Origin of the sequence: Allonocardiopsis opalescens (assembly GCF_003002095.1) — a bacterium.
Lineage (GTDB): Bacteria > Actinomycetota > Actinomycetes > Streptosporangiales > Streptosporangiaceae > Allonocardiopsis > Allonocardiopsis opalescens.
This window is the reverse complement of the sequence record NZ_PVZC01000002.1, coordinates 1-55,843: the sequence shown is the minus strand read 5'-3', so window position 1 is coordinate 55,843 and position 55,843 is coordinate 1. Positions and strand designations below refer to the sequence as shown.

At 73.5% G+C, this 55,843-nt stretch carries 53 protein-coding genes (1 of these 53 cut by a window edge); 28 read left to right on the top strand and 25 right to left on the bottom strand.

What is annotated here, in order from left to right:
- The 5 genes in view from CLV72_RS06960 to CLV72_RS06940 are tightly spaced (at most 13 nt apart) and all read right to left on the bottom strand, a layout consistent with a single transcriptional unit that may run on beyond the window.
- A protein-coding gene (locus CLV72_RS06960) for a type IV secretory system conjugative DNA transfer family protein (protein ID WP_106241715.1) crosses the window boundary here: on the bottom strand, positions 1–822 show its beginning. It extends 1,212 nt beyond the left edge of the window; 822 of the gene's 2,034 nt are visible here — the first part of the coding sequence; it begins with the start codon at positions 820–822; its stop codon lies off the left edge, out of view.
- A gap of 13 nt (positions 823–835) precedes the next feature.
- Entirely contained in the window at positions 836–1,207 is a 372-nt protein-coding gene (locus CLV72_RS06955) for a hypothetical protein (protein WP_106241712.1), read from the bottom strand.
- The gene (locus CLV72_RS06950) at positions 1,204–1,425 is read right to left on the bottom strand and encodes a hypothetical protein (RefSeq protein ID WP_106241708.1); all 222 of its coding nucleotides are present in this window, start codon (positions 1,423–1,425) and stop codon (positions 1,204–1,206) included. Before CLV72_RS06950 ends, CLV72_RS06955 begins: the two co-directional genes overlap by 4 nt.
- Entirely contained in the window at positions 1,422–1,649 is a 228-nt protein-coding gene (locus tag CLV72_RS06945; RefSeq protein WP_146159373.1) for a hypothetical protein, read from the bottom strand. The genes CLV72_RS06950 and CLV72_RS06945 overlap by 4 nt, the downstream gene beginning before the upstream one ends.
- A gap of 3 nt (positions 1,650–1,652) precedes the next feature.
- Positions 1,653–2,054 (bottom strand): hypothetical protein, encoded by a 402-nt coding sequence (locus CLV72_RS06940; RefSeq protein WP_106241702.1) that lies wholly within the window; start codon positions 2,052–2,054, stop codon positions 1,653–1,655.
- Between the two features lie 190 nt (positions 2,055–2,244).
- On the opposite strand from CLV72_RS06940, the gene CLV72_RS06935 reads away from it, so the two are divergent.
- A complete protein-coding gene (locus CLV72_RS06935; protein WP_146159372.1) occupies positions 2,245–3,006 on the top strand; it encodes a GntR family transcriptional regulator in 762 nt (253 codons plus the stop codon).
- 129 nt (positions 3,007–3,135) lie between these two features.
- Positions 3,136–3,678: a 2'-5' RNA ligase family protein gene (locus tag CLV72_RS06930; RefSeq protein WP_170140905.1), complete on the top strand. Its 543-nt coding sequence runs from the start codon at positions 3,136–3,138 to the stop codon at positions 3,676–3,678.
- Between the two features lie 1,437 nt (positions 3,679–5,115).
- Here CLV72_RS06930 and CLV72_RS06925 read toward each other — a convergent pair.
- On the bottom strand, positions 5,116–5,583 hold the full coding sequence (locus tag CLV72_RS06925) for a hypothetical protein (RefSeq protein ID WP_146159371.1): 468 nt from the start codon (positions 5,581–5,583) through the stop codon (positions 5,116–5,118).
- A 230-nt stretch (positions 5,584–5,813) separates the two neighbouring features.
- On the opposite strand from CLV72_RS06925, the gene CLV72_RS06920 reads away from it, so the two are divergent.
- Positions 5,814–6,239, top strand: coding sequence for a hypothetical protein (locus CLV72_RS06920; protein WP_106241687.1), 426 nt, complete (start codon positions 5,814–5,816; stop codon positions 6,237–6,239).
- A gap of 13 nt (positions 6,240–6,252) precedes the next feature.
- Here CLV72_RS06920 and CLV72_RS06915 read toward each other — a convergent pair whose 3' ends face one another.
- From CLV72_RS06915 to CLV72_RS06895, 5 genes are all read right to left on the bottom strand, one after another.
- The gene (locus CLV72_RS06915) at positions 6,253–7,101 is read right to left on the bottom strand and encodes a L,D-transpeptidase family protein (protein WP_106241683.1); all 849 of its coding nucleotides are present in this window, start codon (positions 7,099–7,101) and stop codon (positions 6,253–6,255) included.
- A gap of 9 nt (positions 7,102–7,110) precedes the next feature.
- The gene (locus CLV72_RS06910) at positions 7,111–8,568 is read right to left on the bottom strand and encodes an ATP-binding protein (protein WP_106241679.1); all 1,458 of its coding nucleotides are present in this window, start codon (positions 8,566–8,568) and stop codon (positions 7,111–7,113) included.
- Positions 8,565–10,253, bottom strand: coding sequence for an NAD(P)/FAD-dependent oxidoreductase (locus tag CLV72_RS06905; RefSeq protein ID WP_106241676.1), 1,689 nt, complete (start codon positions 10,251–10,253; stop codon positions 8,565–8,567). Before CLV72_RS06905 ends, CLV72_RS06910 begins: the two co-directional genes overlap by 4 nt.
- A gap of 98 nt (positions 10,254–10,351) precedes the next feature.
- Positions 10,352–10,714 (bottom strand): sec-independent translocase, encoded by a 363-nt coding sequence (locus tag CLV72_RS06900; protein ID WP_106241672.1) that lies wholly within the window; start codon positions 10,712–10,714, stop codon positions 10,352–10,354.
- 58 nt (positions 10,715–10,772) lie between these two features.
- A complete protein-coding gene (locus tag CLV72_RS06895) occupies positions 10,773–11,540 on the bottom strand; it encodes a phosphatase PAP2 family protein (protein ID WP_106241669.1) in 768 nt (255 codons plus the stop codon).
- A 192-nt stretch (positions 11,541–11,732) separates the two neighbouring features.
- On the opposite strand from CLV72_RS06895, the gene CLV72_RS06890 reads away from it, so the two are divergent.
- Positions 11,733–12,701 carry a universal stress protein gene (locus CLV72_RS06890; protein ID WP_106241665.1) on the top strand — a complete coding sequence of 323 codons (969 nt, stop codon included), beginning with the start codon at positions 11,733–11,735 and terminating at the stop codon, positions 12,699–12,701.
- Positions 12,702–12,774: 73 nt separating this feature from the next.
- Here CLV72_RS06890 and CLV72_RS06885 read toward each other — a convergent pair whose 3' ends face one another.
- From CLV72_RS06885 to CLV72_RS06865, 5 genes are all read right to left on the bottom strand, one after another.
- On the bottom strand, positions 12,775–12,978 hold the full coding sequence (locus CLV72_RS06885) for a cold-shock protein (protein WP_106241662.1): 204 nt from the start codon (positions 12,976–12,978) through the stop codon (positions 12,775–12,777).
- A gap of 306 nt (positions 12,979–13,284) precedes the next feature.
- Entirely contained in the window at positions 13,285–14,895 is a 1,611-nt protein-coding gene (locus tag CLV72_RS06880) for a dolichyl-phosphate-mannose--protein mannosyltransferase (protein ID WP_106243468.1), read from the bottom strand.
- A gap of 79 nt (positions 14,896–14,974) precedes the next feature.
- The gene (gene rsmI / locus CLV72_RS06875; protein ID WP_170140903.1) at positions 14,975–15,880 is read right to left on the bottom strand and encodes a 16S rRNA (cytidine(1402)-2'-O)-methyltransferase; all 906 of its coding nucleotides are present in this window, start codon (positions 15,878–15,880) and stop codon (positions 14,975–14,977) included.
- 7 nt (positions 15,881–15,887) lie between these two features.
- Positions 15,888–18,470, bottom strand: a complete 2,583-nt coding sequence (gene secD / locus CLV72_RS06870) for a protein translocase subunit SecD (protein WP_245929958.1) — start codon at positions 18,468–18,470, stop codon at positions 15,888–15,890.
- A gap of 196 nt (positions 18,471–18,666) precedes the next feature.
- On the bottom strand, positions 18,667–19,107 hold the full coding sequence (locus CLV72_RS06865; protein WP_106241651.1) for a hypothetical protein: 441 nt from the start codon (positions 19,105–19,107) through the stop codon (positions 18,667–18,669).
- 407 nt (positions 19,108–19,514) lie between these two features.
- Here CLV72_RS06865 and metG point away from each other — a divergent pair, with 407 nt between their 5' ends.
- The 3 genes from metG (at position 19,515) to CLV72_RS06850 (ending at position 26,110) form a co-directional block, all read left to right on the top strand.
- Positions 19,515–21,032, top strand: a complete 1,518-nt coding sequence (metG, locus tag CLV72_RS06860) for a methionine--tRNA ligase (protein WP_106241647.1) — start codon at positions 19,515–19,517, stop codon at positions 21,030–21,032.
- 93 nt (positions 21,033–21,125) lie between these two features.
- Positions 21,126–25,268, top strand: a complete 4,143-nt coding sequence (locus CLV72_RS06855) for a CHAT domain-containing protein (RefSeq protein ID WP_106241642.1) — start codon at positions 21,126–21,128, stop codon at positions 25,266–25,268.
- Positions 25,269–25,291: 23 nt separating this feature from the next.
- Positions 25,292–26,110 carry a hypothetical protein gene (locus CLV72_RS06850; protein WP_106241637.1) on the top strand — a complete coding sequence of 273 codons (819 nt, stop codon included), beginning with the start codon at positions 25,292–25,294 and terminating at the stop codon, positions 26,108–26,110.
- Between the two features lie 112 nt (positions 26,111–26,222).
- Here the strand turns inward: CLV72_RS06850 and CLV72_RS06845 are convergent, their stop codons facing one another.
- Entirely contained in the window at positions 26,223–28,190 is a 1,968-nt protein-coding gene (locus CLV72_RS06845) for a glycosyl hydrolase family 18 protein (RefSeq protein WP_106241633.1), read from the bottom strand.
- 356 nt (positions 28,191–28,546) lie between these two features.
- Here CLV72_RS06845 and CLV72_RS06840 point away from each other — a divergent pair, with 356 nt between their 5' ends.
- Both CLV72_RS06840 and icmA read left to right on the top strand, forming a co-directional pair.
- Positions 28,547–29,071, top strand: a complete 525-nt coding sequence (locus CLV72_RS06840) for a MarR family winged helix-turn-helix transcriptional regulator (protein ID WP_106241629.1) — start codon at positions 28,547–28,549, stop codon at positions 29,069–29,071.
- 159 nt (positions 29,072–29,230) lie between these two features.
- Entirely contained in the window at positions 29,231–30,925 is a 1,695-nt protein-coding gene (icmA, locus tag CLV72_RS06835) for a coenzyme B12-dependent isobutyryl-CoA mutase large subunit (RefSeq protein ID WP_106241625.1), read from the top strand.
- A 67-nt stretch (positions 30,926–30,992) separates the two neighbouring features.
- Here the strand turns inward: icmA and CLV72_RS06830 are convergent, their stop codons facing one another.
- Both CLV72_RS06830 and CLV72_RS06825 read right to left on the bottom strand, forming a co-directional pair.
- Positions 30,993–31,202 carry a hypothetical protein gene (locus CLV72_RS06830; RefSeq protein ID WP_146159370.1) on the bottom strand — a complete coding sequence of 70 codons (210 nt, stop codon included), beginning with the start codon at positions 31,200–31,202 and terminating at the stop codon, positions 30,993–30,995.
- A gap of 61 nt (positions 31,203–31,263) precedes the next feature.
- On the bottom strand, positions 31,264–31,455 hold the full coding sequence (locus CLV72_RS06825; RefSeq protein ID WP_106241618.1) for a hypothetical protein: 192 nt from the start codon (positions 31,453–31,455) through the stop codon (positions 31,264–31,266).
- Positions 31,456–31,734: 279 nt separating this feature from the next.
- Here CLV72_RS06825 and CLV72_RS06820 point away from each other — a divergent pair, with 279 nt between their 5' ends.
- Complete coding sequence (locus tag CLV72_RS06820; protein ID WP_106241615.1) at positions 31,735–32,649, top strand: tetratricopeptide repeat protein; 915 nt, start codon at positions 31,735–31,737, stop codon at positions 32,647–32,649.
- Positions 32,650–32,678: 29 nt separating this feature from the next.
- On the opposite strand, the gene CLV72_RS06815 is transcribed toward CLV72_RS06820, so the two are convergent.
- Positions 32,679–33,176: a MarR family winged helix-turn-helix transcriptional regulator gene (locus CLV72_RS06815; RefSeq protein ID WP_106241614.1), complete on the bottom strand. Its 498-nt coding sequence runs from the start codon at positions 33,174–33,176 to the stop codon at positions 32,679–32,681.
- Between the two features lie 339 nt (positions 33,177–33,515).
- On the opposite strand from CLV72_RS06815, the gene CLV72_RS06810 reads away from it, so the two are divergent.
- From CLV72_RS06810 to CLV72_RS06800, 3 genes are all read left to right on the top strand, one after another.
- Positions 33,516–34,907, top strand: coding sequence for an NAD-dependent malic enzyme (locus CLV72_RS06810; protein ID WP_106241610.1), 1,392 nt, complete (start codon positions 33,516–33,518; stop codon positions 34,905–34,907).
- Between the two features lie 28 nt (positions 34,908–34,935).
- Positions 34,936–35,556, top strand: coding sequence for a YqgE/AlgH family protein (locus CLV72_RS06805; protein WP_106241607.1), 621 nt, complete (start codon positions 34,936–34,938; stop codon positions 35,554–35,556).
- Positions 35,557–35,642: 86 nt separating this feature from the next.
- A complete protein-coding gene (locus CLV72_RS06800) occupies positions 35,643–35,873 on the top strand; it encodes a DUF3039 domain-containing protein (RefSeq protein WP_106241604.1) in 231 nt (76 codons plus the stop codon).
- A gap of 78 nt (positions 35,874–35,951) precedes the next feature.
- Here CLV72_RS06800 and CLV72_RS06795 read toward each other — a convergent pair whose 3' ends face one another.
- Both CLV72_RS06795 and CLV72_RS06790 read right to left on the bottom strand, forming a co-directional pair.
- Positions 35,952–37,778: an HtaA domain-containing protein gene (locus CLV72_RS06795; RefSeq protein WP_106241601.1), complete on the bottom strand. Its 1,827-nt coding sequence runs from the start codon at positions 37,776–37,778 to the stop codon at positions 35,952–35,954.
- A 72-nt stretch (positions 37,779–37,850) separates the two neighbouring features.
- Entirely contained in the window at positions 37,851–39,143 is a 1,293-nt protein-coding gene (locus tag CLV72_RS06790; protein ID WP_106241598.1) for a cell wall protein, read from the bottom strand.
- 234 nt (positions 39,144–39,377) lie between these two features.
- Between CLV72_RS06790 and CLV72_RS06785 the strand changes: the two genes are divergently transcribed.
- From CLV72_RS06785 to CLV72_RS06760, 6 genes are all read left to right on the top strand, one after another.
- Positions 39,378–40,484, top strand: a complete 1,107-nt coding sequence (locus CLV72_RS06785) for a heme/hemin ABC transporter substrate-binding protein (protein WP_211302760.1) — start codon at positions 39,378–39,380, stop codon at positions 40,482–40,484.
- Positions 40,481–41,614, top strand: coding sequence for a FecCD family ABC transporter permease (locus CLV72_RS06780; protein ID WP_425428043.1), 1,134 nt, complete (start codon positions 40,481–40,483; stop codon positions 41,612–41,614). Before CLV72_RS06785 ends, CLV72_RS06780 begins: the two co-directional genes overlap by 4 nt.
- A complete protein-coding gene (locus CLV72_RS06775) occupies positions 41,611–42,447 on the top strand; it encodes a heme ABC transporter ATP-binding protein (RefSeq protein ID WP_106241595.1) in 837 nt (278 codons plus the stop codon). Before CLV72_RS06780 ends, CLV72_RS06775 begins: the two co-directional genes overlap by 4 nt.
- A 53-nt stretch (positions 42,448–42,500) precedes the next feature.
- A complete protein-coding gene (locus tag CLV72_RS06770) occupies positions 42,501–43,424 on the top strand; it encodes a class E sortase (protein WP_106241591.1) in 924 nt (307 codons plus the stop codon).
- Entirely contained in the window at positions 43,424–43,684 is a 261-nt protein-coding gene (locus CLV72_RS06765; protein WP_106241588.1) for a hypothetical protein, read from the top strand. The genes CLV72_RS06770 and CLV72_RS06765 overlap by 1 nt, the downstream gene beginning before the upstream one ends.
- 83 nt (positions 43,685–43,767) lie before the next feature.
- Positions 43,768–45,531, top strand: a complete 1,764-nt coding sequence (locus CLV72_RS06760; RefSeq protein WP_106241584.1) for a DEAD/DEAH box helicase — start codon at positions 43,768–43,770, stop codon at positions 45,529–45,531.
- A gap of 111 nt (positions 45,532–45,642) precedes the next feature.
- On the opposite strand, the gene CLV72_RS06755 is transcribed toward CLV72_RS06760, so the two are convergent.
- Together CLV72_RS06755 and CLV72_RS06750 are read right to left on the bottom strand one after the other, a co-directional pair.
- Positions 45,643–46,224 (bottom strand): isochorismatase family protein, encoded by a 582-nt coding sequence (locus CLV72_RS06755; protein WP_106241581.1) that lies wholly within the window; start codon positions 46,222–46,224, stop codon positions 45,643–45,645.
- 103 nt (positions 46,225–46,327) lie between these two features.
- On the bottom strand, positions 46,328–47,650 hold the full coding sequence (locus CLV72_RS06750) for a nicotinate phosphoribosyltransferase (protein WP_106241577.1): 1,323 nt from the start codon (positions 47,648–47,650) through the stop codon (positions 46,328–46,330).
- Positions 47,651–47,854: 204 nt separating this feature from the next.
- Here CLV72_RS06750 and clpS point away from each other — a divergent pair, with 204 nt between their 5' ends.
- The 9 genes from clpS (at position 47,855) to CLV72_RS06705 (ending at position 53,798) form a co-directional block, all read left to right on the top strand.
- Positions 47,855–48,145: an ATP-dependent Clp protease adapter ClpS gene (gene clpS, locus CLV72_RS06745; RefSeq protein WP_106241574.1), complete on the top strand. Its 291-nt coding sequence runs from the start codon at positions 47,855–47,857 to the stop codon at positions 48,143–48,145.
- Between the two features lie 22 nt (positions 48,146–48,167).
- Positions 48,168–48,713: a DUF2017 domain-containing protein gene (locus tag CLV72_RS06740; RefSeq protein ID WP_106241571.1), complete on the top strand. Its 546-nt coding sequence runs from the start codon at positions 48,168–48,170 to the stop codon at positions 48,711–48,713.
- A 65-nt stretch (positions 48,714–48,778) separates the two neighbouring features.
- Positions 48,779–49,201 carry a M67 family metallopeptidase gene (locus CLV72_RS06735; RefSeq protein ID WP_106241569.1) on the top strand — a complete coding sequence of 141 codons (423 nt, stop codon included), beginning with the start codon at positions 48,779–48,781 and terminating at the stop codon, positions 49,199–49,201.
- A 95-nt stretch (positions 49,202–49,296) separates the two neighbouring features.
- Complete coding sequence (locus CLV72_RS06730; RefSeq protein WP_106241566.1) at positions 49,297–49,590, top strand: MoaD/ThiS family protein; 294 nt, start codon at positions 49,297–49,299, stop codon at positions 49,588–49,590.
- Positions 49,591–49,592: 2 nt separating this feature from the next.
- Positions 49,593–50,540, top strand: coding sequence for a PLP-dependent cysteine synthase family protein (locus CLV72_RS06725; protein ID WP_106241562.1), 948 nt, complete (start codon positions 49,593–49,595; stop codon positions 50,538–50,540).
- Between the two features lie 162 nt (positions 50,541–50,702).
- The gene (locus tag CLV72_RS06720; RefSeq protein ID WP_106241558.1) at positions 50,703–51,518 is read left to right on the top strand and encodes an acyl-CoA thioesterase; all 816 of its coding nucleotides are present in this window, start codon (positions 50,703–50,705) and stop codon (positions 51,516–51,518) included.
- Between the two features lie 116 nt (positions 51,519–51,634).
- Entirely contained in the window at positions 51,635–52,405 is a 771-nt protein-coding gene (locus CLV72_RS06715) for an MBL fold metallo-hydrolase (protein ID WP_106241554.1), read from the top strand.
- Between the two features lie 59 nt (positions 52,406–52,464).
- Positions 52,465–53,184 carry a ribonuclease PH gene (gene rph, locus CLV72_RS06710; RefSeq protein ID WP_106241550.1) on the top strand — a complete coding sequence of 240 codons (720 nt, stop codon included), beginning with the start codon at positions 52,465–52,467 and terminating at the stop codon, positions 53,182–53,184.
- Entirely contained in the window at positions 53,181–53,798 is a 618-nt protein-coding gene (locus CLV72_RS06705) for an XTP/dITP diphosphatase (RefSeq protein ID WP_106241547.1), read from the top strand. The genes rph and CLV72_RS06705 overlap by 4 nt, the downstream gene beginning before the upstream one ends.
- Positions 53,799–53,831: 33 nt before the next feature.
- Here CLV72_RS06705 and CLV72_RS06700 read toward each other — a convergent pair whose 3' ends face one another.
- A complete protein-coding gene (locus CLV72_RS06700; RefSeq protein ID WP_245929957.1) occupies positions 53,832–55,112 on the bottom strand; it encodes an Nramp family divalent metal transporter in 1,281 nt (426 codons plus the stop codon).
- Between the last annotated feature and the right edge of the window lie 731 nt (positions 55,113–55,843).

Genomic DNA, 55,843 nt, shown 5'->3' with positions numbered 1-55,843 from the left:
CATGGAGTGCGCACCCACCGGGTTGAGCCGCACCGGCTCGCCGTCTTCGTAGATGCCGAGAGTGAGCGGCGCGCGGTCGCTCAGCGGCGTGCCGGCCGATGCCGGGCCGGGCCAGGGGGTGGGGACCCGCAGCATGTCGGTGTGGATGATGGTCAGCCGCGCCCGGTCCGCGCGCTCGGGATCGGGCACCGCGCGGATGCCGGTGCGGGGCGTGCCCAGCGCGGAGGCCAGCCGGGGCAGCGCCGAGGACACGTCGTCGAAGGTCTGCTCGCCGCGAACGAGCTGGAGGGTGCCTTCGGTGCGGGCGCCGTCCTTGCTGCGCTTGGCGCGCAGCTTCGACCCCTTCAACCGGCCGATCTTGTCGGTGATGTCGGACCACTTGAACCCACCACTGGCCCATCCGGCGGTGTCGAAGTCCGCCGAGCGGATCACCAGCCTGAGGTTCCACGACACGGCGAGGGTGGCGCCGCCCCACATCAGCAGGTCCAGTACCGGGCGTTCGGTGGGGCCAACGATGGTGGCGGCGGTGAACCAGCCGGTACCGGCGGCCATCGTGACGCCGGTGTGCACCCGCGCCACCACCGACCGGGCCCGGTACAGCATGTCGGCCATCCCGGTGAGCACCACCCCCGACAGGGTGAGCCCGGACGCCGCGATCGGGGTGATCACGGGGTCACCACCCCACAGGTGATGGGTGAAGGCCGTGACGGGCACCATCCCGGCGGCCACCACCCACGGCGGAGCCAGCGGCGCCAGCACCGACGCCGCGCGGGCGCCGGCCCGCTCGGCCGACCCCTCGAAGAAGTCACGCTTCCTAGCCATCAGTACCCCTCCCTCACGCCTCGAACTTCATGGGCTTCTTGCTGGGCTTGGCCTTGGCGGCGTTCAGCTCCGCCTCGAACAGCCGCACGAACGTGGCGTTGATCCGCACCGATTCGGTCGCCGAACGCCGCAGAAACTCGGCGATGTTGCGGGCGTGCCGGGCCACCGCCTTGGCGCGGGCGCGGCCCTGGAACCCCTCCATCACGCCGCCGGGCGCCACCGCGCGCAGCCGCGCCTCGATCTCCTCGGCGGCGAAGTCGAACTCCATCGCCAGCGTCTTGAACCCATCGCGGGACACCCGCGAGAACTGCGACACGTCCTTGTTGGTGGCGAACTCGATGCCGGCCGCCGCCTCGATCAACTTCCGGGCCTGCTCGCTGCTCATACGTCGTCCCTTCTGGTGAACCGGACAGGGGGGCGGGGGTGGGAGGCACGGGAGCGGTAGGCGCGGCCGACCTCGCCGAGCCAGTCGGCCAGCACACACGACAGCGGCCGGTAGCCCAGGTAGGCGGCGGCGATCCGATCCAGCGCCAACAGGTGCAGGTCGACCAGGTGCAGCACCGCCGACAGGCAGCGGACGAACGCGCGGACGCGGCGCCTCATCGGGGCCGCCGGACGATCCGCAGCGGCGCCCACTTCTTGATCCGGCCCCACCCGGCCGCGCCGAGGACCAGCAGCGCCGGGTACATCGGGTCCAGCCCCGGCGCCCACAGCGCCGACAGCCAGTACGCCGCACCGGCCAGGACCAGCACACCGAACACATCGGCCACCAGGTCCAAGGCGGGCGAGCGGCGCCGACTCGCGCGGCTCTTGCGGGAAGTGGCCATGACTCACGCCGCCTCCCCCGACACCGGCCAGCCGCCCCGCCGGCGCGCCGACAGCTGCACAACGGGCGCCGACTCTCCCCGGGCGGGGGTGTCGAACAGCGCTTCGGTTTCGACGGCGAACCGTTCCACCAGCGCAGCGGTTTCCGCCCCCAGCTCGGCCACCAGGGCCGAACTCTCAGACTCGAACCGATCCAGCAGCGGACCCACCTCGGCCGGCCCGGCGAACTCGCTGTCGGCGATGTCGGCCAGGGCGGCCCGGCGGGCACGCTCGGCATCGGTGACCAGCTCGACAGGGCCGACCTCAGCGGCGATGCTGGACGGGCCCCTTCGGTTGGGCAGAGGCGGGACCGGCGTGTGTGCTTGGCGGCTATGCACCGGTCCCGCCGCTTCCATGTACAGACTCATGTGCGAACTCACGAACGGACCTCCAAATCAGGGCTCGCCGCCGGAGGCAGGGCAGAGCCATGCGCAGATGCAGTCATCAGGTCCTCATGAGGACCTGATGAGCAAGCTACGTCTGCCTCGTCAGGTCGTCAAGTCCTCATGATGAGTAGACTTCAGATTCGGACCGATCGAGGTCAGGAAGGTGACCGCCGTGGCGAAGTACCAACGGGTCGCAGACGAGCTTCGACAGCGGGTCCGGCATGGTGACTACCAGCCGGGTGACCGCTTGCCAGCGGAGGCATCTCTTGCGCAAGAGTTCAGGATTAGCCTTCCTACAGTGCGACAAGCTTTGTCGATTCTTCAGCTCGAAGGCGTAATCGAAAAGCGTCAAGGCATTGGGAATTTCATCAAGGAAAATCGAAGGCTGCAAAGGCGTTCTCGGCATCGCTATGGTCGCGCCAGATCGGACGGGAAGCTACTCACCTCGCATCTGCGACACAAAATTACATTTGCTGGCCGGACTTCGGTTGATCCACATATCGCGGAGTTGATGGGCATCGAGCCAGGCGTGGAAGTAGTTGCTAGGCGTCGTGTTCTCTACGACAAAATCACAGGCAAGCCTGAGGAAATCGGTGCCAGCTATATTCCTGTCTCCATCGCGGGTGGAACGTTCCTTGAAGAACCGAAGGTGGTCCCGAAAGCTCTGTTTCTGTGTGTTGAGGATTTGAGCGGTCAGAAATATTCTTATGCTCGCGATCGCTGGATTGCGCGGAGTGCGTATCCGGAAGAGGCTGAGGATCTAGAGTTGCCGATGGGTGGGCAGGTTGTTCATCTAATGCACCAGGCGCAAGCGGGAGACGGTTCAATCCTTGAAGTGTCAGAGTCAATATGGCCAGCGGACCGTATTGTCATAATTGACGATTATGAAGTCAGCGGAGATTCGGGCGAACCTGCCAATCCGTCGGACATCTAAGGAGTCGCGATGCAGCCTCGGCCGTTGGAAAACGCTACGGAAGTTCGAGACCATTGGTGGCCTCGACCAGGGTGGCAGCCTGGACGACTATTTTATACCTGGCACCTGACGTTTGGAGATAATGAGAGGTTGCGTGAGATTGTGGCAGCCTATCAGCGGAGTATTGTGCCATTTGGCGGACTAAATTTGATACCTGGGGACTGGTTGCATATTACGCTTCAAGGTGTGGGGTACGTGGATATGACTTCCGATTCTTATATCAATGACGTCATTGCTGGTGTGTCACGCAGAGTGTCCACGTTGCCGCCGTTGGAAATTTCGTTTATTCGTCCATATGTGCTTGAGGAAGCGGTTGTAATTGCACCTGAACCCGCGACCGTTCTTCATGAACTGTTGGTTCGGGTTCGGAGTGGGATGAATGATTCAGTCGGAGAGGTGGACACGAGTCCGGAGCAGCGTAAGGGCTTTAGGCCTCATATGAGTATCGCGTATTTCAATTCACCGGGGCAGGCTTCCCCATACATTAAGGCTCTGGGAAAGGTGCGCGCAGATCCGGTGAGTGTCCGTGTGGACGACCTCGAATTGATCGTTCAGGATCGTGTACTTGATCCCGAATGGGTGTACAAGTGGACGACGCACACAAGCGTGCAACTCGGCTCAGCAGTCAAGTAGGTGGTCGCCCGCAAATACAGAGCGCACCGGTCGTGGTGGTGCCATCTATTGCCAGCAATTGCCAGAAAACCCTGACCTGCGGAAACGTGGTGCCAGATATTCGGCGCGCCGGTCGGCGGTGGTGTCGGCGCCGGTGGTGGGCGGTGCGCTGGGGCGCCTCGCCGGGGTCGTGGTGGTGCCATCTATTGCCGGGAATTGCCAGAAAATCCTGACCTGCGGAAACACCGGTCGTGGGCGGGGTCCGCGGGGGCTTCCCACCCTTGGGCGGAGGCGGGAAGCAGGCGGCTCGGCCGGGCCGGCGAGCGGGGACGGGGCGAGCGCGGAGGGTCCACGCAGCTGCCCGATGTTTTCTGGCACCACGTTTCCGCAGGTCACGAATTTATGGCATTGATGGCACAGGCGTCCGCGCCGTACCGTACCCGCCCCGCAGCGGCCGTCCGCATCCCTGTACGCACCCGTGCCGAGAATGTCAGAAAACCCTGACCTGCGGAAACGTGGTGCCAGATATTCGGCGCGCCGGTCGGCGGTGGTGTCGGCGCCGGTGGTGGGCGGTGCGCTGGGGCGCCTCGCCGGGGTCGTGGTGGTGCCATCTATTGCCGGGAATTGCCAGAAAATCCTGACCTGCGGAAACACCGGTCGTGGGCGGGGTCCGCGAGGGCTTCCCACCCTTCGGCGGAGGGGCGGAGGGTGGGGAGCGGGCGGCCCGCCAACCGTGACATGCTCAGGGGTGCGCGCGTGCTTCACATGATCACAAAGGTTGGCGGTCGCTTCGTAACCCGCAGCGGCGCGTGCGGGGGTGGGGTTGAAGGTCAGGGGGTGTAACCGGCCGGCGTGACCCCGGGTGTGACCGGGTGCCGTGACCGGGTGTCAGAGTGCTCCGTGACCGGGCGTGACCGAGAGGGGTGGGGGTGAAAATCGGCCCGCTGAGATGGCCGACAGGGGACGAACTGTGCCCACCGTGATGGGCTAGACCCCTCTGCCCCTGATCTTGTTAGAGGGCGTCTCAGCGTCTCGCGCCGCGCTGCTGTACAGCAGCGAAGTACAGCAGCGCCAGCGGACGGCAGTGGACGTTGGTGGACGTCGCCGGGAATGCGGGCGATCCAATAGCACACGTTGTCAAGGGGCTGCACGTTGTTCGCATCGAGGGGGTCAGGGGTTCAAATCCCCTCAGCTCCACCCGACTCTGGGCGACCCTGCTCGTCGGCCTTCGGCCGACTCGCGGGGTCGTCGGTTTTGTGTTGGCCCGGGGGGCATGGCCCCCCGGAACCCCCCACACCAGGGGGCTGCGCCCCCTGGACCCCCGCACCCCGACTTCGTCGAGGCGCGACCTCGGCGATGTGGGGGTGCGGATCGCTGAGGCCGTGCTCTGGCGATGCGGGGTGGCGGAACCGGTGGATGGGCGGGTGCCGGTCGGGTGCGTTTTGCCGGGTGCCGCGGTCAGATGGGCGGGCCGTGCGTGGTTCCGGGTAGGCGGCGGACGGAGGCGGTGGTCAGGGTGACGGCCGCCGCTAGGCCGATGGTGCTTATGGCGACGTGGAGCCAGATGGCCTGGGTGGCCACCAGGAGAGTGAGCGCCGCGGTGGAAAGGGTGAGGACGGCGACCGCGCACAGGAGGGCCGGGCGCGGTACGGCGCGGGCGCGCGGGGTGATCGCCGCAAGTGCGACCAGGACGGCGAGCAGGCCCATCGCCGCATTGCCGAGTTGGGCCGCGCCCGGATCGGGCACCTGCTCGTAGGCGGAGGGCGCCACGGACGAGCCGACCATTCCGAGGGTGCCGGTGGACGCCAGGTACAGCTTCTCCAAGGTGTACACCATCCAGTGGGCGGCGGTGGTCCAGCCCGCGCCGCGCACCAGGGCCCGGGTCCGCGCCGAAGCGCGCGCATTGGTGGGAAACTTCGTCGTCATGGCGGCAGTCTCGCGCCCGAGACGGCCGCTGCGCCTCGTCCGGCCAGGGGATTCCGGCGTCCTGCCTCCCTCGGGCGAGGGAGGGGTACCGGCGACGCGCCGCGAATTCTCATGTCCGTTTAATGGTCTGACGGCCGGGTCCGGGTGAGACTGGGGGTGTAGGGCGCCGGGGGCTCGGGGGTGGGCTTTCGGGCTGGTGGGGGGCCGTTCGGCGGCCCTGAGGAGGGTTGATGATCATCGCTGCCCAGCCGGATCTGCCGATCTACCGCCACCGGGTGTGCATCCGCTTCGACGACGTGTCGGGACGGATGCCGAGGATTCATCACAACTCGACGCATATCGCCGTGGGGGTGACGCGGCTGTCCGTGGACGACTCGGGGCAGCTGGTGGTGCATCTGCAGCGGGATGCGGAGGGGCGCACCATGCCGATTCTTTCGGGGTGGGTGCATCTGGACGAGACGCTGGCCAACGGGCAGTGGAGCGCGGGCTTCACCTCCGGGGTCGGGCAGGCCAACATCCGCTTCTACCGCAACGGGACGCGGGCCAGCTGCCGCAATCCGGCGCTGTACAGCACCTACGCCAACATCTGGTGCGGCTGGGACACCATGGCCCGCGCCGACCTGATGCAGGCGGGCCATCTGGAGGCGACGCCGTGACGGGGAGCCGCGCTCAGCGGACCAGCACCCGGGCGCCCTGGTCCAGGTAGCCGCTCTCCCAGAGCCAGTCCATTCCGGCCAGGCTCACCCGGGCGCAGCCGTGGGAGGCGGGGTAGGGCGGCACGGACGGGTAGCCGTGGACGGCGATGCCGCCGTTGAAGTACTTGGGGCGGTACAGCTCGCCGAGCGGGCCGGGGTCCCAGGCGTCGACCGCGCGGAAGACCTCGTAGTCGCCCTCCGGGGTGACGGCGACGCGCTGCGAGCCCTGCGACTCGTAGGTCTCGCCCGAGCCGGTGGAGGTGTTGAACACCTGCTCGACCTCGCCGTCGTTCACCACCAGCAGCAGCTGCCGCCCCAGGTCGATCTCGACCGCGCGGCCCGACTCGGTGCTCGCCTCCGGGCGGATGCCGTCGTCCAGCGCCTCCTGGGTGCCCGGGCCGACCACGCCGTCGCGGTCGATGCCGGCCGCCTTCTGCAGGGCGTAGACGGCCTGGGTGGTCAGCTCGCCGAACTCGCCGTCGGCGGAGTCGATCCAGTAGCCCAGCTCCATCAGCCGCTGCTGCAGCCGCTCGACCTCGGCGCCGGAGTCGCCCTGGCGCAGCAGTTCGGGTTCGTCGGGCTCCTCGGACGGCTCGGCCGACGCGGTGCCGGCGGCCGGGGAGGCCGACTCGGCCGGCGCGGACTCGGCCGGGGGCTGCTCGGACGGGCGGGCCGACTCGGCGGCGGACGGGGCGGAGGACGCAGCGGCTCCGGCCACGGCGCCGGCTCCGGCGCAGCCGCCGGTGGCGAGCGCGGCCGTCAGGGCCAGAGCCGCCGCCGTGACGGGGTACCTTGCGGGGGTTCCGGTAACGCGCAGGCTCATACCGGCCTTTTACCCGCCGCTGGAGTTGTTATCGCCGCTGTCGGCGATGGCGGGCGGCCGCAGCGGAATGCGGGTCTGGAATCGGGTGTCGCCCGGCACGGAGTGCACCTGGAGGTCGCCGCCGTGGCGGTCGACCACGATCCGCCAGGCGATGTCCAGGCCCAGGCCGGTGCCGTGCCCGACCGGCTTGGTGGTGAAGAAGGGCTCGAAGATGCGGTCCTGGATCTCCTGGGGCACGCCGGAACCGGTGTCGCCGATCTCCACCAGCAGCGCGTCGGGCTCGGCCACCGTGCGCACGGTGAGGGTGCCGGAGCCGTCCATGGCGTCGATGGCGTTGTGGATCAGGTTGGTCCACACCTGGTTCAGCTCGGCCGCGTAGACCTCGATCTGAGGCGCGTCGGGGTCGTAGTCGGTGACCACGCTGATGCCGGGCCCCACCTTGTGGCGCATGATCGCCAGGGTGCTGTCCAGCAGTTCGGTCACGTCGACGCGCTGCTGCGGCGCCCGGTCCATCTGTGAGTACTGCTTGGCCGACGCGATCAGGTTGCTGATCCGGTTGGCGGCGTCGCCGATCTCGGTCAGCAGCGACTCGATCTCGACGGTGTGCGCCAGCCAGCCGATGGCCTTGGGCAGCGCGTCGCCGACCGCCTCGGAGGTGGCCTCGGCCCAGCCGCGGTCCAGCCCGGCCGCGACCAGCCCGGGCGCGTAGTCGACCGCGTTGTCGACGCCGTGCTCCTCCAGCCAGTCGATCATCTCGTCCTCGCGGTCGCTGAACTCCAGCGGGGACAGCTTCGGCGCGGCGGCCATGCCCTTGACCGCGGCGTCCTGCACCGACACCAGCTCGCGCAGCACCGCCGGGTTCAGCCGCGACTCGGCCAGGTAGGCCAGCTTCTGCCGCAGGATGCCGGTCTCCTCGCGCAGCGCGGTGACGGCGCGCTGGGTGGCGGCGGCCGGGTTGTTCAGCTCGTGGGTGAGCCCGGCGGTGACCGAGCCGAGCGCGACCAGCCGCTCCCGTTCGGCCACCCGCGCCTGCGAGGTGCGCATGGTGCCGTAGACCCCGGCGACCAGGTGCAGCGCGATCGGGTACCAGCGCTCCATGAACCGGCGGAAGTCCGCGCACGACAGCTCGAACACGGTCACGTCGGTGATGGCGTGGCCGCTGTTGGTGTAGGGCGGCTCCTGGAAGTCCTCGGTGAGCAGGCCCATCACGCCGCCGAAGTAGGTGCCGCGGTGGTCGCTGCGGGTCACCTCGACCTCGCCGCCGCCGCGCACCGCGCGGGTCAGCGACATGGTGCCCGACAGCAGCACGAAGAAGCAGGTGCCGGACTCGCCCTCGCCGTAGATGCGGTGGCCCGAGGGGTACTCCCGTACGGCACCGCGCTCGGCCAGCCAGGCCAGCCGCTCCGGTTCGAGCTGTTCGAACAGGAACAGGGTGCCCAGTTCCTCCGGGCTGATCCGGGCGCTCATGCCGTCAGGTACCGGTGCACCAGCGCGACGGCCATCGCGCCCTCACCGACGGCTGAGGCGACCCTCTTGATGGAATCGGCGCGGGCGTCGCCCGCAACGAACACTCCAGGCACGTTGGTCTCCAGGTGGTAGGGGTCGCGGCCGAGCGTCCAGCCGCGCGGCCGCCGGCCGTCGGTCAGGAGGTCGGGTCCGGCCAGGATGAAGCCCCGGTCGTCGCGCTCCACGACGTCGTCCAGCCAGCCGGTGTGCGGTTCGGCGCCGATGAACACGAACAGGAAGGCGGCGCTGACGGTGCGCTCGCCGCCGCCGTTGCGGTCGCGCAGCACCAGCCGTTCCAGGTGGCCGTCGCCGGAGCTGCCGACCACCTCGGTGCACGGGTGCACCTCGATGTTGGGCGTGGCCGCGATCTGCTCGATGAGGTAGTGGGACATGGACTGCTGCAGGCCGGCGCCGCGCACCAGCAGGTGGACCCGCTTGGCGAAGCCGGACAGGTGCATCGCGGCCTGCCCGGCGGAGTTCGCGCCGCCCACGACGTAGATCTCCTGGTCGGCGCAGGCGGGCGCCTCGGTGAGCGCCGCGCCGTAGTACACGCCCCGGCCGACGAACTCGTCGAGTCCGGCGGCGCCGAGCCGGCGGTAGGAGACGCCGGTGGCCAGGATGACGGTGTGCGCGGAGATGCGGCCGCCGTCGGCGAAGTGCACCACCCGGGCCGAGCCGCGCGGTTCCAGCCGGGTGACCTGCCGCGCGATCAGCACCTCGGTGCCGAAGCGCACCGCCTGGCGGCGGGCCCGCTCGGTGAGCTGGCCGCCGGACACGCCGTCGGGGAAGCCGAGGTAGTTCTCGATCCGCGAGCTCTGCCCGGCCTGGCCGCCGGTCGCCTGCCGCTCCACCAGCACCGTGCGCAGCCCCTCGGACGCGCCGTACACGCTCGCGCCGAGCCCGGCCGGGCCGCCGCCGATCACCGCGAGGTCGTAGAACTCCGCGGCGGGGTCGGTGGCGATGCCTATCGCCGCCGCCAGCTCCTGGTCGGTGGGGTCGGTCAGCGCGGTGCCGTCGGGGGTGACCACCAGCGGCAGCTGGGCAGGGTCGGCGCCGGCCGCCTTGACCAGCTGGCGGCCGCTGGGCTCGCCGGCGGGGTGCCACTCGTAGGAGAGGTGGTTGCGGGCCAGGAAGTCGCGCAGCTCGTAGCAGCGGCTGGACCAGCGGTCGCCCACCACCCGCACGGAGTCGCGCCAGCTGCGCTCCTGGCGGTGCCAGCTGTCGAGCTCGGCGTCGACCACCGGGTACAGCTTCTCCTCCGGCGGGTCCCAGGGTTTGAGCAGGTAGTGGTCGAGGTCGACCACGTTGATCGCCTGGATCGCCGCGTCGGTGTCGGCGTAGGCCGTCAGCAGCACCCGCCTGGCGTGCGGGTAGAGGTCCATCGCCTCTTCGAGGAACTCTGTTCCGTTCATCAGCGGCATGCGCTGGTCGGCCAGCAGCAGGGCCACTTCCTGCCCGCGCAGCCGGATCTCGCGCAGGCTCTCCAGCGCCTGCGGGCCCGCCTCGGCGCGCAGGATGCGGTAGGCGTCGCTGTAGCGGCGGCGCAGGTCGCGTGCGATCGCCCGGGACACGCCGGGGTCGTCGTCGACCGTCAGGATCACGGGTTTGGCCGCTCGCTCCGCGGCCGCTGTATCGGTGGTCCCCATCGTCACGGAAACAACCTATGCGGCGATCCGCACCGGATGGCCCGATCCGGCGGGCAAAAAATGCTCACTACGTGGTAACGCCGGGGCAGGCGCGCGGCTCAGGTGGCCTCGCTGTCGTAGGGCGGGCGCTCGCCGGCGGGCAGGCCGGTCTGGGCGGTTGCGTCGGCCCGGCGGCCGGAGCTGCCGTTGGCCCGGGTGGTGCCGCCGCGGATGACGTCCTCGCCGTCCTCGAACAGGTGCTTGCGGACGAAGTTCCGCGGGTTGAGGTCGGTGACCTCGAAGTCGCTGAACTCCGGGCCGAGGCCCTCGCGGAGGTCCTGCTTGGCGTTGTCGGCCATGCTGCGGACCTGGCGGAGGAGGCGGGCCGCCTGCGCCGCGATCTTGGGCAGCTGGTCGGGCCCGAAGACCAGCAGGGCAAGGACGCCCAGGACGAGGAACTCGCCCAAGCCGATATTGAACATCGGATCACCTCGTACGCCTCGTGGCCCGACCCGGCTGGACGGCCGGCGTCGCTCCAGCCTAGCCTGCCGCCGCCCGTTCGTCCCCGTCCGTCCCCGGTGGTCCGGAACCGCCCGGCGCGGCCGGGCGGGGCGGCCCGAGCGCCAGCCGGCCGATGCCCAGGACGACGTAGCCGAGCAGCCAGCCGGTGGGGATCTCCGACAGCCAGTGGTAGTCGAGGGAGACCATCAGCACGCCCACCGCGGCCGTCGGCACCGCGCTCACCGCCAGGCCGATACGGAGCAGTCGGCGGTCGGGGCGCCAGCCGGAGGCGCCCCAGAGCAGCACCGCGATGAAGGCGTAGGTGAGGGCGGCGTTGGCGGCGTGGCCGGAGGGATAGGAGACGAAGCCCGGCATGAAGACGGCGTCCATCTCGGTGCGCGGCGGGGTGCGCCCCACCGCGTACTTGAGGCCGTAGCCGAGCACGTACAGGCTGCCCAGCGAGACCACCACCGCCACCACGGGGCGGGCCGAGCGCAGTTTCCATGCGCACCAGCCGGCCGCGAGCAGCATCAGCGGGATGGTGACCGCGCGCTGCCCGAGCCGGGCCACCAGCACGCTCAGCGCCATGCTCCAGCCGGTGGGCTGGTTGGCGTCGGCGGCTTCGTGCACCGGCCAGTCCAGCGCGGTGAGCGGCCCGTAGACGATCACCTGCCAGGTGAGCACGGAGAGCACCGCCGCCATCGCGGCCAGCGCGATCGCGTGCGGACGCCACCAGGGGCGGGCCTCGGCGGGCGGCTCGGCGAGAGCGGTCACGCCGGAGGGCGGGGAGAAGGGCGCTGTCGGCACGGGAGCGGTGTCTCCATGGGCAAGAAACGGTCAACTGCTGTCCTACCATCCAGCCGACCTCCGAGGGTAGCGGCGGAAGGCGGCGGAACGGCGGGGAGTGGCGGCCGGTCTGGGGTACCTTCGGGTAAGGCTCAGCACACTGGGTATAACCGGGCCTCCTCTCTAGGACGCGGACGGAAGTGAGAGGTTCACGTGCCCAGGAGACCGACGGGACGGATCGTCGCGGGTGTGGACGGATCGCCGTCCAGTCTGCAGGCGCTGGAATGGGCCGCCCGAGAGGCCCAGCAGCGCGACGTGACCCTGCGCATCGTGCACGCTCTGCACGTCATGCTGTTCAAAGTGCCCTTCGGCGTGCTCGCGCCGAGCCCCATCGACCCCCAGGCCGAGGACGACGGCCGTACCCTGCTGGCCGAGGCGGAGAAACGGGTCCGCGACTGGCACCCCGAGGTGCGGGTCGAGACGGCCCTGGTGGTCGGCCCCGCCACCCAGGCGCTGGTCGACGCCGCGGCAGAGGCCGACCTGGTGGTGGTCGGCTCGCGCGGGCTGAGCGGGGTGGGCGCGGCCTTCGTCGGCTCCGTCGGCGTCGAACTGGCCGCGCACGCCGCCTGCCCGGTGGTGGTGCTGCCGCCGGTGCGCGAGCGGCCGGAGGACGACGGCCTCGCCGGCTGCGACCCCGCGCTGACCGAGGTGGTGTGCGGGCCGCGCGCCAAGGCGCCGATCGTGGTCGGCGTCGACGGCTCGCGGCCGAGCCGGTCGGCGCTGCGCTTCGCGGTGGTGGAGGCGGCGCTCACCGGCCGCGGGCTGGTGGCGGTGAACGCCTGGCAGCGCCCGGCCCAGGCCGACTCACTCGTGGCGCCGCCCGCCGACCCCGCCATCGAGGTCGACGCCGCGCAGCTGGCCGAGGGCTCGCGGGCGCTGCTGGAGCGTTCCTTGGCGCCGTGGCGGGAGATCTACCCGCGCACCCGCTTCGAGGAGCGGGCGGTGGACGGGCATCCGGCCCAGGTGCTGCTGGACGCGGCTCGGGAGGCGTCCTTGCTGGTGCTCGGCTCACGCGGCCGGGGCGGCTTCACCGGGTTGCTGTTCGGCTCGATCAGCCAGGCGGTGCTGCACCGGGCCGAGGCGCCGGTGGCGGTGATCCGGGTCAGCACCGAGGCCCGCTGACCCGCTGCGCGCGGGCGGGCATGAAAACGGCCCTCCGCCCCCGGATGGGGTGGAGGGCCGTGAAGCCTGCTGGTTACAGCGGGCGAACGTCCGAGGCCTGCGGGCCCTTGGGGCCCTGGGTGATCTCGAACTCGACCGACTGGTTCTCTTCGAGGTTCCGGAAACCCGAACCCGCGATCGCGGAGTAGTGCACGAACACGTCCGGACCGCCGCCGTCAACCGCGATGAAGCCGAAACCCTTTTCAGAGTTGAACCACTTCACGGTACCCTGAGCCATCTGCTCTCCCTTGGGAACTACATCAAGGCCGCACCCTGCTGGCCCTGGGTTGCTGAACGGGCGCTCTCCCAAGGATGGTTTGCCTCCAGGGGCCAGCGTCCGCGTGAAGCTCCGCGAAGTGCTGCTGGCACATCCATGGAAACTACAACCGCAACCGCCAAGCAGGTTACCAGCCGATCATGATCTCGGGGACTCCCTGAGGGGCGAAATCTAGATTTGATTACAGTGTGGTAGCGAGCACATTGATTCGTCCCCCGGCGCGGCGGACCCGCTCGGCCCGCCGCCCGCCCGCCGCCCCGCGGCGGCTCAGATCCACGACTGGAGCCACATCCGGGCGTTCCAGCTGTCCCAGGGCACGATCTCGCCCGCCAGGACCGGATAGAAGTAGTAGAAGACGGCGATCACCAGCAGCAGGTAGGTGCCGGCCACCGACGCGCCCACCATCCGCCGCATCGGCGACCAGCGCGGCGCCTGCGCCCCCGGACCGACCACCGCCCCGATCACCAGGGTCAGCGCCAGCACCATGAAGGGCAGCATCGGCGCGGCGTAGAAGAAGAACATGGTGCGGTCGGGGAAGGCGAACCACGGCAGCCAGCCCGCGGCGTAGCCCAGCAGCACCGAGCCGGCCCGCCAGTCGCGGTAGATCAGCCACCACACCCACAGCGCGATCAGCGCGGGGATCGCGGCCCACCAGATCGCCGGGTTGCCCAGCGCCAGCACCGCCTGCGAGCAGCGGTCGGCCGCGCAGCCGTTCTGGCCCGGCTCGTAGGCGCGGTACCAGAAGATGATCGGCCGCAGCAGCAGCGGCCACTGCCAGGGCGTCGACTGGTAGTCGTGGTCGGAGTCGAGCCCGGAGTGGAAGCTGTACGCCTCCACGTGGTAGCGCGCCAGCGCCTGGAGGGTGCTCAGCGCCGAGGCCAGCGGCCCGGGCAGCGGGGAGTCGGCCGGCACCGGGACGGCGTCGCGCCCCCAGCCGGTGCTGCTCAGGAACCAGCCGGTCCAGGTGGCCAGGTAGGTGGCGAAACCGACCAGCATGACGGTGAAGAAGGCCGGCACCGCGTCCAGCAGGAACCAGGTGCGGCCCGGCTCGCGCAGCCCCGAGGAGCGGCGGGCGCCGTAGTCCCAGGCGACGGTGAGCAGCCCGAAGGCCGCGACGTAGAACAGCGCCGACCACTTGGTGCCCACGGCCAGGCCCATGCAGACGGCGGCCGCCACCCGCCACCAGCGCACGCCCAGCCACGGCCCCATGCGGCGGGCGCCGGCCAGGCCCTCCATCCGCGCCGCCAGCCGCGCCCGGGTGCGGTCGCGGTCGACCACCAGGCAGCCGAAGGCGGCCAGGATCCAGAACATCAGGAAGATGTCCAGCAGCGCGATCCGGCTCAGCGTGAAGTGCAGGCCGTCCAGGGCGAGCAGCAGGCCCGCCACGCAGCCGAGCAGGGTGGAGCGGGTCATCCGGCGGGCGATGCGGGCGATGAGCAGCACCGACAGCGCGCCGATGAGCGCCGCCCCGAAGCGCCAGCCGAACGGGGTCATGCCGAAGGCCCACTCGCCGGCCGCGATGATCCACTTGCCCACCGGCGGGTGCACCACGAAGGCGCCGCCGTCGCCGAAGATCTCGGCGTTCCCGGCGTTCAGCAGATCGTCGGCGCCCTCGACCGTCTCGTGCTCGGCGCCGAAGCGCAGCAGGCCGAAGGCGTCCTTGGCGTAGTAGGTCTCGTCGAACATGATCTCCGGCGGGTCGCCCAGCCGGATGAAGCGCAGCGCGCCGGCGAAGGCCGCCACCAGGATCGGGCCGAGCCAGCCCAGCAGCAGACCGCCGGGGAGCGCGGACACCAGCCGCTCGCGCAGCGGCGGCGGGTCCTGCCGGGGCGGGGGGGCGTCCTCGCTGCGCTGCTCGTCGACGTCGGACACTGTCATGGTCATCCCAGGAGTCGAGACGGGGTGGCGGGCTCGGAGCGCCGCGGGGCGGCCGGACGGCTCCGCTGCGGCCACAACTCTATTGGTCGGCGCGGTCGGTGTCGTCCGGTGCGCGGGCGGGGGAGCGGTGCGCGGCGTCGTACACCAGCCGCCGGGGCGCCCCGGTGTCGGCGGCCACCGCGGCGACGGCGTCCTTGCGGCTCAGGCCCTCGGCCTGCCGCCGCGCTACCGCCTCGGCCAGTTCGGCGGCCAGCTCCGCGGGGTCCTGGCCGGCGGCCGGGGCGGGCCGCTGCGCGCCGCCGACCACCAGGGTGATCTCGCCGCGCACCTGCCCCTGGGCCCACTCGGCGAGTTCGGCCAGCGGGCCCCGGCGCACCTCCTCGTAGGTCTTGGTCAGCTCGCGGCACACGGCGGCGGGCCGCTCGCCGCCGAAGGCGCCGGCCATCGCGCGCAGGGTGGCCGCGAGGCGGTGCGGGGACTCGAAGAACACCATCGTGCGGCGTTCGGCGGCGAGTTCGGCCAGCCGCCCCTCAAGGCCCTTGCGCGGCGGGAAGCCCTCGAAGCAGAAGCGGTCGGAGGGCAGCCCCGACAGCACCAGCGCGGTGGTGACCGCGGAGGGGCCGGGCAGCGCGGTGACGGGCACACCGGCCTCGACGGCCGCCGCGACCAGGCGGTACCCGGGGTCGGAGACCCCGGGCATGCCCGCGTCGGTGACCACCAGCACGTCGGTGCCGGCCGTCAGCTCGGCGACCAGCTCCTCGGCGCGGCGCCGCTCGTTGGCGTCGAAGTACGACACCACCCGGCCGGCCACCCGCACGTCGAGGCGGCGGGCCGCCTGGTAGAGCCGCCGGGTGTCCTCGGCGGCCACCACCGGGGTCTCGGCCAGCGCGGCGCGGAGCCGGGGCGAGGCGTCCTCGGCCCGGCCGATCGGCATGGCGGCGAGGATCAGCCGCCCCGGCCCGCGCTGTGCTGGCGTGTCGTCCACGGCGCGGCTACACCACCGCGCCGCTGTGGTCGCGCTTGATCTCCACCTGCTCGCGCTTGCGCGGCTTGTCGCCGCGTGCGTGCGGCGGCGGCGACTTGGCGAAGCGCTCGAACACGATCGCCAGCGGCACCGCGGTGATCACAGTGGACAGCATGCCCATGAACAGGCCCGCCAGCAGCGCGATGGAGAAGTCCGTCAGGGAGTCGCCGCCCAGGACGGCCAGCGCGCCGAGGATCGCGAAGCCGCCGATGCCGGTGCTGACGGTACGCGGCAGCGTGTTCAGCACCGCCGCGTTGGCGGTCGTGATGAAGGGCCGGTCGGGGTTGTTGCGCCACTCGTCCCTGACCCGGTCGAAAACCACCACGGAGTCGTTCACCGAGTAGCCGATGATGCTGAGCAGGCCGGCCAGGAAGACGCCGTCGATGGGGCGGCCCAGCCAGGCGAACAGGCCGATCACCACCACCACGTCCAGCGCGAGCGCGATCATCGTGGCCAGGCCGAAGGTCCACCGGAAGCGGACCGCAAGGTAGACCAGCTGCGCCAGCAGCGCGACCGCCAGGGCGATCAGCCCCATCGTGCGCAGCTCCTGGCCCAGGCTCGGGCCGATCAGCTCGTCGCTCTCCCGGGTGGCCCCGCCGCCGACCTCGGCCAGCGCCTCCTCGATCCGCGTCGCCTCGTCGTCGGTGATCTGCTGGGTGCGCACCGAGATCTCGTTCTCGCCCGACTCCTGGACGACGGCGCCGGGGAAGCCGGTGTCGCTGACCGCGGCGCGGGCGTCCTCGACGCTGACCTCCTGCTCGACGGCGAAGTCCATCACCCGGCCGCCGGTGAACTCCACACCGAAGTTCAGCGGCCGCACCAGCACGCCGGCCACCGCGATCACCGCGATGATGCCGGTGACGGCCAGCAGCCTGCGGTGCTTGCCCATGATGTCGGGCGCGCGCTCGATCAGCCAGCGGCGCACCGCGCCGATCTTGGCGATACCGGACCAGTTCGGACGCTTGTTGACGACGCGGGTGCGCATCGCCCACTCCACCAGCACCCGGGCGATGACCAGCGCGGAGATCATCGACGCGAGCGTGCCCAGCGCCAGGGTGACGCCGAAGCCGCGCACCGGGCCCGAGGCCAGGAAGAACAGCAGCCCGGCCGCGAGGATGGTGGTGATGTTGCTGTCGAGCACCGCGCTGAAGGCGTTGCGGGAGCCCTCGGCGAAGGCCCGGTAGAGGTTGGGCGGGGCCACCCGGTCCTTCAGCGACAGGCGGCGGCGCTCCTTCTTCGCGTCACCGCTCGCCGCGGCCGCGTCGTCGCCCTGCTGCTGCTTGGCGAATGCCTCCTGCTGCTCCAGGTAGCGCTCGCGGGAGCGCTCGAACATCAGCACGTTGGCGTCGATGGCCATGCCGATGGCGAGCACGAAGCCGGCCAGTCCTGGCAGGGTGAGGGTCGCGCCGACCAGCACCAGGGCGGCGTAGGCGATCAGGGTGTACAGGCCCAGCGCCAGCGAGGCCAGGAAGCCGGCCAGCCGGTAGACGAACACGATGTAGACCGCGGTCAGCACGATGCCGATGACCGCCGCCCACATGCTGGCCTCGATGGCCTCGGCGCCCAGGGTGGGGCCGACGGTCCGCATCTCGATGCGCTCCACCGGCACCGGCAGCGCGCCGCCCTCGATCAGCACGGCCAGGTTCTCGGCCTCGGCCTGGGTGAAGTCGCCGGTGATGGAGGTGGAGCCGCCGCCCTGGCCCACGCCGCAGGCCGTCTCCTCGGTGACCTGCGGCGCCGACAGGATGGCGTCGTCGAGGACGATCGCGACCTGGCGGGCGGGGTCGCCCGGCATCGCGCAGGCCGCGTCGGCGGTCAGCTGCCGCCAGGCTTCACGGGAGTCGCCGCCGAAGCTGACGTTCACCATCCAGTTGGCGCCGTACTGGTCGAGCGTCGCCTCGGCGCCGGTGACGCCGGTGCCGGTGATGGTGGCGGGGCCCAGGTCGAGATTGGCGCCGGTGGTGGGGTCGGGCAGCGACAGCGCCGGCTCCTCGGGCGCAGCCGGGTCCTCGCTCGCCTCGGCGGACGGGGAGGCCGACGAGGCCGGCTCGCTCTCCTCCGCGGACGGCTCCGCGGACTCGCCGTCGGCCTGGGCCAGCAGCTCGGGGTCGGCGGCGCGCTGGGAGTCGGGCACCTCGCCCTCGGGCGGGGGCGCCTCGCCCTCGGCGGGCGGCACCTCCTCCAGGCCGGGGATGCCGGTGCCCCCGGCGCCCTGGGTGGACAGCACGGGGTGGAAGGACAGCTGCGCGGTGCGGCCGATCAGCTCGGCGGCCTCGCTGGGGTCCTGCACGCCGGGCAGCTCGACGATGATGCGGTTCTCGCCCGAGCGCACCAGGGTGGCCTCGGCGACGCCCAGGGAGTCGACGCGCTGCCTGAGCACCTCCACCGCCTGGTCGGTCGCCTCCTGGTCGGCCTCGCGGTTGGGGGCGTCGTGGGTCTCCAGGGTGATCTGGGTCCCGCCGCGCAGGTCGAGGCCCAGCTGCGGGGGGATGAAGTAGGCGGCTGACGCCGCGCCGCCGACGACCAGGAGCGATACGACCGCTCTGGTCACTCGGCCGGCGCGGCCGGGAACACGGGACACGGGAAGAGCCTCCACACGACGGCCCCGGGCAGGGGCCGGACACGGTTCGGGACGGGGTCGGGCACGGGAAGGGGCGGACGGCCCGGCCGCGGTCCGCGCGCGGGCCCGGCCCGACGGCGTGCGGCGCGTCAGGACGGTGGGCGGGCGGGGGCGCGGCGGCGGGCGCTCAGGCCGCGAGGGCCGGCGGGGCGCGTCCCTGGGCGGGGCCGGCGCCGGCGCGGGGGAGCGCGGGCGCCGCGGCGGCGGGGAGGGCCGGCGCGCTGCTGAGGTCGGGGCCGAACCGGGCCCCGGCCGCCTCCACGGCGGGGTCGCCGAGATCGCGGCGCTGCTCGCCCGGGGTGCTGGAGTTGGGGTAGCCGTCGGGGTCCAGCGGGCTGAACTCGCGGTGGCGCGGGAGGTGCGCCACGGCGCGCGGCGGCTCGACCCTGGCGTGCTCGGCGCCGACGGCGCCGGAGCGGGCCGCCGAGGCGGCCGCCGCCTCGGGCGCGGAGACGCTGCCCGCGGCGGCGTTGACGGGGACCCAGGCGAGCGCGAAGACCGCCGCCAGCGCGGCGGTCAGCACCCGGGCAGCGGTGAAGAGCGCCCGAAGCCGCCTGGTGGACCCCATGTCACCTCCTCGGGAGCCGCCGGTGCGGACGCGGCGCGAAGGCCGCTCCACACCCCGGGACGCACCGGACCGCTCGCGCGGGCGGGTGCGCGGGGAAGGACTGTCTAGCATGCCGCACAGCGTCCTCAGCACGATACAGCCGAATCACCGCGATACCGGCCCGCGCGCCGCTCGGTTCGGTCTCGGTTCCGCCGGGCGGCCGCCCGCGCTCGGCACAAGCCCCCGGCCGCACGCGTGTAGCATTGGCGGTATGAACGCGGTTCGCGCGGTTGAGTCGCTGATGTGCGGCCGGATGATGCCATCCGGCCTCCCGCGCGTGCCCTAGTCCACCGCCATACACGGAGGCCCCGAGACCGGCGCCTCCTGAACTCTGCTCGGGCGGCGGCGGCGGGCGAGAGGAAGACACGATGAGTCGCTACGTCGTCATGACCGCGATCCCGTACGTGAACGGCAGGCCGCACGTCGGCCACGCCCTCGAACTGATCGAGACCGACGTACTGGCGCGCTACCGCAGGCAGCGCGGCGACGAGGTGCGCGCGCAGACCGGCACCGACGACAACGCGCTGAAGAACGTGCAGAGCGCCGAGGCCGAGGGCGTCCCGGTGGAGAGCTACGTCGAGCGGGTGGCGCAGAACTTCCTGAGCCTGGGCCAGGCGCTCGACCTCTCCTTCGACGACTTCATCAAGACCAGCTCCGACCCCCGGCACCGCCCCGGGGTGGAGAAGCTGTGGGCCGCCTGCGCCGCCCGGGGCGACTTCTACCGCAAGACCTACACCGGCCTGTACTGCACCGGCTGCGAGCAGTTCTACGCCGAGTCCGAACTGGTCGAGGGCCGCTGTCCCGAGCACGGCACCGTCCCCGACCTGGTCGAGGAGGACAACTGGTTCTTCCGGCTCAGCCGCTACCAGGACCGGCTGGCCGAGGAGATCTCCAGCGGGCGGCTGCGCGTCGAGCCGGCCTCGCGCCGCCGCGAGGTGCTGTCCTTCATCGAGTCCGGCCTGGAGGACTTCAGCGTCTCGCGCAGCATGAAGCGGGCCCGCGGATGGGGCATCCCGGTGCCGGGCGACCCCGAGCAGGTCATCTACGTCTGGTACGACGCGCTGGCCAACTACATCACCGCGCCCGGCTACGGCACCGACGAGGCCAGGTTCGCGCACTGGTGGACCGAGGCCGACGAGCGCGTGCACGTCATCGGCAAGGGCATCATCCGCTTCCACGCCGTGTACTGGCCGGCCATGCTGATGTCGGCCGGGGTGACCCTGCCCTCGCAGATCTTCGTGCACGAGTACCTCACCGCCGACGGCGCCAAGATCAGCAAGTCGGCCGGGAACGCCAAGGACCCCGGCGAGCTGGCCGAGCGCTTCGGCGCCGACGCGCTGCGCTGGTGGACCCTGCGCGACGTGGCGCGGGCCGGCGACACCGACTACACCGACGAGCGGCTGGTCACCCGCAACAACGAGGACCTGGCCAACAACATCGGCAACCTGGTCAACCGCACCGTGTCCATGGTGAACCGCTACCGGGACGGCGCGGTGCCCGCGCTCGCCGCCGACAACCCCGGCGCCGCCGAGCTGCGCCGGGTGCGCGCCGGGGCCGAGGCCCAGATCGCCGAGGCGATGGACGCCTACGACTTCCGCCGCGCGGCCGAGGTGATCGTCCGCGTCGGCGACGAGGGCAACCGCTACGTCGAGGCGGCCACCCCGTGGGTGCTGGCCAAGGCCGAGCGCAAGGAGGACGCCCCGCCGGCCGCCCTTGACGCCGTACTGGCCGAGCTGGTCGCCACCTGCCGCGAGCTGGGCCGGCTGCTGGTGCCCTTCCTGCCCGGCTCCGCGGCGAAGATCCTGCGGCAGTGCGGCGACGGCGGCGGGCGGGTGGCCGAGCCCGAGCCGGTCTTCCGCCGCCTGGAGCTCGACCCGGCCGAGTGACGGCGGCGGAAACCCGCCGAGCCGTCCGTCCGTCGCAGTCGAGCGGGGCGCCGCACCGGCGGCCCGCGGCCACGAAGGTGAAGGGGCGCGCCCGTGCGGGAACGGCTGTACGCGTCGGTGCGCGAGCGGGTGCTGCGCTCGGACGATGACGGGGAGGGCGCCGCCGGAGCGGTGCTGTCCGATGAGGCGGCGGCCGAGGCGGCCGCGCTGCTGGACCTGGCCGTGCACACCGGCCCGGGGGCCGACGAGTCGGTCATGCGGCTGGTGTACGAGTCCGAGGACCCCGGCGCCGCGCTGTGGGTGGACCCCGACGCGCTGGCGCTGGTGGCGGGCTTCCACTTCCGCCGGTACATGCTGGCCGCCCCGGCCGGCCGCGACGCCGAGTGGGAGCGGGTGCTGCGCGTCTACGGCCTGCTGTACCAGGTCGACGCCGAGCGGGTCCCCGAGGAGCTGCGCCCGCTGCTTGCGCCGGCGGGCCCGCCGCGCGAGGACGACCCATGGACGCGGGCCGTCGACCGGCTGCTCACCGCCCTGGACGCCCGCGACCTGGCCGAGGTGGACGCGGCGACCGACGCCTTCGGCGCCTTCCTGGACGACGGCTCCGTGCCGGCGCACCGGGTCGGGCTCATGGTCGGCCTGGCCCGCCTGGAGCGCTCCGGCATCAGCGGCCTGACCGCCGACGCCGACGCGGCGGCCGAGTGGCTGGCCTGGGCGGCCGAGCGCGTGGGGGCGAGCCGCGCGGAGGCCGCCAAGGTCCTCGGGCACCTCGGCGAGGCGCACCTCGCCCGCTTCCGCACCGGCGGCGGCGACGCCGCGCTCGGCCAGGCCGTCGCCGCGTACCGCTCGGCGGTCGAGCGGGCCCCCGACCGGCCCGACGCCCAGGCGGCCGCGTGGGGCGGGCTGGGCGCCGCCCTGCTGCACCGCGCCGAGCACGCCGGCGCCTTCGGCCCCGGCGGCGAGCTGGACGAGGCGATCGAGAGCCTGCGCCGCGCCGTGGACGCCGCCGACCCCGCAGCCGAGGGCGGCGAGGCGGCCGCCGCGCACCGGCGCGCGCTCGGGCAGGCGACCGGGCTGCGCGCCCAGTGGATCATCGACGACGCCCGCGAGCGGTGGCGGCGCACCCCGCCGCCGGAGCCGCCCGCCGAGGCGGCGGACGCAGACGCCGAGAGCGACCGCGCGCAGGCCGGTGAGATCAACGCGCTGTGCTCCGCGCGGGCGGCCGGCGCCGTGTCGGCGGCGGAGGCGGCCCGCCGCGCCCGCGACCCGGACTGGCGGCCGACCGAGCGCGCGGTCGCCTCCGTGGCCGTCGCGCTCATGGACGCCTACGGCGACGGCGCCCCCGCGCGGCTGCTGCCGCACGCCGCCGTCCTGCTCGACATCGCCGAGGCCCGCTGGCCGCGCGACCGCTCGTCGGTGTGGTGGCCGGTGGGCGAGGTCTTCTTGCGGATCGCCCGCTTCGCACTGGTCGACGACGCCGACGCCGCCCTCTACCGGCGGGCCGTCGCGGTCGCCGACCGGCGCGTCGACGTGCTCAGGCGCGGCGCGTCAGGCGCCGACCTGGCCGAAGCACTGTACGAGGCCGGGACGGTGCGCGGCCGGAACTGCGCTGCGGCGGCGGCCGCGGCGGCGCCGGTCGTGGCCGACACGCTCGACGGGGACCTCTTCACGGGGGCGCGGCAGCGCTGGCTGCAGCGGCGCGCGGTCGGCTCCGCGCTCGGCCTGACCGGCGAGGAGCGGCCGGGCCCGCCGCTGCCCGAGCCCGAGCAGGCGCTGCGGGAGGCGGCCGAGCTGCTGTCGGAGGCGGCGGCCCTGGCGGAAGGGCCGGTCCGCGGCGACGCCCTGGTGATGCTCGGCGAGGCCGTCTCCGGGATCGCCGCGCTCACCGGCACCCCCGTCGCGGCGCGGATGCGCGGCATCGCCCGGCAGGCACTCGACCTGCTCGACCCGCTGCGCGACCCCGTCACCTTCATGTTCGCGGTGCGGGTGCTGACCGGGGCCGGGGAGCTGCTGATGCCCCCGGACCTGGCCGCACTGCTCCCGGTGGACCTGGACGCCTACGTCGAGCGCGAGGGCCTCCCGGCCGGGGCGGCCCTGATGGCCTCGGTGCTGATCCTCGCCCGGGCGGCCGAGCGCCCCGACCTGGTCCGCGCGGCCGTCGCCGCGATCAGGCGCCACCTGCCGGGCACCCCGGACCCCGACTTCTGGCGGCGGGTGTGGGCCGCCGACGTTCACGCGCTCCCCGGCGACCTGCTGCGCTGCCCCGACGGCGCGCTCGACCCGGCCCGATTCGCGCCCGAGCTGCGCGGACAGGCGGCGGCCGAGGGCTGGACGCGCGACGAACTGGCCGCCACGCTGGCGCACCTGGCCGCGCACGCCCACCCGTCGGCCACCGCGGCGGCCGACGCGCTGATCGCCGAGGCGCTCGGCAGCGGCCTGGCCGCCGAGCACACCGCCTCGCTGCTGTACCTGCGCGGCTCCCTCGCCGAGGCGGCCGCCGCGCACCATCTCGCCGAGGGCGGCGACGCGGCCAAGGCGGCGCTGGAGGCGGCCCGCGCGATCGAGGCATGGAGCGCGCTGGGCCGCTTCGAGGACGCGGCCGAGCTGCTGGGCGACATCGGCAGGCTGCTGCCCGGCATCGGCGCCGACCGGATCGACGAGGTGCTGGTCATGGCGGCGCTCGCCGCCTTCCGGCTGGTCGGCGACCCCGGAGAGGCGACGCGCTGGCGGCTGCGCGACTTCTGCCACCAGGCCGTGGACCGCGCGCTCACCGAGCGCTACAACCCGGTCGTGGTGGCGCTGCTGCACCAGGTCGCCAAGGCGCCGCACCTGGCCGCCGCGCTGCGCGCGCCCGGCCCCTTCGCCCCGCCCGCCCGGCAGGCCGCCCGGCTGCGCGAGGTCGGCACCGCGTCCGGCGGTGCGGACGGCGCCGAGGCGTCCGAGGGCGTCGTGGCGGAGCTGCTCGGCCCCGGCCACCAGATGCTGATGCTCAGCACCCGGGGCGAGAACGAGCCCGACGCCGACGCGGGCGCCCGCGCCCGCAACGCGCGCCGCTCCGCCGGGCGGTGGATCGACGGCGAGCTGGGGCGAGACGCCCGGGGCGACTCCGGCGCGCTGGTGGCCCCCGCCGACCTGCGCGGCGCGCTGCCGGCCGACACGGTGCTGCTGTCGCTGTTCACCGGGCACCGCACCGGTGACGACGGACCGCCGTGCGCCGCCGTGCGGGGCCTGGCGCTCACCGCCGAGGGCGAGGAGAGCCGCACCCTGCTGCTGCGCGATCTCGAAGGCGGCCTGGTGCACGTGTCGCGCGGCGCCCACCACCTGTGGTTCGACCCGCTCGCGTCCACGGTCGCGGCGGTGCGCCGCGAGGTCGTCGCCGATCCGCTGCACCGCGATGTGAGCCGCACGGCCGAGGCGGCACTGGCCGAACTGGCGCCGACCGCGCTGGCCCGCTTCGAGGAGCGGCTGGCCGAGTGGTACGCGCAGGGCAAGCGGCACCTGTGCGTGTGGCCGCACGGGCCGCTGCACTACGCCCCGTACGGGCTGCTGCCGGTGGGCGGGCGGGTGCTGGCCGACGACTGGACGGTGACGATGGTGCCGGGGATCGGCTTCCTCGGCGCCCCGCCGCCACCGCCGGGCACCGGGCTGGTCGCCATCGCGCCGGGCGCGGCGGCGGGCCTGCCCGGTGACGAGAAGCTGGAGCGGCACGCCGAGCGGATCGCGGCCGCCTCCGGCGGCCGGGCGCTGACCGGCGCGGCCGCGACGCCGGAGCGGGCGCTGGCCGCGATGGGCGGAGCCCGCTACGTGCACCTGGCCGCGCACGGCCGCCAGGACGAGGTGGAGCCGTGGTTCCAGCGCCTGCACCTGGCCCCCGGCGCGGACGGCGACGGCCGCCTCTTCGCCCACCAGGTGCTCGGCGCCGACCTGCGCGGGGTGGAGCTGCTGACGATGAGCTCGTGCGAGTCCGCGCTGGGCCGCTTCGACGCCAACGACAACCTGCGCGGGCTGCCCGCCGCCTTCCTGCGGGCCGGGGTGGGCGCGGTGGTCGGCTGCCTGTGGCCGGTGCACCCGGCGGTCGCCGACGTGTTCTTCACCGGGTTGTACGCCCGGCTGGCGGCCGGGCGGCCCAAGGCGGCCGCCTTCCGCGGGGCGCAGCGCGAGGCGCGGCGGCGGTGCCCGCAGTACCGTGACTGGGGCGCGTTCTGCTTCATCGGCGACTGGCGCGACCCCCGTGGATGAGGCCGAGCTGGGAGGCGCGGACGATGACCGAGGTGCGGCTGGCCGATCCGGTGCGGCACGAGGTCGACCTGGTCGTCGAGCCCCGGCTGCACGGCTGGGCTCCCGCGGAACCCGATGACGCGGACTGGATGGGCGAAGAGCAGGAGCGGACCCGGTACCAGGACCTGCCGCCGGCCGAGGAGCGCGTGGACGAGCCGCCCCAGGTGCGCCTGCCGGGCCGGCTCTCGGTCGGCGGGCCCGTGGTGCGGCGGCTCACCGCGCAGGAGGCGGCCGGGGAGACCGACTGGGCCGCCTTCCTGGCCGAGGAGGCCGAGCGCAGCGAGTACTTCCTGCTGCACCTGGTCCTCAGCTTCCGGCCCGACCGGAGATCGCCCCCGGGCGGGGAGCCCTTCGCCGACGCGGCCGTCGGCGTGCTGCTGCACTCCCCGGACGCCGGCCCCGGCGAGCAGCCCGTCGCCTGGTCGATCACGCCGAAGTCGCGCAGCGGGCCGCGCACCGGCGAGCCGGCCAGAGTGGTGCTCAACGCCAAGCTGGTGTTCGTGGAGTCGACGCTGGAGTTCTCGCCCGGCGGCGGTGGCGCCGCCCTCACCGTGGTCGGGATGGGGGAGCGGCAGAGCGATCCCGAGTGGCGCTTCACCGCCCGGCCCGAGCACCCCCTGGTCGGCGACGAGCACGTGGCCGTGGTGGTGAAGGCGCCCAGGGGGCGCGCACTGCGCGCCTCGGTCCAGGTGAGCGCGAGCGTCAGGCGCCGCAGGCTCGGCCTGGTGCCGGTCCGCGCCGAGCTGCCCGGGCTGGTGCGCTCGGCCGACCTGCGGGCGCTGGCCGCGGGCCCCGTCGGCTGAGCCCGCCGCCGGTACGGACCGGCGGCGGCCCCCCATCACCGGGGGACCGCCGCCGGGGCCTGCCGGCCCCGGGCGGTGCGCCCGGGGCCGTCCGGATCAGTCGGGCCCGTGGTCAGTCGGCCAGCGCGTCGTCGATCGCCCGGATGAGGGTGCCGCCGGCGTCATCGCCGTCCAGCGACCAGATCATCACGCCGCCCATGCCCTGCCGCTGGGCCCAGTCGGTCTTCTGGCGCATCGACACGGCGTCGTCGTAGGTCCAGAAGGTGCTGCCGTTGTACAGCCACGCCGTGCCCAGCGTGTTGTCGCGGTGCAGGGTGAAGCCGCCCGCCTGGGCCGCGATCACGTCCCAGTCGTTGATGCCCGGTTCGTAGCGGCCGGGCGCGGGGCCGGTGGCCGTCTGGAACAGGCCGTCACCATCGGGTCCGGCCGGCACACCGGTCCAGCCGCGGCTGTAGAAGGGCACGCCGAGCACCAGGTCGGCGGGGTCGGCGCCCCGGTCGACGTAGGCGTCCACCGCGATCTCGCCGCTGAACAGGGACGGGCCCGGGTCGTCGGGGTCCAGCACCAGGTTGGACTGGTGGTAGGTCCGCGACTCCCAGCCGCCGTGGTAGTCGTAGCCCTGCACGGTGATGAAGTCGAAGTTCTCCATCAGCTCCGGCACCTCGAAGCCGAGTTCGACCTTCTCCGGGTCGGCGGGCACGAAGGCGGTCAGCTCGTAGTCCTCGCCGGTCTCGGCCGACAGCGCGTCCAGCTGGCGGCGGAACTCCGCGACCAGGGCGGTGTAGTTCTCCCGGTCCTCGGGCCGGATGATGTTGCCGTCGGCCCCGGCCGAGGCGGGCCACTCCCAGTCCAGGTCGATGCCGTCGAAGACGCCGGCCGCCGAGCCGGGGCCGCCCGCGCCGTCGATCACCGGCAGGTTGCCGCGCAGGAACATGTCGATGCACGACGACACCATCCGCTCGCGCGACTGCGGCGTCAGGGCGGCGTCGGACAGGTAGCGCGACCAGGTCCAGCCGCCGATGGACAGGTTCACCCGCAGGTGCGGGTAGCGCTCCTTCAGCTCGCGCAGCTGGTTGAAGTTGCCGCGCAGCGCCTGGTCCCAGGTGTCGCCGACACCGTCGACGCTCTGCGCGGCGGTGTAGGAGCGGCCGTAGTCGGCCCAGGCGTCGCCCTGCCCGGCCTGGTTGACCTGGAAGCAGGTGCCCTGCGGGCTGATGTTGGCGAAGGCGTAGTTGATGTGGGTCAGCCGCTCGGCGGAGCCGCTGGTCACCATGTTGTTGACCAGGTAGTTGCGGTCGTAGACGCCCCACTGGGTGAAGTAGCCGACGACCCGCTGGTCCTCGCTCGGGCCGGGGCCGCCGCCCTCGGCGGCGGTGCGGACCTGCACCGGCGCGCTGGCGGCCGAGCGGTTGCCCGCCGCGTCGTAGGCGCGGACGGTGAAGGTGTAGGCGGTGTCGGGCTGGAGCCCGCCCGCCGTGCCCGAGGTGGCAGTGCCCACCACGTTGCGCACCACCTGGCCGCCGCTGACGATCTCGTAGCCGGCCACCGCGACGTTGTCGCTGGACGCCTGCCAGCTGAGCGGGACGGTGGTGCTGGTCGGGGTGCCGGCGGTCACTCCGGTGGGCACGCTGGGCGCCTGGGTGTCCTGGGGCCCGCCGCTGCCGTCGCAGGGCAGGCCGTCGACGGTGCAGGAGGTCAGCGCGGTGCTGCTGGTCGAGGTGGTCCTGGTGCCGTTGAAGCCGATGCCGTAGGTGCCGCCGGCCGGCACGGTCGCGCCCCAGCTGGGCGGGGTGATGGTGTGCACGGAGCCGGACGAGCTGAGCGTGGCGTTCCACAGGCTGCCGATGCCGGCGCCCGAACCGGTCTGGATCACGATGCGCCAGGCGCTGACCGGGGCGGAGGAGGTGTTGGTGATGGTGAGCTGGCCGCTCCAGCCGGTGGTCCAGGTGTCGCCCACGCTGTAGGTGACGGTCAGGTCGCCGGGGGCGGCGGAGGCGGGCGGCGCGAGGACGGTGAGCGGGGCCAGCGCCAGGGCGCCGGCCAGTGCGGCGGCCCAGGCGCGGAGGCGTGATCTCTTCATGTCGGGGTTCTCCCTCGTGCGGGACAGGGACGACGATGACGGAGAAGGGATGAGGGGCGGACGGCTGCGAGAAGGGCGAGAAGGGCCGCGGACCCGGCCCGGACCCGCGGCGGCTAATTTTTAGGAAAGTTAACTAATAGTTTCGGTGCGGTCAATGGCGCCGCCCGCCGCGCGGACGCGGCCGGACGGGTGGTCCGGAGCCGCGCCTGGACCGGCGGGGCGGGACATGCGCAAACGGGGGCCGCCGACCGGACCGGTCCGGTACCGGGGCGTGCTGTCCGTATGCGGCCGCCGGAGAGTATTGACACAGTCGGTATCCGGTCGGAGCGAGGAGCCGCTGAGTAGAGTTGCGCGGTGTGGCACGACGCTTGAACCTCCCCTTCGACCCCATCGAGCGCGCCCACGAGAACTGGGCCAGGCGCTGGGGCCCCTCGCCGGCGATGGCGGCGGTGACCTCGGTGATGCGCGCCCAGCAGATCCTGCTCGGCCGGCTCGACGCCGTCCTGAAGCCCTACGAGCTGACCTTCGCCCGCTACGAGGCGCTGGTGCTGCTCACCTTCAGCCGCACCGGCGCGCTGCCGCTGTCGAAGATCGGCGAGCGGCTGATGGTGCACCCCACCAGCGTCACCAACACGATCGACCGGCTGGAGCGCGCGGGCCTGGTGCGCCGCAGACCCAATCCGCAGGACGGCCGCGGCACCCTGGGCGAGATCACCGAGCGCGGCCGCGAGGTGGTCGAGGCGGCCACGGCCGACCTCACCGCCATCGACTTCGGCCTCGACGTCTACGACGAGGCGTCGCTGCGCGAGGTCTTCGCGCTGCTGCGGCCGCTGCGGGTGGAGGCCGGCGACTTCCCCGAGGACGGCGCCCCCGGCCGCTGAGCCGCCGGCCCCGTCCGGACCTCCCGCTATGCTTTGTTATTAGGACGTCCTAGTATTCACTCCGACGGCCGTGCACACCGAGCCGTCCGGCGGCCGCCCACCGGCGGAACCGGACGACGCGGGCGGCGACCCCGCCCCGCGTGCGAAGGGGGAACCACCATGGAGGCCGAGGAGATCGAGGCGGGCCGCGCCCGCTGGCAGCGGCGCTACGACTCCGCGCGCAAGCGCGACGCCGACTTCACCACCCTGTCGGGCGGTGAGCTCGACCCGCTCTACGGGCCGCCGCCCGGCTCGGTCGTGCCGGGCTTCGAGCGCATCGGCTGGCCGGGGGAGTTCCCGTTCACCCGCGGGCTCTACCCGACCGGCTACCGGGGCCGCACCTGGACCATCCGCCAGTTCGCCGGCTTCGGCAACGCGGTCCAGACCAATGAGCGCTACAAGACCATCCTCGCCAACGGCGGCGGCGGCCTCTCGGTCGCCTTCGACATGCCCACCCTGATGGGCCGCGACTCCGACGACCCCCGCTCACTGGGCGAGGTGGGCCACTGCGGGGTGGCGGTCGACTCCGCGGCCGACATGGACCTGCTCTTCGACGGCATCCCGCTGGCCGAGGTCACCACCTCGATGACCATCAGCGGCCCGGCCGTCCCGGTCTTCTGCATGTACCTGGTCGCGGCCGAGCGGCAGGGCGCCGACATCTCCGCCCTCGACGGCACCCTGCAGACCGACATCTTCAAGGAGTACATCGCGCAGAAGGAGTGGCTGTTCCCGCCCGAGCCGCACCTGCGCCTCATCGGCGACCTGATGGAGTACTGCGCGGCGAACATCCCCGCCTACAAGCCGCTGTCGGTCTCCGGGTACCACATCAGGGAGGCGGGCTCCACCGCCGCCCAGGAGCTGGCCTTCACCCTGGCCGACGGCTTCGGCTACGTCGAACTGGGTCTGTCGCGGGGCCTGGACGTCGACGCCTTCGCACCGGGCCTGTCCTTCTTCTTCGACGCCCACATCGACTTCTTCGAGGAGATCGCCAAGTTCCGCGCCGCCCGCCGGATCTGGGCCCGCTGGATGCGCGACCGCTACGGCGCCGCCACCGAGCGCGCCCAGTGGCTGCGCTTCCACACCCAGACCGCCGGGGTCTCCCTCACCGCGCAGCAGCCCTACAACAACGTGGTCCGCACCGCCGTCGAAGCGCTGTCGGCGGTGCTCGGCGGCACCAACTCCCTGCACACCAACGCGCTGGACGAGACCCTGGCGCTGCCCAGCGAGCAGGCGGCCGAGATCGCGCTGCGCACCCAGCAGGTGCTGATGGAGGAGACCGGCGTCGCGTCCGTCGCCGACCCGCTGGGCGGCTCCTGGTACGTGGAGGCGCTGACCGACCGGATCGAGGAGGAGGCCGAGCGGATCTTCGCCGCCATCATCCGCATGGGCGGCGGCGAGGAGGCGGCGCACGACATCGGGCCGGTCACCTCCGGCATCCTGCGCGGCATCGACAACGGCTGGTTCACCGGCGAGATCGCCGAGGCCGCCTTCCAGTACCAGCGGGCACTGGAGAAGGGCGACAAGCGCATCGTCGGCGTGAACCGGCACACCTCCAGCGTCACCCGCGAGCTGGAGATCCTGCGGGTCGGCCACGAGGTGGAGGTGGAGCAGAAGCGGGTGCTGGCCGAGCGCCGGGCGGCCCGCGACGACGCCGAGGTGCGCCGCGCGCTCGCCGAGATGCTGCACGCCGCCCGCACGGACGCCAACATGGTTCCGGCCATGCTGGCGGCCGCACGCGCCGAGGCGACCCTCGGCGAGATCTGCGACGCGCTCCGCGAGGAGTGGGGCACCTACACCGAGGTGCCGTCCTTCTAGCGCGGCCGCTGTGCCGGCGGCCCCGCCACCCAGGGGTCCGCCGGCACAGCGGCGGGTGCGCGCCGGTTCAGCCGACGCAGACCCACGCGTACTCGGCCGAGCCCGTGCCGACCCATCCGTCCTCGGAGGGGCCGGTGCCCTCTTCGAACTCGGTGCCGCTGCCGTGGTAGCCCTCGTCGTCGGCGGAGCGGCCGTCCTCGCCGGTGCCGCTGTCGTGGAAGCCGTCGTCGTCCTCGGGGGAGGGCGCCCGCCCCGTCGCCCACTCGGTCGTGTTCATCGTGGTCACCCCGTTCGTGTGGGCGCCGGCCGCGGCGCCTGCCGCCGCGGCCGGCACCGGCCTAGTTGCTCCAGGTGAAGCCGTCGGTGGCGGAACCGCTGCCGTGGAAGCCGCCGCTGTCGTGGAAGCCGTCGGTGTCCTGATAGCCCTCGGTGTCGTGGTAGCCGTCGCCGGCCGCCGGGCCGGCGGTGAGCGCGACGGCGCCCAGCGCCAGTGCCAGCGCCGCGATCCCTCGCTTGACCGTGCTGTTCATCGTGGAGGCCCCGTTCCATTTGGTGGCCGCGGCGGCTGCCGCGGCCGTCCGCGTCCAGGCTCCCCCGGTCCCGGCCGCGGCGGCGGGGCGGTGACCGTCCGTATCCGGCCCGGTGATCACAATGCGTAGTTGACGTGGTCCGGTTCCGCACTGTCCGTATCCGGCCGTCCGATCGCCCTGGACAGCAGCGCGCACCGGGTGTAAAGCGCCGTCGGGCGCCGTCCGCGCGCCTCCACCGGGGGCACCCCGACACACCCGGTGGCGTGGCAGGATTGAGCCATGCAGCCTTCGGACTTCTCCCTGTACGGCGCGGTCGATCTCGGGGCCCGCAAGGCCGCGGCCGAGCGGGCCGCCCAGCGCCAGGCCAACCCCGCCGCGGCGGCCGCCGCCATCGACGTCGGCGAGGCCGACTTCCAGGCCCAGGTGCTGGACCGCTCCATGAGCATGCCGGTGATCCTCGGCCTGTGGTCCGAGCGCACCCCCGTCACCGCGCAGCTGCGCGGCCTGCTGGAGAAGCTGGCCGGAGAGGCCGGCGGCCGGTGGATCCTGGCCAACCTCGACGCCGACGCCAACCCGCGGGTGGCCCAGGCGCTGCGCCCGCGCAGCCTGCCCGAGGTATTCGCGATCGTCGCCGGGCAGGTCGTACCCTTCATCTCCGGCGGCGTGCCCTCCGAGGAGCAGGCCCGCCAGGCCCTGGACCAGCTGTTCACCCTGCTGCGCGAGCAGGGCCTGCTGCCCGAGGGCGCCGGGCAGGAGCAGGAGCAGGCCGCCGAGCCGCAGCCGGAGTCGCCCTACGCCGCCGCGGCCGCCGCCGCGCAGCAGGGCGACTTCGACGGCGCCGTCGCCGCCTACCAGGCGATCCTGAAGGACACCCCCGGCGACGCCACCGCCCAGGCCGGACTCGCCCAGGTGCAGCTGGTGCGCCGGGTGCGCGAGATGGACGCCGCCGCGGTGCGCCGCGCGGCCGCCGAGCGCCCCGACGACGTCCAGGCGCAGATCGACGTCGCCGACCTCGACGTCTTCGGCGGCAAGGTCGAGGACGCCTTCGACCGGCTGGTCTCCGCCGTCCGCCGCACCCGCGACGACGACCGCGACCGCGTCCGCGAGCACCTCCTGGAGCTCTTCCGCATCCTGCCGCCGGGCGACCAGCGGGTGGCCAAGGCCCGCCGCGCGCTCACCGCCGCCCTGTTCTAGCGGCGCCCGCCGCACCGCGCCCCCGGCCGTCACGGCCGGGGGTCGGGCAGGTCCATCGTGGCCACCGCCTCCAGGGCCGGCAGCGAGGCGTTGAGCGCCCGCCGCTGCTCGGCGGGCAGCCGGGCGATCCGGCGCTGGAGGAGTTCGGTGATGTCGCGGCGCACCCGGTCCAGCAGCAGCCGTCCGGAGTCGGTGATCGAGACCCGGCTCGAACGGGCGTCGCGCGGGTCGGTCTGCCGCCGCACGTAGCCGCTCTCCTCCAGTGAGGTCACCAGCCGGGTCAGCGTCGACGGGGTGATGCCCTCGTGCGCCGCGAGGTCGCCCAGCCGCATCGGCCCGGCGCTCTCCACCGCCACCAGCGCCGACATCTGGGTCGGGGTGAGCAGCGGGGTGTCGCTGCGGCGCAGCAGCCGGCCCAGCCTGACCACCACCACCCGCAGCCGGCCGGCGTCGATGTCCTCCTCCGCCAGGGCCGCCGCCGCGGCGCCGTCGTCCACCGCACCGGGACCGGCGCGCTCCTCCGTCATCTGCGTGCCCTCCCGACTGGCCGCCCGGCCGGTCCGGAACCGTCCGGCGGCCGCCGCGCGCGCAAGCGCGGCCGGGGAGGCGCCGGACAGGACCGACCTGGTCCGGGAACGGCCGGCGGGCCGGGACGTCAGGGGTGGGGGGCCGGCCGGGACCAGGATCCTCGACTGGGGACCATGCCCGGGTAGCGGTGCGCTCACACTCCGCGTCTGGAAAATGCGGGCTCGGGGCCGTCCACCGGCCGGCCCCGGCGTAGGCTGTTGGGGTCGGACCCTCCCGCCGGCCCCGGACCCGGCCGCGCGGCGCGTTCCGCCGTCTCCCGGACACAAGGAGTAGTAGACGTGGCCACCGTTCCCAGCGTGTCGTACTCCATCACGGTGCGTCTCGAGGTCGTCGACGGCCGCGCGGTCAGCGACCTGACCCACGCCGTAGAGCACGCCGGAGGCGCGGTCACCGCGCTGGACGTCACACCGACGGGCCACGAGCGGCTGCGCATCGACGTCACCTGCGCCGCACGCGACACCGAGCACGCCAAGGCGCTCGTCGCCGCGCTGCGCGCCATCGAGGGCGTGGAGGTGCACAAGGTCAGCGACCGCACCTTCCTGATGCACCTCGGCGGCAAGATCGAGATGAAGTCCAAGGTGCCGCTGCGCAACCGCGACGAGCTGTCCATGGCCTACACCCCCGGCGTCGCCCGCGTCTCCTCCGCCATCGCCGCCAACCCCGAGGACGCGCGGCGGCTGACCGTCAAGCGCAACAGCGTCGCCGTGGTCACCGACGGCTCGGCCGTGCTGGGCCTGGGCAACATCGGGCCCTACGCCGCGCTGCCGGTCATGGAGGGCAAGGCGGCACTGCTCAAGCGCTTCGCCGGCATCGACGCCTGGCCGATCTGCCTGGACACCCAGGACACCGAGGAGATCATCCGCACCGTGCAGGTGCTCGCCCCCGGCTTCGGCGGCATCAACCTGGAGGACATCAGCGCGCCGCGCTGCTTCGAGGTGGAGCGGCGGCTGCGCGAGCTGCTGGACATCCCGGTCTTCCACGACGACCAGCACGGCACCGCCATCGTGGTCCTCGCGGCGCTCACCAACGCGCTGCGGGTGGTCAAGAAGGAGCTGGCGCACGTCCGGATCACCATGGCGGGCGCGGGCGCGGCCGGCACCGCGATCCTGAAACTGCTGCTGGACGCCGGTGCCAAGCAGGTCGTCGTCTGCGACTACCTCGGCGCCGTGCACAAGGGCCGCTCCGACCTGGACGAGAACCTGGGCTGGATCGCCGAGAACACCAACCAGGACGGCTACTCCGGCGACCTCGCCGGCGCGGTGGCCGGGGCCGACGTGTTCATCGGCGTCTCGGCGCCCAACATCCTCACCGGCGAGGCGGCCGCCACGATGGCCGAGGACTCCATCATCTTCGCGCTGGCCAACCCCGACCCCGAGATCGACCCCGACGTCGCGCACCGCCACGCCGCGGTGGTGGCCACCGGCCGCAGCGACTACCCCAACCAGATCAACAACGTGCTGGTCTTCCCGGGCGTCTTCCGCGGCCTGCTGGACGCGCAGAGCCGCACGGTGAACCAGGAGATGCTGCTGGCCGCGGCCCGCGCGCTGGCCGAGGTCGTCACCGACGACGAGCGCGGTCCCAACTACATCATCCCCAGCGTCTTCCACGCCGACGTCGCCTCGGCGGTGGCGGCCGCCGTCCGCGAGGCGGCGCTGGCGGGCGACCGCTAGGGCCGCGCGGAACGCGGGGCCGGCACCGATGGGCGGCGAGGGCCGGAGCAGCGGCTCCGGCGACGACAGAGGCCGGAACGGGCGCAACCTCTCCGGCCGGCTGCTGGTCGCCAGCCCCCAGCTGCGCGACCCCAACTTCCGCCGCGGCGTGGTGCTGGTGGTCGAGCACCTGCCGGGTGAGGGAGCGCTCGGCGTGGTGCTGAACCGGCCCACCACCGTACCGGTCGACCAGGTGCTGCCGCCGTGGTCCTCGCGGGTGTCGCAGCCCTCGGTCGTCTTCCAGGGCGGCCCGGTGGGCCTGGACGGCGCGCTGGCGCTGGGCTCGATGCGCAGCGCCCGCCGCCCGCTGGGCTGGCGCGGCCTCGACGGCATCCCCGCGATGGCCACGGTCGGGCTGGTCGACCTGGACGCCCCGCCGGAGGTGGTCGCGGCGGAGATCGACCGGCTGCGGGTCTTCGCCGGCTACTCCGGCTGGGCGGCCGGGCAGCTGGAGGACGAGATCGGCGAGGGCGCCTGGTACGTGCTGCCGGGCGACTCCGGTGACGTGTTCGCCGCCGACCCCGCCCGGCTCTGGCCTGATGTGCTGCGCCGCCAGGGCGGCGAGATGGCGCTGCTGGCGACCTTCCCCGACGACCCCTCGCTGAACTGACGCCTGGGGCGCACCCGGTGTGATCGGCGCGGACGGCCGCCGCGAGCGGCCGGTGCCGGCCGGGGCGCTGCACTAGACTCGCTCGGGTGAGTACCAAGATCCTGCCTGACAGCGACACCCGGCCCGACCTCTCCGAGGGCGACGGCGACCGGGAGCGGTTCGCGCACTACGTGCAGAAGGACAAGATCATGGAGAGCGCCGTCACCGGCAACCCGGTGATCGCGCTGTGCGGCAAGGTCTGGGTCCCCAACCGCGACCCCAAGCGCTTCCCGGTCTGCCCCGACTGCAAGAAGATCTACGAGCAGATGGCGGGCTAGCGGCCCCTCGGCGGCCGGACCGGCCGCCGCCGCGCCGGCCGATCGGCGCGGCGGCGTTCCGGCCCGCCCTTCGGACGCTCAGTCCGGGGCGTGCGCCGCGGCGGCCGCCCGGCGGCGGCTGAGCCAGGCCGTCCCGGCGCCCGCGCCGGCCAGCAGCGCGCCGGTGCCCAGCACCCCCGCCACGGCCGCGCCGGTCACCGGCAGCCCGCCCCCGCCCGAGGCGGGCGGCGTCGCGCTCGGCTCCGGGCTCGGATCGCCGCCGCCTGGGGGCAGCGCGCCCTCGCCCACGGCCACCCGCAGGCTCACCGGGTCGAGGGCCTCGCCGGCCGCATAGAAGCCGGCGAAGGCGGCCGCGCCCTCCTCGGTCAGCACGGCCGGCACCCCTGTCAAGACGACCAGGTCCTCGGCCTCGTCGAAGGCGATGCCGGACAGGTCGAGCGCGGCCAGCTCCACCTGCTCGCCCTCGAAGGGCTCCCCGCCGTCCAGTGAGCGGCTGGACACGTCGGCGCGCAAGGTGCCGGTGTCGCCGTCGACGCTGACGGACACGTTCTCCACGGTCAGGTCGAGCAGCGGCCCGTCGCCTTGGTCGTGGCCGGTGAAGCGCACCCCGCCGGTGAAGGCGGCGGTGAGTGTGCGCTGGGAGGGGTCGACCTCGCCGGTGCCCGAGCCGAAGCGGAACACGCCGCCGCTCTCGGTGGCGCCGTCCAGCAGCTCCCAGCCGCCGTGGGCGATCCCGCCGGTGACGTAGTCGCGGAAGGACTCCTTGACGCCCCAGTCCAGGTCGCCGTCGGTGATCTCGGCCGGGCCGCCGGCGGAGGGCTCGGGGCCGGGCTCGGCCGAGCCGCTGGGGTCGGGGGACGGCGTCGGGCTCCCGCTCGGGTCGGGGCCGGTGCCGAAGGAGATCGGCGTCCACACATCCTGGTCGCGGTTGCCGATGTCGGTGTGGTCGTTGAAGACGGCGAGGAAGCACGGCACGGCGGTGCAGTCGACCGGCTCGCCGCTCTGCGGGGTGTAGGTGGGCGTCAGGGCCACCTCGGTGGTGAAGGCGCCGGTGTCGTCGGCGCCCCCGCGCACCCACTGGGCATTGCCGAAGCTGCTCGGGTAGCCCTCGGCCGACTGCGGATCGGCGGTCTGCGCCACGTAGACGCCCTGGCCGGGCCGGAAGCCGCTGCCGGTGACCGTGACGGTCTCGCCGTCGACCGGGTCGAGCCCGGTGGTCCGGGAGACCTCCACGGCCGGGGTGCCGGTCCACTCCTCGGCCAGTTCGACCGAGAGGCTGAACGGGTCGAGCGCGCTGCCCGGCCGGTAGAAGTCGGCGAAGGCCGGGGCGCCGTTCTCGGTGAGGGTGGCGGGCACGTTCGTCCAGGTGACGGCCTCGCCGTCGACCACCGGCGGGGCGGCGGACAGGTCCAGGACGGCGAAGTCGACATCGGGGTACTCGACGATCTCCCCGCTGCTCAGCGAGCGGCTGGACACGTCGGCGTAGAGGGTGCCGGTGCCGTCGGCGAACTCCACCCGGGGCGCGCTGAGGGTCATCTCCAGCAGCGGCACGCCGTTGGTGACGTGCCCGCTGAAGTGGATCTCGCCGCCGAAGCTCACGGAGGCGGCCCCGGTCTCGGGTTCGACGCTGCCGGAGGCGACGGGGAAGGCGAAGGTGCCGTCGTCGTTGACGGTGGCGCCGTCGCGCGCCTCGATGGAGCCGTGCGCGATGGGGCCGGTGATGTAGTTGCGGAACGATGCCCGCACGCCCCAGTCGGCTTCGCCGGCGGCGACCTCGCGGGCCTCGGCCGCCGCCGGGGGCGCGAAGGCGACGGCGCCCGCGGCGAGCGCGGCCAGTGCCGCCAGCGCGGCCGCGGTGCGGCGCCGGAGCGGTCGGGATCTCTTCCCGGTCAGGAATTCGAGCATGCTGCTGCCGTCCTCATGGTGTGTCGGGGTGGGGATGGGGTGGGGGCCGCGCGGGCGCGGCCGGTGCGGGTCTCAGGCCGGGTCGGAGCCGTCCGGTCCGGTGCCGCGGCGCCGCGCCGCGAGCATCGCGGCGGCGCCGCCGAGGGTGAGCACGCCGGCCGCGGCGGCCAGCGGAGCGAGGGCCGCGCCGGTGCGCGGCAGCGGCCCGCCGCCGGCGGTACCGCCCTCTGAGCCGCCGGCGGTACCGCCGCCGGTGCCGGACGGGGCCGGGTCGTCCTGGTCCGCGCCGCCGCCCTGGCCGCCCGCGGTGGCGAAGCCGACCGGCACCCGCACATCGAGGGAGCGGTCGGCGATGTCGAGGTGGTCGCGGAAGGCGGCGATCACGCAGCTGGTGCCGGGGGCCAGGCAGTCGGTGCCCCCGGAGGCGGCCAGCACGTCGATCTGGACCGAGAAGGACCCGTTCTCGCCCTCGCCCTGGTAGGGGATGGCCAGGCCCTCGCCGTAGGGCAGCGGGTTGGACGAGATCCAGGCGGAGTGGCCGCCCTCGCCGGACATGTCGGCGCCGCCGACGCACGGGGTGGGCCGCTCGCCGGGGCCGTTGTCGACGCACAGCGCGACGTAGACGCCGCGGTTCACCGGGAAGCCGCTGCCTTCCACCGTGACGGTCTGGCCCTGCGGGTCCAGGCCGGTGGTCTGGGACACCGACAGCGACGGGTCGGCGGCGCTCCGCTCGGCGGCGGCCTGCGGGCGGGGCGCCGAGCGCTGCTCGGCGGCGGCCGGGGCCGCCTCGGGGGCGGTGCCGGTGCGCTGGGCGCTCGCGGGCGGCGGGGTCTGCGGGGCGGTGCCGCCGGTTCCGCCGTCAGGGCCGGCCTCCGGCGGGTCGTCGGCCTCGTCGTCCAGGGCGAAGGCGAGCGGGACGGCGGCCGGCGGCCGCCCGCCGGGTCCGCTGGAGGCCCGCAGTTCGTAGCCGGCCAGCCAGGGCTCCAGCGCGGCGGCGAAGCCGGCGTTGACCGCCAGCTCGGCGCGGAAGGCGCCGGAGGCGTCGGCGGAGACCTGGACGGCGGTGTCGAGATCGGCGGCTCCGTCAGGGCCGTCGCCGCCGTCCGCGGGGCCGGTCGTACCGTCCTCGACCAGGGCCCAGGTGGCCAGGGTGAGCGCGGTCCCGGGGGCGAAGCCGCCGCCGGAGACGGTGATCACATCGCCGCCGGGGTCCAGGCCGCTGCTGCGGTCGGCGGTGATCCAGGGGGCGGGTTCGGCGGCCGCCGCGGCGGCCGGGGCGCAGGCGAGGGCGGCGGCGCCCGCGAGCGCCAGCGCGCCGCGCGCCAGGGAGCCGCGGGAGCGCGGGCCGCGCCTTCGGATGGTCATGGGCACATACCTCGTCGGTCGGCGGTGCCGTCGCGGGGACGGCCTTGGGCGCGCGGACACCGTCGGCGGTACGTGCGGGAGCGACACGCGACGGGTGGAGTTAGGCTAGGCAAAGCTATCATGGATAAGGTAAGGCTGCCCTAAATAGTTATGAGTCGGGCGGGGCGGTCCCGGCCGGCGTCCGTCCACCCACCGCCGGCGCGCCGGCGGTGTCCGCGGGAAAGGGATGGTGCGATGCCCGGCTCGATGCGCGCGTCCAGGAGGGCCGAGCGGCCGGGGCCGCTGCGCGCGGCCGCCGCGGCCGCGGCGGCCATGGCGGCCCTGGCCCTGCTGGCCGCCGGCTGCGGCGGGACGGGGCCCGCCGAGCCCACCGGCGGGGGAGCGGCGGCGGCCGCCGTCCCCGAACTCGCCGAGAACCGGGTGCAGCCGCTGGAGACCCGGCACGAGCCGCGGCTGCCGGTCACCGTCTCCTCGGTGGTCAACGAGGAGTTCCGCACCGCCGAGACCGTCGACCGCTACCAGGACGTCGAGGTCGCCGACATCAGCCGCATCGTGCCGCTCACCGGCTCGATCGCCGAGATCGTCTACACGCTGGGCTTCGGGGAGAACGTCGTGGCCCGCGACGCCAGCGCCACCTTCGAGCAGATCGCCGGCCTGCCCTCCGTCACCGAGGGCCACGCCGTGCGCGCCGAGAGCGTGCTCTCCCAGCGGCCGACCCTGATCATCGCCGACACCTGGAACCAGCCGTACGAGGCGATCGAGCAGCTGCGCGCCTCGGGCGTCCCGGTGGTGATCCTGGAGGAGGCGTGGACCTTCGAGGACATGACCGCGCGCATCGGCAGGGTCGCCGAGGTGCTGGGCGTGCCCGAGGCCGGCGCGGAGCTGGTGCGGCGCACCGAGGACCAGCTCGACCAGGTCAGGAGCGAGCTGCCCGCCGACCGGCCCGAACTCACCGTCGCCTTCCTGTACCTGCGCGGCAGCGCGGGCGTGTACCTGCTCGGCGGCCGCGGCTCGGGCGCCGACACCCTGGTCGAGGAGGTCGGCGCCACCGACGCGGGCGTCGCCCTCGGCCTCGACCAGCCGTTCACCCCGATCACCACCGAGGCGCTGATCGGCGCGCAGCCCGACGTAATCCTGGTGATGACCGGCGGCCTGGAGTCCGTCGGCGGCGTCGACGGGCTGGTGCAGATACCCGGCGTCGCGCAGACCCCGGCCGGCCGCGACCGCCGGGTGATCGACTTCGAGGACGGGGTGCTGCTCAGCTACGGCCCGCGCACCCCGCAGGTGCTGGCCGAACTCGCCGACCGGCTCTACGGCGGCACCGCCGCCTCCCCGTCGTGACCGCCGCCCCGCCCGGCCTGGACGCCGCCCCGCCCGGCCCGGCCGAGGACGCCCCGGCCGCCGGCGCCGCGGCCGATCTCGCCGGGGCCCGCCGCACGGCCGCGCTGCGCTCGGCGGCGCTGCTCGGCGGGCTGGCCGCCGCACTGGTACTGGCCGCGCTGACCGCCGCGGGCGTCGGCGCCTACCCCGTTCCGCTGCCGGAGGTGGCGGGCTCGGTGCTGCACCGGCTCGGGCTGCCGCTCGGACCGCTGCCCGACCAGATCGCGCAGACCGTGCTGTGGGAGGTCAGGGCGCCGCGGGTGCTGCTGGCGCTGCTCGTGGGCGCCTGCCTGGGCGGGGCGGGCGCGCTGATGCAGGGCGTCTTCGCCAACCCGCTGGCCGAGCCCGGCGTGATCGGGGTCTCCTCGGGCGCCGCCGTCGGCGCGGTGGTGGTGATCTTCTTCGGCCTGTCGGCCTTCGGCTACTGGACGGTGATCCTGGCCGCCTTCGCGGCCGGGATGGCCACCACCCTGTTCGTCTACGCCTGCTCGCGCTCGGGCGGGCGGACCGAGGTCGTCACCCTGCTGCTGATGGGCGTCGCGGTGAACGCGCTGGCCGGCGCGGTGATCGGCCTGTTCGTCAACTTCTCGCAGAACGCCGAGCTCCAGTCGATCACCCAGTGGCAGCTCGGCAGCGTCGGCGCCGCGAACTGGGCCAAGGTGCTGGCCATCCTGCCCTTCGCGGTGCTGGGCTGCGCGGCGGCGCCGCTGTTCGCCCGCCGCCTGGACCTGCTGGCGCTCGGCGAGGGGCCCGCCCGCCACCTCGGCGTCGACGTCGAGCGGCTGCGGATGGCGCTCATCGTGCTGGTCGCCCTGCTCACCTCGGCGGCGGTCGCCTTCGCCGGGGTGGTCACCTTCGTCGGCCTGGTCGTACCGCACATGATCCGGATGGTGGCCGGACCCGGCCACCGGCTGCTGATCCCGGGCGGCGTCCTCGGCGGCGCGCTGGTGGTGGTCCTCGCCGACCTCGCCGCCCGCACGGTCGCCGCCCCGGCCGAGATCCCGCTCGGCGTGCTCACCGCGCTGATCGGCGGGCCGTTCTTCTTCTACCTGCTGCGGCGCACCCGCGCCCGGCACGGGGGGTGGGCATGAGGGCCGGCCGCTTCCTACCGGGCGGCCGGCGCGCGGACGCGCCGCCGCACCGCACCCCGCCGGGCGAGGCGGCGCTGACCGGGCGCGGGCTCACCGTGCGCTACGGGGCGCGCACCGTCCTGGACGGGGTCGACGCCGACGTGCGCGCGGGCGAGGTGCTGGCGCTCGTCGGGCCCAACGGCGCGGGCAAGAGCACCCTGCTGTCGGTGCTGGCCGGCGACCTCGCCCCGGCGAGCGGCACCGTGCGCGTCCACAAGCGGCCGCTGGAGCGCTGGCCGGTGAACGAACTGGCCCGCCGCCGCGCCGTACTGCCCCAGCACGGCGCGGTCGCCTTCTCCTTCACGGTGGCCGAGGTCGTGGCCATGGGCCGCGCGCCGTGGGCCGGCACCCCCGCCGCGGCCGACGACGACCGCGCCGTGGCCGGCGCGCTCGCCGCCACCGCCACCGCCGAACTGGCCGGGCGCCGCGTGCCGACCCTGTCCGGCGGCGAGCGGGCCCGGGTGGCGCTGGCCCGGGTGCTGGCGCAGGCGGCGCCGGTCCTGCTGCTGGACGAACCCACCGCCGCGCTGGACCTGCGCCACCAGGAACTGGTGCTGCGCATCGCCCGCGAGCACGCCGCCGCGGGCGACGCGGTCGCCGTCGTCCTGCACGATCTGGGGCTGGCGGCTGCGTACGCCGACCGGGTGGCGGTAATCTCCAGAGGGCGGATTGCCGCGAATGGCCCGCCCGCGACCGTCTTCTCCGCCGACCTGCTGAGCGAGGTCTACCGGCACGAGGTGGAAGTGCTGCCGCACCCGCGCACCGGTGCCCCCATCGTGCTGCCGGTACGGTGAGCGGCGGCCGCACGGCCCGGTGACCTGCCCACAGACCGAGCGTTCGGGGAACGATGTACGACTCGTATGACGACGACGAGCCGCGGCGCGAACCGCGCCGCGCCCGGTCCGGCGGCCCGGCCGGACAGGTCGCCGACCGCGACGACGACTACGACCACTTCTTCGACGACCGCCCCCGGCGCCGCCCCCCGTCCGACGACGGCGAGCGGCGCGGCGGCGACCGCCCCCGCGCGGCGCGGTCCGGCGGCGCCCGGCCCGGCGGCGGGCGGCGGGCCCGCCGCGCCCGGCAGCGCAAGCAGCGCCGGCAGAGCGTGCTGCAGACCGTGGTCCGCACCATCGGCGAGCTGCTGTTCACCGCCGGCCTGGTGCTGATGCTCTTCGCCGCCTACCAGGTGTGGGGCAAGGGCTTCGAGGCCAGCGCCGAGCAGGACCGCGTCAACGACCAGCTCGCGCAGAGCTGGGAGGAGTCCGACTCCGCGGAGCCGGGCGAGGAGACCGCGCCCGACGCCCACGAGGTCTTCGGCCGGCTCTACGTCCCCGGCATCGGCCTGGACCTCCCCTTCCGCGAGGGCGTCACCCAGGAGGACATCCGGCACATGCCCGGGCACTACCCCGAGAGCGCGCTGCCCGGCCAGGTCGGCAACTTCGCGCTGGCCGGCCACCGCACGCCCGGCATCTTCTGGGAGCTGGACCAGCTGTCGCCCGGCGACCCCATCGTGGTCGAGACCGAGCAGGGCTGGTACACCTACGAGGTCACCGAGAGCCACGTGGTGGACCCCTCCGACTACTGGGTGGTCTCGCCGACCGCCACCGAGACGCCCGAGGGCGAGGAAGAGCCGGAGGCGACCGGGGAGATGCTGACCCTCACCACCTGCCACCCGCTGTTCAGCAACGCGCAGCGGCTGATCGTGCACGCCGAGCTGGCCGACGCCACGGGCAAGGGCGCCGGCCGCCCCTCCGTGCTCGGGGAGGCCTGATGTACGGCTTCGTCTGGCGGATCCTGCCCGGCGGCCTGCCGGGCAAGCTGATCGGCACGCTCGTCCTGGTCGGCGGCGTCGCGGCGCTGCTGTGGTACGTCGTCTTCCCCTGGGCCGACCCCTACCTGCCCTTCAACGACGTCACCGTGGAGGGCGGCGGGCCCTCCTACGGCGGCGGGGCCGCCGGGGGAGACCCCTCGGCGGGGCCGGAGTCCGGTGCGCCCTCCGGCGGCGAGGGCTCCGAGGGCGGCACCCCGTGAGCCGCGAGTGCGGCCGACGCCACCCTGCCCGGCGTGTCGGCGGCGGTGCCGGTGTCGGCGCCAGCGGCTAACCTTCTGACACCGTGAGTACCTTCGGCACCGCCCCGAGGCGGACCACCCCCGCCGGGTCCGCCGACCGCCTCCGCGGCCTGCGCGCCTGGCAGCGCGAGGCGTACCAGGAGTACACGCGCAACTCCCCGCGCGACTTCCTGGCGGTGGCCACCCCGGGCGCGGGCAAGACCACCTTCGCGCTCACCATCGCCGCCGAGCTGCTGGAGAACCGGGTGGTGGCGGCGATCACGGTGGTCACCCCCACCGAGCACCTCAAGCGGCAGTGGGCCGAGGCGGCGGCGCGCTTCGGCATCCGGATCAACCCGGAGTTCCGCAATGGCGAGGGCGCGCTGTCGCGCGAGTTCGTCGGCGCCGCCGTCACCTACGCCCAGGTCGCCGCGCACCCCGCCCTGCACCGCAACCGCACCGAGGTGCGCCGCACCCTGGTGATCTTCGACGAGATCCACCACGCGGGCGACGCCCTGTCCTGGGGCGAGGCCGCCCGCGAGGCCTTCGACCCCGCGGCGCGGCGGCTGGCCCTCACCGGCACCCCGTTCCGCTCCGACGTCAACCCGATCCCGTTCGTCAGCTACGTCCAGGGCCCCGACGGCGTGCGGCGCAGCCGGGCCGACTACAACTACGGCTACGCCCCGGCGCTGGCCGACGGCGTGGTCCGCCCGGTGCTCTTCCTCGCCTACTCCGGCGAGATGCGCTGGCGCACCCGCACCGGCGACGAACTCGCCGCCAGCCTCGGCGAACCGCTCACCCAGGACGCGCTCTCCCAGGCGTGGCGGGCCGCGCTCGACCCCAAGGGCGACTGGATCAAGCGGGTGCTGGCCGCCGCCGACCGCCGCCTCACCGAGGTGCGGCGCGGGATGCCCGAGGCGGGCGGCCTGGTCATCGCCACCGACCACGAGTCGGCCCGCGCCTACTCGCGGCTGCTGCGCGAGATCACCGGCAAGGGCGCCGTGGTGGTCCTGTCCGACGACCCCACCGCCAGCAAGAAGATCAAGACCTTCGCCGAGTCCCAGGACCGCTGGATGGTCGCGGTCCGGATGGTCTCCGAGGGCGTCGACGTCCCCCGGCTGGCCGTGGGCGTCTACGCCACCAGCACCAGCACCCCGCTGTTCTTCGCCCAGGCCATCGGCCGCTTCGTCCGCCGCACCAGCGCCCGCGGCGAGACCGCGTCGGTGTTCCTCCCGTCGGTGCCCACCCTGCTGGAGTACGCCGCCGAGATGGAGCGCGAGCGCGACCACGCGCTCGACCGGCCGATGCGCGAGGGCGACTTCACGCCTGAGGACGACCTCGTCCGCGAGGCGCGCAAGCGCAAGGACTCCGCCGACGTCGGCGAGGAGCTGCCCTTCGAGACCGTCGAGGCGTCGGCCACCTTCGACCGGGTGCTCTACGACGGCGGCGAGTTCGGCGGCGGCCTGCCCGACTCCCCCGACGAAGAGGACTTCCTCGGCCTGCCCGGCCTGCTGGAACCCGAGCAGGTCGCCACCCTGCTCCGCAAGCGCAAGGCCGAGCAGCAGGCCGCCTCCCGCCGCGGCAAGGCCGACGACAAGCCCGACCCCGCCGAGCAGTCGGCCATGGCCTTCGAGGCCGTCTCCGAACTCCGCAAGGAGCTGAACGGCCTCGTCGGCGCCTGGCACCACCGCACCGGCCAGCCGCACGGCGTCATCCACGCCGAACTGCGCCGCGCCTGCGGCGGCCCGCCCACCCCCCAGGCCACCGCCGCCCAGCTCCGCGAACGCATCGACACCCTGCGCCGCTGGGCCACCACCCGCCGAGGCTGAGCGGCGCCCGTGCCCCGGAACCGCTCAAGCGCCAATCGACCGCTTAGGTGGTTTGGCGCTTTATTAGCGCATTCTCTGGCGCTTTCGCCGCATGGCGGGTTCCCGGGCGGGCTACGCCGAGGTGACGACCGGGGTGCCGGTGAGGGCGACGCCGGCCTCGCGGAGTTCGGTGAGGGCGCGGTCGACCGTGGCGGGGGCGACGCCGGCGGTGAGGTCGAGCAGGACGCGGGTGTGCAGGCCGGCGCGGGCGGCGTCCAGGGCGGTGGCGCGCACGCAGTGGTCGGTGGCGATGCCGACGACGTCCACTGAGGTGACGCCGCGGGCGGTGAGCCAGTCGGCCAGCGGGGTGCCCGCGGCGTCGGTGCCCTCGAAGCCGCTGTAGGCGGCGGTGTACTCGCCCTTGTCGAAGACGGCGTCGAAGCGCCCGGTGTCCAGCCGCGGGTGGAAGTCCTCACCGCCGGAGCCGACGACGCAGTGCGGCGGCCAGCTGTCGACGTAGTCGGGGGTGGCCGAGAAGTGGGCGCCCGGGTCGATGTGGTGGTCGCGGGTGGCGACCACGTACCGGTAGCCCTCGCCGGCGGCGGCCAGGTGGGCGGAGACGGCCTCGGCCACCCCGGCGCCGCCGGCGACCGCCAGGCTGCCGCCCTCGCAGAAGTCGTTCTGCACGTCCACGACGATCAGCGCGGTGCTCATCGGCCTTCTCCCGTCGGTTCGCTTCGGTCGGATCCGTGCCCTTGCCCCTACCCGTGCCAACGCCGGGCGCCGGTCCGGTACTCCCCGGCGGCGCCGGCGCCGCTCACTCGAAGCAGGTCGGCAGGTCGGGTTCGCCCCGCGACAGCCGCAGGGCGGTCGGCGGCAGCTCCGCCAGAGTACGGGCGTGCCGCTCGCGGGCCGCCTGGACCGGCTCGTGCGCGACGACCTCGCCGCCGGCCACCAGCCGGCGCAGCAGCGGCCGGTCGTGCGGCCCTGGCACCGGCTCCTGGGTGGTGACCACCTCGGCCAGCGCCAGCCCTTCGGCCGAGCGGCGGCGCAGCGCCCACTTGCGCCCGCCCCGGCTCGGCTTGCCGACCGAGCGCTTGGCGACCGGACGCAGCCGGGGGTCGTCGCCGTCGGAGCGGGCCACCAGCTTGTACACCAGTGAGGCCGTGGGCGCGCCCGAGCCGGTGACCAGCGCGGTGCCCACGCCGTAGCCGTCGACCGGGGCGACGGCCAGCGCCGCGATGGAGAACTCGTCCAGGTCGCCGGTGACCACGATCCGGGTCTGGTGCGCGCCCAGGCCGTCGAGCAGGTTCCTGACCTCCTTGGCCATCGCCGCCAGGTCGCCGGAGTCGATGCGCACCGCGCCCAGCTCCGGGCCGGCCAGTTCGACGGCGGTGCGCACCGCCCGCAGGGTGTCGTAGGTGTCGACCAGCAGGGTGGTGCCGGTGCCGAGCGAGCCGAGCTGGGAGGCGAAGGCGTGCCGCTCGCTGTCGTGCAGCAGGGTGAAGGAGTGGGCGCTGGTGCCGGCCGTGGGCACCCCGTAGCTGCGGCCCGCCTCCAGGTTCGAGGTGGTGGCGAAGCCGGCGATGTAGGCGGCGCGGGCCGCCGCCACCGCCGAGCGCTCGTGGGTGCGGCGCGAGCCCATCTCGATCAGCGGCCTGCCGTCGGCGGCCAGCACCATCCGCGAGGCGGCCGAGGCGATCGCGCTGTCGTGGTTGTACACCGACAGCGCGAGGGTCTCCAACAGCACCGCCTCGGCGAAGCTGGCCTCCACCACCAGGATCGGCGACCCGGGGAAGTATGCCTCGCCCTCGGCGTAGCCCCACACGTCGCCGCTGAAGCGGTAGCCGGCCAGCCAGTCGAGTGTGACGTCGTTCACGATTCGGCGGTCGGCCAGGAAGTCGAGCTCGGCCTGGTCGAAGCGGAAGCGCTCCAGGTCGGCCAGGAAGCGCCCGACCCCGGCGACGATGCCGTAGCGGCGCCCCTCGGGCAGCCGCCGCGCGAACATCTCGAAGACCGACCGGTGCCCGGCCGCGCCGCTGGCCAGCGCGCCCTGCAGCATCGTCAGCTCGTACTGGTCGGTGAGCAGGGAGGTGGCCGCGCCCGGCCCGGGCACCGGGGGCGTCGGCGGAGGCGTCATAGCAGCCCACCCTAGACGCCTGGGAGGCGGAAACCCACGGCGCGGCACCGGGTCGCGCGGCCTGAAGCGGACCGCCTCCCTCGCGGTCCGAATCGCGCCGGGGCCGCCCGCGCCGTACGGTTGGAAGTGAGGGCGGCGGCGCGGCGGCGGCGCGGCGCCCGCGGGCCCGTTCCGGCACGCGACACCCGAAAGGACGAGCTACCGATGAGCACCGCGCCGGCCGAGCTGCGACGGCCGGAGTCCCACACAGACGTGCGGCCCGACGTGCCCTGGGTGACGATCGTGTGGAACGATCCGATCAACCTGATGTCCTACGTCACCTACGTGCTGCAGAAGGTCTTCGGCTACTCCAAGCGCAAGGCGGAGAAGCTGATGCTGGACGTGCACCACAAGGGGCGGGCCGTGGTCTCCAACGGCAGCCGCGAGGAGATGGAGCGCGACGTCGCGCTGCTGCACACCTACGGCCTGTGGGCCACCCTCCAGCAGGACAAGTAGCGGGCGGACGGGGAGCGGACGCGTGACACACGGATTCCGGCACACCCGGCGCGGCACGGTCACCGCCGAGCTGGACGCCGACGAGACCGAGCTGCTGCGGATGCTCATCGGCCAGCTGCTCGACCTCGTCGAACCGGTCGAGCACGACGACGAGCTGGCCGCGCTGGTCGGCATCGGCTCCAACACCTCGCCGCCCGAGGACCCCGCGCTGGCCCGGCTGCTGCCCGACGCCTACCGCGACGACCCCGAGGCGGCCGGCGACTTCCGCCGCTACACCGAGGACGACCTCCGCAAGCACAAGCGCACCACCGCCGCGGCGGTCCTGGACGCGCTGCCGCCCGGCGGCGGCACCGTCCAGTTCGGCGTGGACACCGCCCAGGAGTGGCTGACCACCCTCAACGACGTCCGGCTCGCGCTCGGCACCCGGCTGGACGTGGACGAGGACAGCTACGACCGGCTGCTCGACCTCTCCGCCGACGACCCCGAGGCGGCCGGCCTCCAGCTCTACCACTGGCTCACCGGCCTGCAGGAGTCGCTGGTCCAGGCGGTCATGCGGGCCGACCGCTGAGCGCGGCGGGGCCCGGCCCCGGCGCTGCCCGCATCTCCGGATTCCCTATCGATTAACCTGGTTCCATGCTCAGGATCGACCGCGCGATCTACGACGAGATCGTCGCCCACGCCCGCCGCGACCACCCCGACGAGGCCTGCGGTGTCGTGGCCGGCCCGGAGGGCTCCGACCGGCCGGAGCGCTTCATCCCGATGCTGAACGCCGCCCGTTCCCCCACCTTCTACGAGTTCGACTCCAAGGACCTGCTCCGGCTCTACCGGGAGATGGACGACCGCGGCGAGGAGCCCGTCGTGATCTACCACTCCCACACCGCCACCGAGGCATACCCCTCCCGCACGGACGTGTCCTACGCCTCCGAGCCCAAGGCCCACTACGTGCTCGTCTCCACCCGCGACCCCGACACCGTGGAGTTCCGCTCCTTCCGGATCGTGGACTCCGTCATCACCGAGGAAGAGGTCCAGGTGCTGGCGCCCGCCGCCTCGGAATGAACCCCGGGGCCGCCGCGTTGCCCCGATTGCCGCGCCCCCGGGGCGCGGCCGCACCACCGCACGCGTCCGATCCGCTCGCCCAACGGAGAACATCGATGGCCATCGAGGTCCGCATCCCGACGATCCTGCGCAACTACACCGACGGCGCCAAGGCGGTGCAGAGCACCGGGAGCACCCTCGGCGAACTCTTCGCCAACCTCGACTCCAGCCACCCCGGGATCGGCGGGCGGCTGGTCGAGGACGCCAAGCTGCGCCGCTTCGTGAACGTCTACCTCAACGACGAGGACGTGCGCTTCCTCGGCGGGCTCGACACCCCGGTGGCCGACGGCGACACGGTCACCGTGCTGCCGGCCGTCGCGGGCGGCGCCCCCGACGCCGCCCGGGTCTGAGCATGCGCTTCGACTCCCTGCTCGACTCTCTGGGGCACACCCCGCTCGTCGGGCTGCCCCGGCTGTCGCCCTCGCCGTCGGTGCGGCTGTGGGCCAAGCTGGAGGACCGCAACCCCACCGGCTCCATCAAGGACCGCACCGCCTTCTACATGGTGGAGCAGGCCGAGAAGGACGGGCTGCTGCGGCCGGGCGCGACCATCCTCGAACCCACCTCCGGCAACACCGGCATCTCGCTGGCCATGGTCGCCAAGCTGCGCGGCTACCGGCTGGTCTGCGTGATGCCGGAGAACACCTCCGCCGAGCGCACCCAGCTGCTGAAGATGTGGGGCGCCGAGATCGTCTACTCGCCGGCGGCGGGCGGCTCCAACGAGGCCGTGCGGGTGGCCAAGCGCATGGCCGGCGAGCAGCCCGACTGGGTGATGCTCTACCAGTACGGCAACCCCGCCAACGCCCGCGCCCACTACGAGACCACCGGCCCCGAGCTGCTGGCCGACCTGCCGGGCGTCACCCACTTCGTGGCGGGCCTGGGCACCACCGGCACCCTGATGGGCGTCGGCCGCTACCTGCGCGAGAACCGGCCCGGCGTCGCCATCGTCGCCGCCGAGCCCCGCTACGGCGAACTCGTCTACGGCCTGCGCAACCTCGACGAGGGCTTCGTGCCCGAGCTCTACGACGAGAGCGTGCTCACCACCCGCTTCTCGGTGCCCGCCGAGGCGGCGCTGCGCCGCACCCGCGAACTGCTGGCGGCCGAGGGGATCTTCGCCGGGATTTCCACCGGCGGCGCCCTGCACGCCGCACTGGGCGTCGCCGCCAAGGCGGTGCGCGACGGCGAGTCCGCCGAGATCGCCTTCGTGATCGCCGACGGCGGCTGGAAGTACCTGTCCACCGGCGCCTACGAGGGAAGCCTGGACGAGGCGGCCGACCGCCTCGACGGCCAGCTCTGGGCCTGAGCGCGCCCCCGCGCCGCGCCGCCGCCCGGGCCCCGACCCCGCCCGGGCGGCCGCGCCGCCCATCCCGGCCCGGAACGGGCCACTCTGTACCCCCGGCCCGAAACGGGCCACTCTGTACCCCCGGCCCGAAACGGGCCGAACCGTATTCGGTTCAATGGGCGCATGACGATGTTCGACGAAGCGACGACGGCCGTCCGCACGGAGGCCGGCCGCTACCGGGCCGAACTCAGCCCCAAGTACCGCATCGGCGACGCCCTCAACGGCGGCTACCTGATGGCCGTGCTGCTGTCGGCCGCGCGCCAGGAGACCGAGCACCCCCACCCCGTCTCCACCGCCGCGCACTTCCTGCGCGTCGCCACCCCCGGACCCGCCGAGATCGCGGTCACCACGCTCAAGTCCGGCCGCACCGTCACCGTGCTGCGCGCCGAACTGCTCCGCGACGGCCAGGTCACCACCACCGTCCAGGCCGTCTTCGCCGCGCTCGACCCCGACGCCAAACCCGAGCACGCCCCCGCCGCCCCCGAGCTGCCCCCCATCGACGGCTGCGTGCGGCTCGACCCGCGCGCCTCGCGCCACCCCTCCGACAGCTTCGTCTACAACATCGAGCTGCGCTTCAGCCCCGACAGCGTCCGCGCCCTCACCGAGGGCGCCGACCACCCGGAGCTGCGCGGCTACGTGAACCTCCCCGACCCCCGGCCCAACGACGGCCTGATGCTGGCGCTCGCCGTCGACGCGCTGCCGCCCGTCGTCAGCACCGTGCTCCCGCTCGCCTGGGCACCCACGGTCGAGCTGACCTGGCAGATGCGCAACGTGCCCGCCGACGGCCCGCTCGGCTTCACCGCCACCGCCCGCCAGATCGGCGACGGCTGGTTCGACGAGAACGTCGAGCTGTGGGACCCGGCCGGCCGGCTGGTCGCGCAGAGCCGCCAGCTCGCCCGCGTCGGACGCCCTCCAGCGCCGGTTGAAACCCGGATGTAACGCTTCTGACACGTGATGCTCACCATCGATGAGCTGGGCCACATCTCCCACCAAAGTCCGGTGGCGTGAGGTAGACCGGAGCGGAGGAACCCGCGTCGGCAAGGGGGCTCGATCCCGTGCGGCTCACCATCATCGGCTGTTCAGGCAGCTTCCCAGGTCCGGACGGCCCTGCGTCGTGCTACCTGGTGGAGGCCGCCGGCTTCCGGCTGCTGCTGGACCTGGGCAACGGCGCCCTCGGCGCCCTGCAGCGCCACATCGGCCTCTACGACGTCGACGCCGTCTACCTCAGCCACCTGCACGCCGACCACTGCCTCGACCTGTGCTCCTACTGGGTGGCCCGCACCTACGCGCCCGACGGCGCCAAGCCCCGCATCCCGGTCTACGGCCCCGTCGGCACCGCCGACCGGATGGCCCGCGCCTACGACCTCGACCTCGACCCCGGCATGCGCACCGCCTTCGAGTTCCGTGAGCTGCGGCCCGGCCGCTTCGACCTCGGCCCCTTCCGGACCGAGGTCGACCTGGTCAACCACCCGGTGGAGGCCTACGGCATCCGGCTGGAGCACGGCGGCGGCGCCATCGCCTACTCCGGCGACACCGGGCCGAGCGCCAATCTGGTCCGGCTGGCCAGAGGCGCCGACGTGCTGCTGTGCGAGGCGTCCTTCCTGGACGGCCCCGGCAACCCGCCCGACATGCACCTCACCGGCCGCGAGGCCGCCGAGCACGCCCGCGCGGCCGACGCCCGCCGGCTGGTGCTCACCCACCTGGTGCCGTGGGTCGACAGCAAGCGGGTGTACGACGAGGCCGTCGCCGCCTTCGACGGCCCGGTCGAGCTGGCCCGCAGCGGCGCCAGCTACGAGGCGCCCGAGAGCGCGGCGGCCGCGACCTGAACCGGGCCGCCGGCCGGGTCCTGGACCGCCGCGGCCGGCCGAGCGTTAGGCTCGACCCCATGCCGCGACCCGATCAACGTGCACCCGAACAGCTCCGCCCCGTGAAGATCACCCGGGGATGGCTGGACCACGCCGAGGGCTCCGTCCTGGTGGAGTTCGGCCGCACCCGCGTGCTCTGCGCGGCCAGCGTCGAGGAGAGCGTGCCCCGCTGGCGCAAGGGCAGCGGACTGGGCTGGGTGACCGCCGAGTACGCCATGCTGCCCCGGGCGACCAACACCCGCGGCGCCCGCGAGTCCGTCCGCGGCAAGATCGGCGGCCGCACCCACGAGATCTCCCGGCTGGTCGGCCGCTCGCTGCGCGCGGTCGTCGACTTCAAGGCGCTCGGCGAGAACACCATCACCCTGGACTGCGACGTCCTGCAGGCCGACGGCGGCACCCGCACCGCCGCCATCACCGGCGCCTACGTCGCGCTCGCCGACGCGGTCGGCTGGCTGCGCGAGCGCCGCTCGCTCAAGCGCGACCCGCTCACCGGCTCCGTCGCCGCCGTCAGCGTCGGGATCGTCGACGACGAGCCGCGCCTGGACCTCTGCTACGAAGAGGACGTCGCGGCCGGCACCGACATGAACGTGGTCGTCACCGGCACCGGCGACTTCGTCGAGGTGCAGGGCACCGCCGAGGGCGCCCCCTTCGACCGCGGCCTGCTCGACCGGCTGCTCGACCTCGCCGTGCTCGGCGGCGCCGAGCTGACCGAGCTGCAGCGCAAGGCGCTGGCCGGATGAGCGCACCCGCCGGCCGGCTGGTGCTGGCCACCCGCAACGCCCACAAGGTCGAGGAGCTGCGCCGGATCCTGGCGGGAGCGGGGCTGGAGTTCGAACTCCTGTCGCTGGACGCCTTCCCCGACGCCCCCGAGGTCGCCGAGACCGGCGCCACCTTCGCGGAGAACGCGCTGCTCAAGGCGCACGCCATCGCCGCGCACACCGGGCTGCCCGCGATCGCCGACGACTCCGGCCTGGCCGTCGACGCGCTCAACGGCATGCCCGGGGTGCTGTCGGCGCGCTGGGCGGGGCCCGGCCACGACGACCGCGCCAATCTCGAACTGCTGCTGTCCCAGGTCTCCGACGTGCCCGAGGAGCGGCGCGGCGCGCAGTTCGTCTGCGCGGCCGTACTGGCCCGTCCCGACGGAGCCGAGCGGGTGGTCGAGGGCGTGCTGAGCGGAAGCGTCACCACCGCGCCCCGGGGGAGCAACGGTTTCGGCTACGACCCCGTGTTCGTGCCCGAGGGGGAGTCGCGCACCACCGCGGAGCTGACGGCGGCCGAGAAGGACGCCATCAGCCACCGCGGTATCGCCTTCCGCGCGCTGGCGGCCGAGCTGCCGCGGCTGCTGGCCGCCTGACCGCGGCGCGAGCGATCCGCCGGCCGGCCCGGCCTAGAAGACGTCCTGGACGATGCCGGCCAGTTCGTTCACGCACACGATGATGAACAGCGCGGCCGCGATGCCCAGGCCCGTGTTGCTCACCCAGCGGTTGCGCCACTGCGGCGGAGTGCGCTTGGAGTTGAGCAGCCAGAGCAGGGTGAGCGCCAGGAACGGCATGAAGAAGGCGCCGAGCGCGGTGTACACCAGTGCCAGCTGGAACGGGCGCTCCAGGAAGAGCAGCACCATCGGCGGGAAGGTCAGCCAGAGCAGGTAGGCGCGGAACGGCGTGCTGCGCTCCCGCTCGTCCACGGTGAGGGTGCGCTTGCGCAGGTGGGCGACGTAGTCGGCGAACAGCAGGCTGACGCCGTGCCAGACGCCGAGCACCGAGCTGAACGAGGCGGCGAAGAAGCCGACCAGGAACAGCACCGAGATGAAGGGGTTGAAGCGCTCGGCCAGCACCGCGCCGAGGTCGAGCAGGCCCCGGTCACCGTCGCGGAGCGCGATATTGGCGTTGTGCAGCAGTTCGGCGCCGACGATGAGCATCGCGACGACGAAGATCCCGGTCATGATGTACGCGACCCGGTTGTCCCAGCGCATCATCCGGATCCAGGTGGCGTCCCGCCAGCCCTTGGCGTTCACCCAGTAGCCGTAGGCCGCCATGGTGATGGTGCCGCCGACGCCGCCGATCAGGCCCAGCGTGTACAGGAACGAGCCGTCCGGGAGGGTGGGGACGAGGCCGAGCAGGATGGACGGCACGTTCGGCGCCACCAGGAAGGCCAGCAGGACGACGGTGACGAACATGAGGCCGACCAGTGCCGTCATCGCCTTCTCGAACACGCCGTAGCGGTTCAGCCAGACGAAGGCCAGGCCGGCGACCCCGGCGAGGATGCCCCAGACGGTGACGCTGATCTGCGGGAAGAGCGCGTTGAGCGGGAGCGCCGTGGACGTCATGGCGGTGGCGCCGTAGACGAAGCCCCAGATGACGATGTAGGGCGCGAAGTACCAGGTCGTCCAGCGGCCCAGGCTGCGCCAGCCCTCGAAGATGGTGCGCCCGGTGGAGAGGTGCCAGCGCCCGGTCGCCTCGGCCAGCGAGATCTTGACCAGGCAGCCGACCACCGCCGCCCACAGCAGGGTGTACCCGAACCGGCTGCCGGCGAGGAGGGTGGCGACCAGGTCGCCGGCGCCCACGCCGGTCGCCGCCACCACGATGCCCGGACCGATCAGCCGCCAGCTCGGCCGCTGCTGATCGGTGGTGGTCGCCAACGGGACCTGCGGTTGTTCAGCGTCCGCCACGGCACACCTCTCACGCTCGGGGGTCGGAGTTGCCGCAAGCGTAATCGCGCGGTCACCAGGATCAATGGGCCGGAGACGACCGTTATCGAGCTGTGTGCACGATTCGGGCTCCAGCGGTCCCGGCAGCGGTCGAAGGGGGTTAGCATTGGTGTTCCGGCCAAGGGCCCACCCGATCGGTACGAGCGGAGGGGACCGGAAGGCCGGGAACGGAAGAAAACCAGGCGCGAGCACTCGCCTGCTCGGGTTAGACTGGTAGATGCCGGTATCGCGGATCGAACTCCCTGAGGGAGGGCGAGCGAGCCGAGCTTCGAGAGACGTACGAGCCCCGGAGACGACGACGAGACGGCATGGCCGTGTCGCGGTTTCCGGGAACGCCGATCCCGTTCGAACGATCACGGAAACGTGTCGTGCGTTGGGGTCGAACCAGCGGTGTAAATGGCACTCGCCGAATGCGCTACGCTGGTGAATGCCGGATGGAAAGGCTTGATCGGAAACGGTCGGGATCATTCCGAAAGGCAGCAGGGAGTGGCAGAGAAAGGCCCGGCGGTCGATTTGGCCAAAGGGAAAGGATCTGCTAAGGTTTAGAGCAGCAAGAAGCCCTGGAGGAAGGTTCCCGGTTCGGGGGGCTGGAGTCCGGTGTGGTGGTTGTGTTTTGAGAACTCAACAGTGTGCTAAAAGCCAGTGCATTTTGGTTGATGCTTTTGTATTGACCCTCGTGTAGAAGATCCGCA

Coding starts and splice junctions, on each gene's coding strand:
- CLV72_RS06955 (WP_106241712.1), bottom strand. CDS start 1,207: ATGAGCAGCGAGCAGGCCCGGAAGTTGATCGAGGCGGCGGCCGGCATC.
- CLV72_RS06950 (WP_106241708.1), bottom strand. CDS start 1,425: ATGAGGCGCCGCGTCCGCGCGTTCGTCCGCTGCCTGTCGGCGGTGCTG.
- CLV72_RS06945 (WP_146159373.1), bottom strand. CDS start 1,649: ATGGCCACTTCCCGCAAGAGCCGCGCGAGTCGGCGCCGCTCGCCCGCC.
- CLV72_RS06940 (WP_106241702.1), bottom strand. CDS start 2,054: ATGAGTCTGTACATGGAAGCGGCGGGACCGGTGCATAGCCGCCAAGCA.
- CLV72_RS06925 (WP_146159371.1), bottom strand. CDS start 5,583: ATGACGACGAAGTTTCCCACCAATGCGCGCGCTTCGGCGCGGACCCGG.
- CLV72_RS06920 (WP_106241687.1), top strand. CDS start 5,814: ATGATCATCGCTGCCCAGCCGGATCTGCCGATCTACCGCCACCGGGTG.
- CLV72_RS06915 (WP_106241683.1), bottom strand. CDS start 7,101: ATGAGCCTGCGCGTTACCGGAACCCCCGCAAGGTACCCCGTCACGGCG.
- CLV72_RS06910 (WP_106241679.1), bottom strand. CDS start 8,568: ATGAGCGCCCGGATCAGCCCGGAGGAACTGGGCACCCTGTTCCTGTTC.
- CLV72_RS06905 (WP_106241676.1), bottom strand. CDS start 10,253: ATGGGGACCACCGATACAGCGGCCGCGGAGCGAGCGGCCAAACCCGTG.
- CLV72_RS06900 (WP_106241672.1), bottom strand. CDS start 10,714: ATGTTCAATATCGGCTTGGGCGAGTTCCTCGTCCTGGGCGTCCTTGCC.
- CLV72_RS06885 (WP_106241662.1), bottom strand. CDS start 12,978: ATGGCTCAGGGTACCGTGAAGTGGTTCAACTCTGAAAAGGGTTTCGGC.
- CLV72_RS06880 (WP_106243468.1), bottom strand. CDS start 14,895: ATGACAGTGTCCGACGTCGACGAGCAGCGCAGCGAGGACGCCCCCCCG.
- CLV72_RS06865 (WP_106241651.1), bottom strand. CDS start 19,107: ATGGGGTCCACCAGGCGGCTTCGGGCGCTCTTCACCGCTGCCCGGGTG.
- metG (WP_106241647.1), top strand. CDS start 19,515: ATGAGTCGCTACGTCGTCATGACCGCGATCCCGTACGTGAACGGCAGG.
- CLV72_RS06850 (WP_106241637.1), top strand. CDS start 25,292: ATGACCGAGGTGCGGCTGGCCGATCCGGTGCGGCACGAGGTCGACCTG.
- CLV72_RS06845 (WP_106241633.1), bottom strand. CDS start 28,190: ATGAAGAGATCACGCCTCCGCGCCTGGGCCGCCGCACTGGCCGGCGCC.
- icmA (WP_106241625.1), top strand. CDS start 29,231: ATGGAGGCCGAGGAGATCGAGGCGGGCCGCGCCCGCTGGCAGCGGCGC.
- CLV72_RS06830 (WP_146159370.1), bottom strand. CDS start 31,202: ATGAACACGACCGAGTGGGCGACGGGGCGGGCGCCCTCCCCCGAGGAC.
- CLV72_RS06825 (WP_106241618.1), bottom strand. CDS start 31,455: ATGAACAGCACGGTCAAGCGAGGGATCGCGGCGCTGGCACTGGCGCTG.
- CLV72_RS06820 (WP_106241615.1), top strand. CDS start 31,735: ATGCAGCCTTCGGACTTCTCCCTGTACGGCGCGGTCGATCTCGGGGCC.
- CLV72_RS06815 (WP_106241614.1), bottom strand. CDS start 33,176: ATGACGGAGGAGCGCGCCGGTCCCGGTGCGGTGGACGACGGCGCCGCG.
- CLV72_RS06805 (WP_106241607.1), top strand. CDS start 34,936: ATGGGCGGCGAGGGCCGGAGCAGCGGCTCCGGCGACGACAGAGGCCGG.
- CLV72_RS06795 (WP_106241601.1), bottom strand. CDS start 37,778: ATGCTCGAATTCCTGACCGGGAAGAGATCCCGACCGCTCCGGCGCCGC.
- CLV72_RS06790 (WP_106241598.1), bottom strand. CDS start 39,143: ATGACCATCCGAAGGCGCGGCCCGCGCTCCCGCGGCTCCCTGGCGCGC.
- CLV72_RS06785 (WP_211302760.1), top strand. CDS start 39,378: ATGCCCGGCTCGATGCGCGCGTCCAGGAGGGCCGAGCGGCCGGGGCCG.
- CLV72_RS06775 (WP_106241595.1), top strand. CDS start 41,611: ATGAGGGCCGGCCGCTTCCTACCGGGCGGCCGGCGCGCGGACGCGCCG.
- CLV72_RS06770 (WP_106241591.1), top strand. CDS start 42,501: ATGTACGACTCGTATGACGACGACGAGCCGCGGCGCGAACCGCGCCGC.
- CLV72_RS06765 (WP_106241588.1), top strand. CDS start 43,424: ATGTACGGCTTCGTCTGGCGGATCCTGCCCGGCGGCCTGCCGGGCAAG.
- CLV72_RS06755 (WP_106241581.1), bottom strand. CDS start 46,224: ATGAGCACCGCGCTGATCGTCGTGGACGTGCAGAACGACTTCTGCGAG.
- CLV72_RS06750 (WP_106241577.1), bottom strand. CDS start 47,650: ATGACGCCTCCGCCGACGCCCCCGGTGCCCGGGCCGGGCGCGGCCACC.
- clpS (WP_106241574.1), top strand. CDS start 47,855: ATGAGCACCGCGCCGGCCGAGCTGCGACGGCCGGAGTCCCACACAGAC.
- CLV72_RS06735 (WP_106241569.1), top strand. CDS start 48,779: ATGCTCAGGATCGACCGCGCGATCTACGACGAGATCGTCGCCCACGCC.
- CLV72_RS06730 (WP_106241566.1), top strand. CDS start 49,297: ATGGCCATCGAGGTCCGCATCCCGACGATCCTGCGCAACTACACCGAC.
- CLV72_RS06725 (WP_106241562.1), top strand. CDS start 49,593: ATGCGCTTCGACTCCCTGCTCGACTCTCTGGGGCACACCCCGCTCGTC.
- CLV72_RS06720 (WP_106241558.1), top strand. CDS start 50,703: ATGACGATGTTCGACGAAGCGACGACGGCCGTCCGCACGGAGGCCGGC.
- rph (WP_106241550.1), top strand. CDS start 52,465: ATGCCGCGACCCGATCAACGTGCACCCGAACAGCTCCGCCCCGTGAAG.
- CLV72_RS06705 (WP_106241547.1), top strand. CDS start 53,181: ATGAGCGCACCCGCCGGCCGGCTGGTGCTGGCCACCCGCAACGCCCAC.